The sequence below is a fragment of the Stenotrophomonas koreensis genome (assembly GCF_001431525.1).
GTDB classification, from domain to species: domain Bacteria; phylum Pseudomonadota; class Gammaproteobacteria; order Xanthomonadales; family Xanthomonadaceae; genus Stenotrophomonas; species Stenotrophomonas koreensis.
The window spans coordinates 1-55,161 of record NZ_LDJH01000006.1; the positions used below are offsets into that span (position 1 = coordinate 1).

Annotated in this window: 57 protein-coding genes, 1 tRNA gene and 1 pseudogene (1 of these 59 only partly in view); 32 read left to right on the forward strand and 27 right to left on the reverse strand. The window is 65.7% G+C overall.

From position 1 onward, the window contains the following. Positions 1-70: 70 nt before the first annotated feature. A pseudogene (locus ABB25_RS14485) lies at positions 71-211 on the reverse strand (phosphoribosylformylglycinamidine cyclo-ligase); the annotation flags it as partial. A gap of 112 nt (positions 212-323) precedes the next feature. Between ABB25_RS14485 and ABB25_RS02465 the strand changes: the two are divergent. The 3 genes from ABB25_RS02465 to hda are packed head-to-tail and all read left to right on the forward strand — an operon-like array spanning position 324 to position 3,324. Then, positions 324-1,448 (forward strand): DUF2066 domain-containing protein, encoded by a 1,125-nt coding sequence (locus tag ABB25_RS02465; protein WP_083488097.1) that lies wholly within the window; start codon positions 324-326, stop codon positions 1,446-1,448. Further along, the gene (locus ABB25_RS02470) at positions 1,445-2,620 is read left to right on the forward strand and encodes an AI-2E family transporter (protein WP_057663273.1); all 1,176 of its coding nucleotides are present in this window, start codon (positions 1,445-1,447) and stop codon (positions 2,618-2,620) included. Before ABB25_RS02465 ends, ABB25_RS02470 begins: the two co-directional genes overlap by 4 nt. Then, positions 2,617-3,324 (forward strand): DnaA regulatory inactivator Hda, encoded by a 708-nt coding sequence (gene hda, locus ABB25_RS02475; protein WP_057663277.1) that lies wholly within the window; start codon positions 2,617-2,619, stop codon positions 3,322-3,324. Before ABB25_RS02470 ends, hda begins: the two co-directional genes overlap by 4 nt. Positions 3,325-3,342: 18 nt before the next feature. On the opposite strand, the gene murU is transcribed toward hda, so the two are convergent. The 3 genes from murU to ABB25_RS02490 all read right to left on the reverse strand — a co-directional run bounded on the left by murU (position 3,343) and on the right by ABB25_RS02490 (position 6,680). Further along, positions 3,343-4,050, reverse strand: a complete 708-nt coding sequence (murU, locus tag ABB25_RS02480; RefSeq protein ID WP_057663280.1) for an N-acetylmuramate alpha-1-phosphate uridylyltransferase MurU — start codon at positions 4,048-4,050, stop codon at positions 3,343-3,345. Next, on the reverse strand, positions 4,047-5,057 hold the full coding sequence (locus ABB25_RS02485; protein WP_057663282.1) for an aminoglycoside phosphotransferase family protein: 1,011 nt from the start codon (positions 5,055-5,057) through the stop codon (positions 4,047-4,049). Before ABB25_RS02485 ends, murU begins: the two co-directional genes overlap by 4 nt. Positions 5,058-5,186: 129 nt before the next feature. Next, a complete protein-coding gene (locus ABB25_RS02490; RefSeq protein ID WP_057663285.1) occupies positions 5,187-6,680 on the reverse strand; it encodes a M20 family metallopeptidase in 1,494 nt (497 codons plus the stop codon). A gap of 197 nt (positions 6,681-6,877) precedes the next feature. Between ABB25_RS02490 and ABB25_RS02495 the strand changes: the two genes are divergently transcribed. From ABB25_RS02495 to ABB25_RS02505, 3 genes are all read left to right on the forward strand, one after another. Then, positions 6,878-7,195 (forward strand): ComEA family DNA-binding protein, encoded by a 318-nt coding sequence (locus tag ABB25_RS02495; protein ID WP_057664406.1) that lies wholly within the window; start codon positions 6,878-6,880, stop codon positions 7,193-7,195. Between the two features lie 805 nt (positions 7,196-8,000). Continuing rightward, positions 8,001-9,230: a multidrug effflux MFS transporter gene (locus tag ABB25_RS02500; RefSeq protein ID WP_083488068.1), complete on the forward strand. Its 1,230-nt coding sequence runs from the start codon at positions 8,001-8,003 to the stop codon at positions 9,228-9,230. Positions 9,231-9,280: 50 nt separating this feature from the next. After that, entirely contained in the window at positions 9,281-9,682 is a 402-nt protein-coding gene (locus ABB25_RS02505) for a hypothetical protein (protein WP_057663288.1), read from the forward strand. 123 nt (positions 9,683-9,805) lie between these two features. Here ABB25_RS02505 and ABB25_RS02510 read toward each other — a convergent pair whose 3' ends face one another. The 6 genes from ABB25_RS02510 to ABB25_RS02535 all read right to left on the reverse strand — a co-directional run bounded on the left by ABB25_RS02510 (position 9,806) and on the right by ABB25_RS02535 (position 14,872). Then, positions 9,806-11,803 carry a M2 family metallopeptidase gene (locus ABB25_RS02510; RefSeq protein ID WP_057663291.1) on the reverse strand — a complete coding sequence of 666 codons (1,998 nt, stop codon included), beginning with the start codon at positions 11,801-11,803 and terminating at the stop codon, positions 9,806-9,808. Between the two features lie 70 nt (positions 11,804-11,873). Next, positions 11,874-12,365: a hypothetical protein gene (locus tag ABB25_RS02515; protein WP_057663294.1), complete on the reverse strand. Its 492-nt coding sequence runs from the start codon at positions 12,363-12,365 to the stop codon at positions 11,874-11,876. A gap of 41 nt (positions 12,366-12,406) precedes the next feature. Next, positions 12,407-12,658 carry a cell division topological specificity factor MinE gene (gene minE, locus ABB25_RS02520; protein WP_057663297.1) on the reverse strand — a complete coding sequence of 84 codons (252 nt, stop codon included), beginning with the start codon at positions 12,656-12,658 and terminating at the stop codon, positions 12,407-12,409. A gap of 4 nt (positions 12,659-12,662) precedes the next feature. Beyond that, entirely contained in the window at positions 12,663-13,472 is an 810-nt protein-coding gene (minD, locus tag ABB25_RS02525; protein ID WP_057663298.1) for a septum site-determining protein MinD, read from the reverse strand. 34 nt (positions 13,473-13,506) lie between these two features. Next, complete coding sequence (gene minC / locus ABB25_RS02530) at positions 13,507-14,277, reverse strand: septum site-determining protein MinC (protein ID WP_057663301.1); 771 nt, start codon at positions 14,275-14,277, stop codon at positions 13,507-13,509. A gap of 4 nt (positions 14,278-14,281) precedes the next feature. Further along, a complete protein-coding gene (locus ABB25_RS02535) occupies positions 14,282-14,872 on the reverse strand; it encodes a GNAT family N-acetyltransferase (protein WP_057663305.1) in 591 nt (196 codons plus the stop codon). Positions 14,873-15,004: 132 nt separating this feature from the next. Between ABB25_RS02535 and ABB25_RS02540 the strand changes: the two genes are divergently transcribed. The 4 genes from ABB25_RS02540 (at position 15,005) to ABB25_RS02555 (ending at position 18,637) form a co-directional block, all read left to right on the forward strand. Beyond that, on the forward strand, positions 15,005-16,222 hold the full coding sequence (locus tag ABB25_RS02540) for a sensor histidine kinase (protein WP_057663307.1): 1,218 nt from the start codon (positions 15,005-15,007) through the stop codon (positions 16,220-16,222). After that, entirely contained in the window at positions 16,200-16,841 is a 642-nt protein-coding gene (locus tag ABB25_RS02545) for a response regulator (protein WP_057663309.1), read from the forward strand. The genes ABB25_RS02540 and ABB25_RS02545 overlap by 23 nt, the downstream gene beginning before the upstream one ends. A 232-nt stretch (positions 16,842-17,073) precedes the next feature. Next, positions 17,074-18,144, forward strand: a complete 1,071-nt coding sequence (locus ABB25_RS02550) for a polyketide cyclase (RefSeq protein ID WP_057663313.1) — start codon at positions 17,074-17,076, stop codon at positions 18,142-18,144. A 106-nt stretch (positions 18,145-18,250) separates the two neighbouring features. Further along, positions 18,251-18,637, forward strand: a complete 387-nt coding sequence (locus ABB25_RS02555; protein WP_057663316.1) for a DUF423 domain-containing protein — start codon at positions 18,251-18,253, stop codon at positions 18,635-18,637. A 27-nt stretch (positions 18,638-18,664) separates the two neighbouring features. Here the strand turns inward: ABB25_RS02555 and ABB25_RS02560 are convergent, their stop codons facing one another. The 7 genes from ABB25_RS02560 to ABB25_RS02590 are packed head-to-tail and all read right to left on the reverse strand — an operon-like array spanning position 18,665 to position 22,866. After that, on the reverse strand, positions 18,665-19,471 hold the full coding sequence (locus ABB25_RS02560) for a M15 family metallopeptidase (RefSeq protein WP_057663320.1): 807 nt from the start codon (positions 19,469-19,471) through the stop codon (positions 18,665-18,667). A gap of 9 nt (positions 19,472-19,480) precedes the next feature. Further along, positions 19,481-20,050 carry a PH domain-containing protein gene (locus ABB25_RS02565; protein WP_057663324.1) on the reverse strand — a complete coding sequence of 190 codons (570 nt, stop codon included), beginning with the start codon at positions 20,048-20,050 and terminating at the stop codon, positions 19,481-19,483. After that, entirely contained in the window at positions 20,047-21,336 is a 1,290-nt protein-coding gene (locus ABB25_RS02570; protein WP_057663326.1) for an alpha/beta hydrolase, read from the reverse strand. Before ABB25_RS02570 ends, ABB25_RS02565 begins: the two co-directional genes overlap by 4 nt. A gap of 2 nt (positions 21,337-21,338) precedes the next feature. Then, positions 21,339-21,518 carry a DUF4177 domain-containing protein gene (locus ABB25_RS02575; RefSeq protein ID WP_057663329.1) on the reverse strand — a complete coding sequence of 60 codons (180 nt, stop codon included), beginning with the start codon at positions 21,516-21,518 and terminating at the stop codon, positions 21,339-21,341. Between the two features lie 9 nt (positions 21,519-21,527). Then, positions 21,528-21,707 carry a type II toxin-antitoxin system antitoxin gene (locus ABB25_RS02580; protein WP_057663332.1) on the reverse strand — a complete coding sequence of 60 codons (180 nt, stop codon included), beginning with the start codon at positions 21,705-21,707 and terminating at the stop codon, positions 21,528-21,530. Beyond that, on the reverse strand, positions 21,704-21,985 hold the full coding sequence (locus tag ABB25_RS02585; protein ID WP_152980943.1) for a hypothetical protein: 282 nt from the start codon (positions 21,983-21,985) through the stop codon (positions 21,704-21,706). The genes ABB25_RS02580 and ABB25_RS02585 overlap by 4 nt, the downstream gene beginning before the upstream one ends. 11 nt (positions 21,986-21,996) lie before the next feature. Next, positions 21,997-22,866 (reverse strand): SPFH domain-containing protein, encoded by an 870-nt coding sequence (locus tag ABB25_RS02590; RefSeq protein ID WP_057664409.1) that lies wholly within the window; start codon positions 22,864-22,866, stop codon positions 21,997-21,999. A 107-nt stretch (positions 22,867-22,973) separates the two neighbouring features. Here ABB25_RS02590 and purT point away from each other — a divergent pair, with 107 nt between their 5' ends. Continuing rightward, a complete protein-coding gene (gene purT, locus ABB25_RS02595; RefSeq protein ID WP_057663337.1) occupies positions 22,974-24,170 on the forward strand; it encodes a formate-dependent phosphoribosylglycinamide formyltransferase in 1,197 nt (398 codons plus the stop codon). A gap of 63 nt (positions 24,171-24,233) precedes the next feature. On the opposite strand, the gene ABB25_RS02600 is transcribed toward purT, so the two are convergent. The 5 genes from ABB25_RS02600 to ABB25_RS02620 are packed head-to-tail and all read right to left on the reverse strand — an operon-like array spanning position 24,234 to position 28,486. Continuing rightward, complete coding sequence (locus ABB25_RS02600; RefSeq protein WP_057663340.1) at positions 24,234-25,439, reverse strand: endonuclease/exonuclease/phosphatase family protein; 1,206 nt, start codon at positions 25,437-25,439, stop codon at positions 24,234-24,236. Positions 25,440-25,468: 29 nt separating this feature from the next. Next, positions 25,469-26,224, reverse strand: a complete 756-nt coding sequence (locus tag ABB25_RS02605) for an arginyltransferase (RefSeq protein ID WP_425477304.1) — start codon at positions 26,222-26,224, stop codon at positions 25,469-25,471. 36 nt (positions 26,225-26,260) lie between these two features. Further along, positions 26,261-26,773, reverse strand: coding sequence for a putative signal transducing protein (locus tag ABB25_RS02610; protein WP_057663347.1), 513 nt, complete (start codon positions 26,771-26,773; stop codon positions 26,261-26,263). Between the two features lie 3 nt (positions 26,774-26,776). Next, positions 26,777-27,658: an acyl-CoA thioesterase II gene (tesB, locus tag ABB25_RS02615; protein WP_152980947.1), complete on the reverse strand. Its 882-nt coding sequence runs from the start codon at positions 27,656-27,658 to the stop codon at positions 26,777-26,779. Between the two features lie 48 nt (positions 27,659-27,706). Continuing rightward, positions 27,707-28,486, reverse strand: coding sequence for an enoyl-CoA hydratase/isomerase family protein (locus ABB25_RS02620; protein WP_057663352.1), 780 nt, complete (start codon positions 28,484-28,486; stop codon positions 27,707-27,709). A 29-nt stretch (positions 28,487-28,515) separates the two neighbouring features. Between ABB25_RS02620 and ABB25_RS02625 the strand changes: the two genes are divergently transcribed. Continuing rightward, on the forward strand, positions 28,516-28,956 hold the full coding sequence (locus tag ABB25_RS02625) for a copper chaperone PCu(A)C (protein ID WP_057663355.1): 441 nt from the start codon (positions 28,516-28,518) through the stop codon (positions 28,954-28,956). A gap of 75 nt (positions 28,957-29,031) precedes the next feature. Here the strand turns inward: ABB25_RS02625 and ABB25_RS02630 are convergent, their stop codons facing one another. Together ABB25_RS02630 and uvrA are read right to left on the reverse strand one after the other, a co-directional pair. Further along, the gene (locus tag ABB25_RS02630) at positions 29,032-29,442 is read right to left on the reverse strand and encodes an acyl-CoA thioesterase (RefSeq protein WP_057663357.1); all 411 of its coding nucleotides are present in this window, start codon (positions 29,440-29,442) and stop codon (positions 29,032-29,034) included. Beyond that, positions 29,439-32,369, reverse strand: coding sequence for an excinuclease ABC subunit UvrA (gene uvrA / locus ABB25_RS02635; protein ID WP_057663362.1), 2,931 nt, complete (start codon positions 32,367-32,369; stop codon positions 29,439-29,441). The genes ABB25_RS02630 and uvrA overlap by 4 nt, the downstream gene beginning before the upstream one ends. Before the next feature lie 244 nt (positions 32,370-32,613). On the opposite strand from uvrA, the gene rplU reads away from it, so the two are divergent. The 3 genes from rplU to obgE all read left to right on the forward strand — a co-directional run bounded on the left by rplU (position 32,614) and on the right by obgE (position 34,456). Beyond that, complete coding sequence (gene rplU / locus ABB25_RS02640; RefSeq protein ID WP_057663364.1) at positions 32,614-32,931, forward strand: 50S ribosomal protein L21; 318 nt, start codon at positions 32,614-32,616, stop codon at positions 32,929-32,931. A gap of 19 nt (positions 32,932-32,950) precedes the next feature. Further along, positions 32,951-33,211 carry a 50S ribosomal protein L27 gene (gene rpmA, locus ABB25_RS02645; protein ID WP_057663366.1) on the forward strand — a complete coding sequence of 87 codons (261 nt, stop codon included), beginning with the start codon at positions 32,951-32,953 and terminating at the stop codon, positions 33,209-33,211. Positions 33,212-33,400: 189 nt separating this feature from the next. Beyond that, positions 33,401-34,456, forward strand: a complete 1,056-nt coding sequence (obgE, locus tag ABB25_RS02650; protein ID WP_057664411.1) for a GTPase ObgE — start codon at positions 33,401-33,403, stop codon at positions 34,454-34,456. A 347-nt stretch (positions 34,457-34,803) separates the two neighbouring features. On the opposite strand, the gene rpsT is transcribed toward obgE, so the two are convergent. Continuing rightward, entirely contained in the window at positions 34,804-35,073 is a 270-nt protein-coding gene (gene rpsT / locus ABB25_RS02655) for a 30S ribosomal protein S20 (RefSeq protein WP_057663369.1), read from the reverse strand. Between the two features lie 142 nt (positions 35,074-35,215). Here rpsT and murJ point away from each other — a divergent pair, with 142 nt between their 5' ends. The 11 genes from murJ to ABB25_RS02710 all read left to right on the forward strand — a co-directional run bounded on the left by murJ (position 35,216) and on the right by ABB25_RS02710 (position 47,298). After that, the gene (murJ, locus tag ABB25_RS02660; RefSeq protein ID WP_057663372.1) at positions 35,216-36,802 is read left to right on the forward strand and encodes a murein biosynthesis integral membrane protein MurJ; all 1,587 of its coding nucleotides are present in this window, start codon (positions 35,216-35,218) and stop codon (positions 36,800-36,802) included. Between the two features lie 77 nt (positions 36,803-36,879). Beyond that, positions 36,880-37,827: a bifunctional riboflavin kinase/FAD synthetase gene (locus ABB25_RS02665; protein WP_057663375.1), complete on the forward strand. Its 948-nt coding sequence runs from the start codon at positions 36,880-36,882 to the stop codon at positions 37,825-37,827. Beyond that, positions 37,824-40,655, forward strand: a complete 2,832-nt coding sequence (gene ileS, locus ABB25_RS02670) for an isoleucine--tRNA ligase (protein WP_057663378.1) — start codon at positions 37,824-37,826, stop codon at positions 40,653-40,655. The genes ABB25_RS02665 and ileS overlap by 4 nt, the downstream gene beginning before the upstream one ends. Further along, the gene (gene lspA, locus ABB25_RS02675; protein ID WP_057663381.1) at positions 40,655-41,161 is read left to right on the forward strand and encodes a signal peptidase II; all 507 of its coding nucleotides are present in this window, start codon (positions 40,655-40,657) and stop codon (positions 41,159-41,161) included. Before ileS ends, lspA begins: the two co-directional genes overlap by 1 nt. A 28-nt stretch (positions 41,162-41,189) precedes the next feature. Beyond that, a complete protein-coding gene (ispH, locus tag ABB25_RS02680) occupies positions 41,190-42,140 on the forward strand; it encodes a 4-hydroxy-3-methylbut-2-enyl diphosphate reductase (RefSeq protein ID WP_057664414.1) in 951 nt (316 codons plus the stop codon). A gap of 36 nt (positions 42,141-42,176) precedes the next feature. Then, positions 42,177-42,252 (forward strand) — tRNA-Thr (locus tag ABB25_RS02685). Between the two features lie 265 nt (positions 42,253-42,517). Further along, positions 42,518-43,561 (forward strand): ubiquinol oxidase subunit II, encoded by a 1,044-nt coding sequence (gene cyoA, locus ABB25_RS02690; protein ID WP_057663383.1) that lies wholly within the window; start codon positions 42,518-42,520, stop codon positions 43,559-43,561. A gap of 2 nt (positions 43,562-43,563) precedes the next feature. Beyond that, complete coding sequence (gene cyoB / locus ABB25_RS02695; RefSeq protein ID WP_057663386.1) at positions 43,564-45,561, forward strand: cytochrome o ubiquinol oxidase subunit I; 1,998 nt, start codon at positions 43,564-43,566, stop codon at positions 45,559-45,561. After that, positions 45,558-46,184, forward strand: a complete 627-nt coding sequence (gene cyoC, locus ABB25_RS02700) for a cytochrome o ubiquinol oxidase subunit III (RefSeq protein ID WP_057663389.1) — start codon at positions 45,558-45,560, stop codon at positions 46,182-46,184. The genes cyoB and cyoC overlap by 4 nt, the downstream gene beginning before the upstream one ends. After that, the gene (cyoD, locus tag ABB25_RS02705; protein WP_057663392.1) at positions 46,184-46,510 is read left to right on the forward strand and encodes a cytochrome o ubiquinol oxidase subunit IV; all 327 of its coding nucleotides are present in this window, start codon (positions 46,184-46,186) and stop codon (positions 46,508-46,510) included. Before cyoC ends, cyoD begins: the two co-directional genes overlap by 1 nt. Before the next feature lie 134 nt (positions 46,511-46,644). Then, on the forward strand, positions 46,645-47,298 hold the full coding sequence (locus tag ABB25_RS02710) for a lysoplasmalogenase (protein ID WP_425477290.1): 654 nt from the start codon (positions 46,645-46,647) through the stop codon (positions 47,296-47,298). Here ABB25_RS02710 and ABB25_RS02715 read toward each other — a convergent pair. Then, positions 47,226-49,343 (reverse strand): putative bifunctional diguanylate cyclase/phosphodiesterase, encoded by a 2,118-nt coding sequence (locus tag ABB25_RS02715; RefSeq protein ID WP_083488069.1) that lies wholly within the window; start codon positions 49,341-49,343, stop codon positions 47,226-47,228. The genes ABB25_RS02710 and ABB25_RS02715 overlap by 73 nt on opposite strands. 124 nt (positions 49,344-49,467) lie before the next feature. Here ABB25_RS02715 and radA point away from each other — a divergent pair, with 124 nt between their 5' ends. Then, positions 49,468-50,850, forward strand: a complete 1,383-nt coding sequence (gene radA, locus ABB25_RS02720; RefSeq protein ID WP_057663398.1) for a DNA repair protein RadA — start codon at positions 49,468-49,470, stop codon at positions 50,848-50,850. A 79-nt stretch (positions 50,851-50,929) separates the two neighbouring features. After that, positions 50,930-51,547: a hypothetical protein gene (locus tag ABB25_RS02725; RefSeq protein ID WP_152980949.1), complete on the forward strand. Its 618-nt coding sequence runs from the start codon at positions 50,930-50,932 to the stop codon at positions 51,545-51,547. A 31-nt stretch (positions 51,548-51,578) separates the two neighbouring features. Here ABB25_RS02725 and ABB25_RS02730 read toward each other — a convergent pair whose 3' ends face one another. Beyond that, positions 51,579-52,367: a cytochrome C assembly family protein gene (locus ABB25_RS02730; RefSeq protein WP_057663404.1), complete on the reverse strand. Its 789-nt coding sequence runs from the start codon at positions 52,365-52,367 to the stop codon at positions 51,579-51,581. A gap of 107 nt (positions 52,368-52,474) precedes the next feature. On the opposite strand from ABB25_RS02730, the gene ffh reads away from it, so the two are divergent. From ffh to trmD, 4 genes are all read left to right on the forward strand, one after another. Next, positions 52,475-53,854: a signal recognition particle protein gene (ffh, locus tag ABB25_RS02735; RefSeq protein ID WP_057663406.1), complete on the forward strand. Its 1,380-nt coding sequence runs from the start codon at positions 52,475-52,477 to the stop codon at positions 53,852-53,854. 133 nt (positions 53,855-53,987) lie between these two features. Then, positions 53,988-54,245, forward strand: a complete 258-nt coding sequence (rpsP, locus tag ABB25_RS02740) for a 30S ribosomal protein S16 (RefSeq protein ID WP_057663408.1) — start codon at positions 53,988-53,990, stop codon at positions 54,243-54,245. Between the two features lie 42 nt (positions 54,246-54,287). Then, complete coding sequence (gene rimM / locus ABB25_RS02745) at positions 54,288-54,806, forward strand: ribosome maturation factor RimM (protein ID WP_152980951.1); 519 nt, start codon at positions 54,288-54,290, stop codon at positions 54,804-54,806. A 5-nt stretch (positions 54,807-54,811) separates the two neighbouring features. Beyond that, positions 54,812-55,161 carry the 5' end (the start) of a tRNA (guanosine(37)-N1)-methyltransferase TrmD gene (trmD, locus tag ABB25_RS02750; RefSeq protein ID WP_057663413.1) on the forward strand. Its footprint extends 397 nt past the window's final position, so 350 of the gene's 747 nt are visible here — the first part of the coding sequence; it begins with the start codon at positions 54,812-54,814; the stop codon falls past the right edge of the window.

Consider the following 55,161-nt stretch of genomic DNA (forward strand, 5'->3'; position numbering starts at 1 on the left):
TTGTTACGGCCAACACCGAGACTTACAACCTGCCGATCGTCGGCAGCGTCAGATGGGTCTAAGAGGCAGCGCCCAGCCCGCCCATCACTTCCGGACGGAAGCTGCGCTTGACCAGCGGTTTGATGCGCTCCACCAGTTGATTGCCGGCGTCGATGTCGACACCAGCATCACGGTAGGTGAGGGGAGAGTTGCTTGGAGTCGGACTGGTCACGGCGGCCACACGGTGAGGAACAATGGGCCAATTTTAGCAGGCCGCATTGGCGAGCTGGCCGCCTTCGGCCACAATTGTCCGTTATCGGCCCAAGAATGAAGCGGAATTGATGATGCGACCTATCCTGGCGTTCGTGTTGACAGCAGTGTTGAGCATCGGCAGCACGCAGGCCATGGCTCAGTCGGGCATGCGTACCGAGGGCGATGTGGCCACGGCGCAGGGCGTCTACGAGGCCGAAGTGCCGGTCAACAGCCAGGCCGACAGTGACCGCAGCGGGGCGTTGGCCCGTGCCCTGGCCCAGGTGCTGGCCAAGATGTCCGGTGATCGTCAGGTCACCTCGCGCCCGGGGGTGGCGCAGATGCTGCGCGACGCCGGCAGCTATGTCCGTTCCTACGATTACCGCCAGGACCGTGGCACCTCGGCCAGCGGTGCGCCGAGCTACCGGATGATGCTGGTCGCCCGTTTCGATGCCGAACAGGTCGAAGGCCTGGCCTCGGCGCTGGGGCTGCCGGTATGGGCGCAGCCACGGCCCAAGCCGGTGCTGTGGCTGGCCATCGATGATGGCAGCGGCCCGCGCCTGGTCAGCGTGCAGCAGTCCAATGCCGCCCGTCCGCTGCTGGACAAGGCCATCGAACGCGGCTATCGCCTCGGCCTGCCCGCCGGCGGTGCCGCCGAACAGGCCCTGGTCGGTGCGATCTGGCGTCAGGATACGGCGGCCATCGCCCGCGCTTCGGCGCGCTATGCACCGCCGATGCAGCTCGTCGGCAAGCTGTACCGCGGCAACGGTGGTGGCTGGGTCGCCGATTGGGTGTTTGTCGATAACGGCCGGGTTCTGGACCGCTGGAGTGCCCGGGAGACCGATGCCCGCCGTGCCATGGCCAATGGTGCCGACGGTGCCGCCGATGCGCTGGTGCGGCGCTATGCCAAGGCGCTGCCCAGCGGTTCGCCGGGGGTACACCGGATCATCGTCCACGGTTTGAACAGTGCCGATGACTGGCTGCGGGTATCGGCCAGCCTGCAGGCCCACCCGATGCTCAAGTCGATCCGTCCGCTGCGTGCCACGGGGGACCGCCTGGAGCTGGATCTGGAGCTGATGACCGGCCTGGCCGGTTTCAACCGCCTGCTCGGAGCCGATGCGGCACTGGTACCGGTATCGGCCACCCCCATGGTCGGACAGACTGCTGATGGAGTGCCTGCGACCGTGGCCAGCGGCGCGGCGGAGTACCGGGTCAAATGAACCAGGTTGCCCCGCTGGAGGAAATTGCCCGTTTCCTGCGCCATATCAAGCGCGGTGCCCTGTCGTTGGCGCTGGTCTGGGTGATCTGGTTGCTGGCGCCGATCCTGACCCCGTTTGTCGCCTCGCTGATGCTGGCCTGGCTGGGCGATCCACTGGTGGACCGGCTGGAAGCGGCCGGACGTTCGCGCAACACCGCCGTGCTGCTGGTGTTTGCGCTGATGATCGTACTGATCACCCTGGCGTTGCTGATCCTGGTGCCGATGCTGCAGAGCCAGGTCACGACCCTGGTCGGTGCGCTGCCGGCGATGCAGCAGTGGCTGCTGGAAGGGGCAATTCCGGCGCTGGAGAAGCGTCTGGGCTTCACCGCAGCCGAATGGATGGACCCGCAGCGGATCATTGACTGGGTGCGCAGCCACTGGCAGGCGGCCGGTGGTGCGGCAGCCACCGTGTTTGGCTACCTCGGCCGTTCCAGCTTTGCGGTGGTCACCTTTGTAGTCAACCTGCTGCTGACGCCGATCGTGACCTATTACTTCCTGCGTGACTGGGACCGGATGGTCGAGCGCGTGGCGGCCTTGATCCCGCGTGACCATATCGGCACGGTGAGCAAGCTGGCCAGCGAGTCCAACGAGGTGCTCGGTGCGTTCATGCGTGGCCAGTTCGTGGTGATGCTGGCACTGGGCGCGATTTATGCCAGCGGCATGGCCCTGATCGGTCTGAACCTGGGGCTGCTGATCGGCATGGTGGCCGGATTGATCAGCTTCATCCCGTATCTGGGCGCCACCACCGGGGTGATCCTGGCCGTACTGGCGGCGCTGGTGCAGGCCCAGGGGGTGGACATCAAGCTGCTGGCCGGGGTGGCGGTGGTATTCACCGTCGGGCAGTTGCTGGAAAGCTATGTGCTGACCCCGCGCATCGTCGGCGACAAGATCGGCCTGCATCCGGTGGCGGTGATCTTTGCGGTGATGGCCGGCGGCCAGCTGTTCGGTTTTCTGGGCATGCTGCTGGCACTGCCGGTGGCGGCGGTGGCCAATGTACTGCTGCGCTATGCGCAGGAGCGTTACCGCAGCAGTGAGCTGTATGCCGGGCACAGCGCAATCATCGTGCCGGCAGGCGTGGGCGATCCTCCGGACCCGCTCACGCCAGTGGTGACCGAGGAACCGAAGAAGTCGTGAATACCCCGCAATTGCCGCTGAGTCTGCGTTATCCGCCGGACCAGCGTCTGCAGACCTACCTTGGCGCGCCACCGGCGGCGCTGGCCCAGTTGCGTGCCCTGGCGGTAGGGGCGGTGGAGGATTGGCTGTACATCAGCGGCACTGCCGGCACCGGGAAAACCCATCTGGCGCTGGCAGTGTGTGCGGCCGCCGAACAGGCCGGACGACGGGCGATCTATCTGCCGCTGGGCGCTGCGCGTGGCCGCGTTGGCGAAGCACTGGAAGGGCTGGAGCAGCACGATCTGATCGCCCTAGATGGCCTGGACCTGGTCGCCGGCAACCGTGACGATGAGATCGCCCTGTTTGACTTCCACAACCGCGTACGGGCCGCCGGACATGCCCTGCTGTATACCGGCCGGATGCTGCCCGAAGGCCTGGGTCTGGTGTTGCCGGACCTGCGCTCGCGGCTGGGCCAATGCGGCCGGATCAGCCTGCAGCCGCTCACCGAAGCCGGACGTGCCGAGGTGCTCAAGGCGCGTGCGCAGCGCCGTGGCCTGGCCCTGGATGGTCCCGCGCTGGAATGGCTGTTGACCCGTACCGGGCGCGATCTGGGCTCGCTGGTCAGTGTGCTGGACCGGCTGGACCGCGAATCGCTGGCGGCCAAACGGCGGTTGACCGTGCCGTTCCTGCGCAATGTGCTCGGCGAGGCCGAAGGCAACGGCTAGCCCTGCCTGCCACCGGTTCTAGCCGGCCTGTGCCTCGCGTAACTGCTGGTCCAGCTCGGCCAGGCGTTGTGGCGTGCCGACGTCGGTCCAGCGGCCGTGATGGTGGATGCCACTGATCCGGCGCTGATGCATGGCCGCGCGCAACAGCGGGGCAAGCTTGAAACGGGGCGGCGTCAATTCGCTGCCCGGTGCCGCTCCGATCACCTGCTGCCAGCCGTGCAGGAACTCGGGGCGATACACGCCGATTCCGGAGAAGGTCAGCGCCGGCTCATCGTGCACCAGACCCTCGCTGTCCAGGCGGAAATCGCCGGCCGGGTGATGGGTGGGGTTGTCCACCAGCACCAGATGCGCCAGGCCGTGGGGCTGGCGCGGCAACCGGGCCAGGTCAAAATCGCACCAGATATCGCCATTGAGGGCGATGAAGGGCGCCTCGCCGAGCAGGGGCAGGGCATTGTGCATGCCGCCACCGGTTTCCAGCGGGGTGTTGCCTTCGTAGCGGTAATGCAGGCGCAGGCCCCAGTGACTTCCATCGCCCAGGGCCGGCTCGAAACACCCGGCCAGCCAGGAGGTGTTGATCACCACCTCATCCACGCCCAGCGCGGCCAGCCTTTCCAGATGCCAGGCGATCAGCGGCTTGCCGGCCACCGCGAGCAGCGGTTTCGGGGTGTGGTTGGTCAGCGGCCGCATCCGCTCGCCCAGGCCGGCGGCAAAGATCAGTGCCTTCATGGCACCGCACCGCGTGCAGCCAGCGCCGGTTTGAGAGTGTCGGCAAACAGCTGTGCCAAGGGCACCAATGTCGGGTGCCGCGGCAGCACCGCATCCAGGTAGCCGATGAACCGTGGCAGGTCGGCGATATAGCGTGATTTGCCATCGCGGTAATGCAGCCGGCAGAAAATGCCCAGGATCTTCAGGTGGCGCTGCACGCCGATGAAATCCACGTCACGGGCGAAGGTGGCCAGCGATTGTGGCACCGCGATGCCGGCCTGCAAGGCACGCTGGTGGTAGTGGGCGACCCACTGCGCCACCCGTTCCTCGGGCCAGCTCAGGAAGGCATCGCGCAGCAGGCTGGCCACGTCGTAGGCCACCGGGCCGATCACCAGGTCCTGGAAATCCAGCACGGCCGGGCCATCGGCGACCGGCATCAGGTTGCGTGGCATGAAATCACGGTGTACCGGCAGCTGGGTTTGACCCAGGGCATTGTCCATCAGCCGGCGTTGCACCAGCTCCAGCTGCTCGGCCTGGCCGCAGTCCAGCTGCAGTCCCAGGTGCCTGCCGATGAACCATTCTTCGAACAGGCCGGCGTCACGCTGCAGCAGGGCCTGGCCAAAATGCCCCAGCGCATCGGTCGGGGCCAGCTGCTGCAGCCGCAACAGCTGGGTGATGGCCGCATCGAAGCAGGCATCGGCATTGTCGGCGTTGATCACCTGGGCCAGGGTCGGACCACCAAGGTCCTCCAGCAACAGGAAACCGGCCTCCAGGTTGCGCGCCAGCACCTGCGGCACGCGTACGCCATTGGCCTGCAGCAGGTCACGTACCTGCAGCCAGCGCTGCACATCCTCCAGCCCCGGCGGCGCGTCCATCACGATGCGTGAGGGCAGCAGGCCGGTGGTACGCCAGTAGCTGCGGAAACCGGCATCGGTGGAGGCGCGAACCAGCCCGGTCTGCGGCTGGCCGGTAACCGCGTGCAGCCAGTACAGGCGTTCAGTGGCGCGGGGGTCATCAAGACGATTCATGCAGTACCTGGGCAGCAACCGGCTGCCGATGCAACAGGGTAAGCGGCAAGGGTGGGCGAAGGCGAGAGGCGAGGGCATGCAACAAGGGCGGCCTGCCGGCCGCCCTTGTCGTGTGCGCTCAGGCGTGGATCAGCAGCAGCCGTGGCCACCGTGACGGGTGCCCGAGTCGGCATGTACCGGCGAACCGCTGGTTTCCCCGCGCAGGCTGGCGGCATGGTGCTGCAGCAGCACGTGCGAGACGCAGGCGGTGACCCGCTTGCCCATCGGGATGTGCAGGAACTCGTTGGGGCCATGCGCGTTGGAGTGCGGGCCGAGCACGCCGGTGATCATGAACTGTGCACCGGGGAACTTCTCGCCGAGCATGCCCATGAACGGGATCGAGCCGCCTTCGCCCATGTACATCGCCGGCTTGTTGAAGAAGGTCTGCGAGGCCTGGTCGATGGCCGCTTCCAGCCACGGCGCCATCGCCGGTGCATTCCAGCCGGTGGAGGCCTTTTCCAGCTCCAGCGAGACCTGGGCGCCATTGGGCGGGTCACGCAGCAGGGCTTCCTTCAGCAGTTCACCGCAGGCCTTGCCGTCAGCGGTCGGCGGCAGGCGCAGCGACAGCTTGACCGAGGTCTCCGGGCGCAGCACGTTGCCGGCCGATTCCAGCGGCGGCATGCCACCGATGCCGGTGATCGACAGCGCCGGGCGCCAGGTACGGTTGAGTACCAGCTCGGCGAGCTCATCGCTCATCGGGCGCAGGCCGTCGACCATCGGGAATTTCTCGAAGATCGCGGTATCGACCACCTCGGCCGCGCGCTGTGCCTGGGCAATGCGCTCGGCCGGGATCTCGGTGTGCAGGCCCTCCAGCAGGATGCGGCCGGTGTTCTCGTCCTCGATGCGCGAGAGCAGCTGGCGCAGCAGGCGGAAGGAGGAGGGGATCACCCCGGAGGCATCGCCCGAATGCACGCCTTCCTCCAGCACCTTCACGGTGAAGTTGCCGCCGGTCAGGCCGCGCAGCGAGGTGGTGCACCACAGCTGTTCGTAGTTGGCACAGCCCGAGTCCAGGCAGACCACCAGCGACGGCTGGCCGATGCGTTCGGCCAGGTGGTCGACATAGGCCGGCAGGTCATAGGAGCCCGATTCCTCGCAGGCTTCGATCAGGATCACGCAGCGCGCATGCGGCAGGCCCTGTTCGTGCAGGGCCAGGATCGCCGCCAGCGAGCCGTACATCGCGTAGCCGTCATCGGCGCCACCGCGGCCATACAGCTTGTCGCCGCGCAGCACCGGCTTCCACGGGCCGAGATCGGCATCCCAACCGGTCATTTCCGGCTGCTTGTCCAGGTGGCCGTACAGCAACACGGTGTCATCGCCGGTTTCCGGCCCGGAGGCCGGGATTTCCAGCAGCAGCAGCGGGGTACGCCCTTCCAGCTGCACCACTTCCACCTGCAGGCCGGGAATCTTCTGCGCGCGTGCCCAGGTTTCCATCAGGGTCACGGCCTGGGCCATGTAACCGTTTTCGACCCAGTTGGCATCGAACATCGGCGACTTGTTGGGAATGGCGATGTATTCAATCAGCTGCGGGACGATCTCGTTGTCCCACTTGTCATTGATGAACTGGCCGAGCTTGGCGCTATCCATGGATGCTGCTCCGGATGATTGTTTGGCAATGCGCCATTGTACGCCCGTGCCCTGTAGGAAATTTCCTACCCTGTGTCGGGCAGTCGGCTGGCTTCCTGAACGCGCTACTGACGATAGGATGGCCACCGGTGTCGAGGGAAGGTATAGCTGCCGGCAAGGAGCCGGTCTACCAACTCATAGACACAAGGAGTGCAACCATGAAATGGATCGCCGTGACCTGGAAGTCGCTGGTGTTGAGCATGGTTCTGGCAGGTTGGGCGTCGGCCACGGAAAAGGTCGACATCAACAGTGCCGACGCCGCCACGCTGGATCGCGTGTTGGTCAATGTCGGTGCCGCCAAGGCGCAGGCTATCGTGGACTATCGGCAAGCCAATGGTCCGTTCCGCAGCCCAGAGGAACTGGCGCAGGTACGGGGAATTGGTTTGCGGACTGTAGAGATCAACCGGGATTCGATCACGGTTGGTGCTGCAGACCAGCCGCCAGCAAGGACTGCTGGGCAGGTGCCGCGGCGCTGATCAAAAGGTTTGGCAGGCACGCTTCACTGCCGGATGCGGTGGAAAATGCCGGTTGGGGAGGGATTCCAAAAGGACTGGGCAGGACGCCAACAAGGATGTGTTATCGCCCGGTGGCGCACAGTGACGTGCGGCCGGGCGATTTGTTTCATTGCTCACGCCGTCAAGGGGGGCTGTGGCTGTGCGACATGGGGGTGGCGCGCACCACGGTACAGACGGTAATGACGGACGTATCAGCGAAGGTGGGGCCTGGCTGATACGTCCGTTATTTTTTTGCCCGTCCGGCGGCCGGACAAGCGCCGGCATGGCGGTGACGCAAAGTGGCAGGGCCGTTGCTGGTCCGCGTGCGGTGCGAAGGGCCACCGTTTGCCTGGAATTGTTGCCGGGCCATCCGTCCGGATGGATGACTCCGTGCCGGGAATTGCCCATCCGCTTCCCTGCCAGGCCATTGCTGCGCCGCCACAGCTCATCTGGCTGGCAGGGCGTCTTGTCCGATCCGGGTCGCGATCCCTTGCAATCAGTCCAACCAGACGGTCGGCCATCGCTGTTGCGCAACCCCGGGCAGGTACCGGCGGCGCAGCTGGGCACACTGGGATCCAGATGATGATTCACGCTGTCGGCTGTCGGCTGTCGGCTGTCGGCTGTCGGGCACCGGTGGCGATTTTTGCCGAGGCACGGCTGCTGTCGATGCCCGGTTGGACCATACTTGCGCGGCAGCAGCAGGGCGCGTTTTTGATTATCGTCATCTGCCGTCACGGTGCCGGTCCTGGCCCGTCGTCATCGCTCGTATTGCTACAAGGCAGGCGTCATGCACACCGCACCATCGGTCTCATTCCGGCGCATCGCCCTGCTGGTGGCTGGTCTGTCGATGTTTGGCCCATTCGCCATTGATGCGGTGTTTCCGGCGTTCCCGCGGATTGCCCAGCAGTTCGCGGTCGACAAGCTGGCCCTGCAGCAAGTCATCAGCGTTTATCTGTTGGCCTATGCGGTAATGAGCCTGGTCCATGGGGCCTTGTCTGACGCACTGGGGCGCAAGCGGGTCATCATTGGTGGCCTGGTGGTGTTCATCGGCGCCTCGATTGGCTGTGCGCTGGCCACCGACATGACCACCTTGCTGGTGTTCCGGGCCCTGCAGGGCATGTCAGCCGGTGTGGGCTACATCATCGGCCGGGCGGTGATCCGTGATCTGTATGCCGGCGACGAAGCGCAGCGCTTGATGAGCCAGGTCTCGATGATTTTCTCGATTGCTCCGGCAATAGCGCCCATCATCGGCGGCTGGTTGCTGGGTTGGGGCAACTGGCCGCTGATCTTCTGGTTCCTGGTGGCCTTTTCCACGGTGTTGCTGGTGGTGACCATGCTGTGGTTGCCGGAAACCCATCCGCCGCAGGCACGGCTGGAGCTCAGGCCAGTGGCACTGGCCCGGGATTACTGGCAGATCGCCCGCAACCCCAGGTTCCTGCGTCTGGCCGGGGCTGGTGCGTTGAGCTTTGGCGGTCTGTTTTTGTATATCGCCTCGGCGCCGGCAGTGATCATTGACCTGCTGGGCATGGGCGAGCGCGACTTTGCCTGGCTGTTCGTGCCGACCATTGCCGGCATGAGCCTGGGGGCCTGGGTGTCGGGGCGCAGCGCCGGGCGCATCAGCGGCGAGCGTGCCATCGCCATCGGCTTTGCCCTGCTGGCGTTGTCGGTGCTGTGGAATGTTGCCTACAACCTGCTGGTCACTGTGCCGCAGGTACCGTGGGCGGTGCTTGGGTTGACCCTGCATGCCTTCGGCACGGCCTTGATCTTCCCGGTGCTGACCTTGCGGATCCTGGACATGTACCCGCGTCAGCGGGGCTCGGCCTCGTCGATGCAGGCTTTCAGCGTGCTGGTCACCAATACCGTGGTCGCCGGCGTGCTGTCGCCGGTTCTCAGCCAGCACGGACTGTATCTTGCCCTGGGGGCGGCGGGCTTCATTGCGGCCGGTGGCTGCCTGTGGCAGCTGGAATTGCGGGCCATCGCCCGCTCAGACAAGCCGGTGGTGGATCAGGGACAATAGGCCGCGTTGCCCACCGTCGAGGTGGGAAGCCCTGACTGCGGAAACAAGCGATGTCCACTGATTCGAAAAACCGCCGCGAGGCGAAAAAAAAGCAGGCTGAGCGGGCCGCCAACCAGGCCGCCGACCGTCGTGCCCAGGCCTTGCGCAAGACCGAGCCGCATGCCGAACTGCGTGACCAGCAGCGCAACCTGCTGGCCGGTATCGTCCGTCGCGACGGCCAGTGGGTGCTGGGGATGGATGGCAAGATTGCCGGTGAGAGCGACAGTGCCGCCCACGTGCTGGCGATGGTGATGGCCGCTGGCGAGCTGCACGAGCGCCAGGGGACGCCGGTGCGGCTGGTGTACTCCGACGCCCTGCGTGATGCCGCACGCGCCGAAGCGCAGGCGATGGGGCAGACCTTCGAGCAGTTCAAGGACGACCTGATCGCGCGGCTGGGCCGCAAGCTGCACTGAGCAGGCCTTGACCGGTTGCAGCGATTGTCCACCGGTGGAAAACCAGCAAGGGCGCCTGCAGGGCGCCCTTGCTGGTTGTGCAGGCCATCACCGGCTGGTGATGGCCGGTAGCGCTGTCGTGGTTTACGGCTGTGCCGGTGCGGCCGCCGCAGTGCTGCTGCCCGGGGCCTGCCAGCCGCAGGTCTGGCCGGCATTCTGCTCGGCAAGCCACTGCTGCAACGGGGCAAAGTAGGCCAGCATCGGCGCGGCATCGAGCTGTTCGCTGCCGGTGACTTCCTTCAGTGTAGCCTGCCACGGCTGGCTGGCGCCCTTGGTCAGCATGGCCCAGAACTTCTGCCCGGCTTCGGCGTTGCCGTAGAAGCTGCACTCGTGCAGCGGCCCGGTATGGCCGGCGGTATCGCACAGTCCCTTGTAGAACTGGTACTGGTAGATGCGGGCCAGGAAGTAGCGCAGGTACGGGGTGTTGCCCGGCACGTGGTACTTGGCACCGGCGTCGAAATACTCCTCGCCACGCGGGGTGGCCGGGGCCACGCCCTGGTAGCGTGCCTTCAGGTCCCACCAGGCCTTGTTGTAGTTGTCCGGGGTGATCGAACCGTCGAACACGCCCCAGCGCCAACGGTCGATCAGCAGGCCAAACGGCAGGAAGGACACCCCGCTCAGGGCCATGCGCATCTGGGCGTTGATGGTGGCATCGTGGCTTTCGGCCTGGGCATCGACCAGGCCGATCGAGTTCAGGTACCTGGGCGTCATCGCCAGCACGATGGTGTCGCCGATGGCCTCATGGAAGCCATCGTTGGCGCCGCCCTGGAACAGCGGCGGTTGCGGGTTGTAGGCCAGGTCGTAATAGATGTGGCCCAGTTCGTGATAGATCGTGGTGAAGTTTTCTTCGGTCGGGGTGATGCACATCTTGGTGCGTACATCCGGGTTGGTGCCGTTCTCCCCGCCCATGTTCATGTCCCACGCACTGGCGTGGCAGACCACGTTGCGATCCAGCGGTTTGATGAACTGGGTGTTGTTCCAATAGCTTTCCGGCAAGGCCGGCATGCCCAGGCCGGTATAGAACTGCTCGGCCTGGCGGGTCATGTCCTGGGCGGTCTTGAGCTCGGCGGCGCGGATGGCTTCGGCCCGCTGCTCGACACTGGCATTGCCGGTGAGCTTGCCCAGGCTGCTGCGCAGGTTCTGCTGGTGCTGCTTTTCCAGCGCCGCGGTGATGTCCAGCGAGCCTGCGCCGGCGTAGGGCTGCAGGATATCCCACAGGTTGGACCAGTCCTGCTGCCACATGTTGCCGGTCAGGTGGGCCGGAATCAGGCCGCCTTCCAGCTGGCCCTTGTCGGCCCCGTATTCGGCGACCAGCTTGTTGCGGGTGTAGCAGTGCAGCTGCTCATACAGTGGCTTGACCTGTTCCCACAGCCGGTCGGTTTCGCTGACCACCTGCTCGGCGGGCATGTCATAGCCACTGCGCCACATTGCGCCGGCATCGTTGTAGCCCATCTGCCGGGCACCTTCGTTGACCAGCTCGACAAAGCGCTGGTAGCGGCCGCGCGAGGCGATGGCAGTGGAGTGCCAGCCGCTCCAGGCATCGAGCTGGGCGTTGTAGTCGCGTGAACGGGCCAGGACGTTTTCCAGGGCGCCGAGCTGGCGGCAGTCCTGCTTGTCACCCTCGCCGGTGCAGTAGGTGCCGGCGCCGTAGTCGCCCTCCAGCTTGGCGGCGATGCCGGCCAGTTCGGCCACCTTGGCCGGGTCGCGCGGGGCGGGCATGGCCGTCATCAGCTTGAGCAGGGCAATGGCACGGGCGGTATCGGCACTCATCGGCTGGCCGTCATACTGGCCGGCCTGCTCGATCCAGCCATTGAGCACGGTCATCCAGCGCTCGTTGCTCTTGGCGGCAATGCGTTCGGAATCGGCATTGATGTAGGTGGAGGCCAGCCACTGCGCCGACGTCATCTCCGGATACATGGCCTTGTATTCGGCGTTGACCCGGGCGATGAAGTCATCGGCGCTTTCGGCCGGAGCCTGGCTGGCGGTGGCCGGTGCGGTGGGCGCGTCCTTCTGGCTGCAGCCGGACAGGACAAGCAGGCTGGCGCTGATGGCTGCAGCCAGCAGCAGGTGGCGGTTGTTCACTACGGCGTCCCCAATGGATGGATAACGCCGAAGGCTAGGCCGCTGTGCGGCCGGCCGCAAGGGGCGCCGCTCAGCCGGCTACCGGCAGGCCGTGTTCGAGCAGCCAGGCGCGCGCATCTTCGGCGTCTTGTTCAAACCAGGCTCGGGTCGAACCCAGCCGGTAGGTATAGCCCCAGGCGTCCATGTCGGCCATCAGCCGTGCGCTGCCAACGCCGGCCAGGCGCTCTGCCAGCACAATCTGCAGGTAGCAGGTGGCATCCTCCTCGGCGACCGAGTCGGTGGCATCGGTATCGACCAGGGCGCGTTTTTCCTCGGGCAGCACGATCAGGTGGCAGGCTTCGTGCAGCATCGAGTGCACCGGGGTGTCATCGCGCACGTAGACGTTGCCGGCGATGATGCCCGCCTCCGGTTCGCCCCAGAAACTGCCCGGGATTTTTTCTCCGGCAGCTACCCGGTGCAGGCGCAGGCCGAAGCCGGCGAGCAGGGTAGCGGCATCGTCAAAGCCAATCTGGCCAACGGTCAGCACGCTGGCGGCCGGATCGCCGGCGGTGGTGTCATTCATGGCATTTCTCCCCGGCGGCAGGTCGCCGCCGGGATCCAGGCTTACTTTTCGTCGGGCAGGGCGACAGAGATGTCGAGCACGTCATTGGCGCCATCGCGGACCAGGTCGACCTTGACCGCGTCGGCATCGATATTGACGTACTTCTTGATCACCTCCAGCAGTTCGCGCTGCATCAGCGGCAGGTAATCCGGGCCGCCGCGGCTGCTGCGCTCCTGGGCGATGATGATCTGCAGACGGTTTTTCGCCGTCTCGGCGGTGTTCTTCTTCTTGTGCAGGAAGTCCAGCAATCCCATGCCCTTAGCCTCCGAAAAGCTTGCTGAAGAAACCCTTCTTCTCCACGGTGGTGAAGCGCATCGGGCGGTCCTCGCCGAGAATGCGCGCTACGGCATCGTCGTAGGCCTGGCCAGCCACGGACTCGGTATCCAGGATCACCGGCTCGCCCTTGTTGGAGGCATTGAGCACATCCGGCGATTCGGGAACCACGCCGATGCATTTCAGGCCCAGCACTTCCTCCACGTCGTTGATGGAGAGCATCTCGCCGGTTTCCACCCGCGCCGGGTTGTAGCGGGTCAGCAGCAGGCGTGCTTCCAGCTCCTTGCCGCTTTCGGCGCGCAGGGTCTTGGAATCGAGCAGGCCGATGATGCGGTCCGAATCGCGTACCGAGGAAACTTCCGGGTTGACCACGACAATCGCGCGGTCAGCGAAGTACATCGCCAGGAATGCGCCTTTTTCGATGCCTGCCGGAGAGTCGCACAGGATGTAGTCAAAACCGTCGTCAGCCATTTGCTTGAGGACCTTGCCGACACCTTCCTGGTGCAGTGCATCCTTGTCGCGGGTCTGCGAGGCGGCCAGTACGTACAGGTTGTCAAAACGCTTGTCCTTGATCAGGGCCTGCTTGAGGCTGGCTTCGCCATTGACCACGTTGACAAAGTCATACACCACGCGGCGCTCGCAGCCCATGATCAGGTCAAGGTTGCGCAGGCCGACGTCGAAGTCGATGACGGCGACTTTCTTGCCTTTCCGGGCCAGGCCGCAGGCGAGGCTGGCACTGGTGGTGGTCTTGCCGACGCCACCCTTGCCCGAGGTGACTACGATGATTTCAGCCAAAGGACTTCTCCTGGTGTGTTGGGTGGATGCCAGCTCAATCCAGAGCGGCAATCATGATCTGGTCCTGCTCCAGCCAGACTTGCACGGCTTTGCCGCGCAGCTGGCTGGGTACGTCATCCAGCACCTTGTAGCGGCCGGCAATGGCTACCAGTTCGGCGTGGAACTCACGACAGAAAATACGCGCATTTTCATTGCCTTGCGCACCAGCAAGGGCACGCCCGCGCAGCGTGCCGTAGATGTGGATGCTGCCATCGGAGATGACTTCGGCCCCGGCGCCGACCGCGGACAGCACGGTCAGGTCGCCGTTGTGTGCATACAGCTGCTGGCCCGAGCGCACCGTGGTGTGGTGCATCTTGCCCAGCTCGCCGCTGCCGGCGGCGGGTGCGGCCGGTGCCGGTGCGGGTGCCGGGGCAGGTGGTGCGGCACTTCGCCGGGCGGGCGCCGGCGGTGTTGCAGTGTCCTGGTCACGTTCGTACTGGGCACGGAACTTGGCCAGCAACGGCAGCCCGAGCTGCTCGGCCAACTGCTCGGTCTGGCTGGTGCCATAGGCCAGCGCCACCGGCAGCACACCGGCCTGGCGCAGGCCATTGATCAGCGCCTGGGCAGTGGGCAGGTCCGGCAGCTGGGCCAGACCACCAAAATCCAGCACCACCGCCGCGCGCGCAAACAGTTTCGGGGCGCGGGTAACGCGTTCGTGCATTTCCTGCACCAGACGCGGGACATCCAGGCTGCGTACGCGCAGGTTGGCAATCCCTACCTGGCCGATTTTCAGTTCACCAGCCTGTTCGTAATCGTTCATCTGCATCACATCAATTCCCGGCCTTGGCCGGGGCAATGGGGGTGCGCGGCTTGATGATCCAGGCCGCATCGGGCAAGTGATCACCGTAGGTATCGCGCACCCAGGGATAGCTGCACAAGTCCTTGAGCATCATGCTGGCGCGGACATCGACATTGCGCATGGTGTTCTGGCCGACCTCGCGAAAACCGAAGCTGCCATGGAACAGCAGCGCCGCATCGGCGCCGTGGTCGAGAAAGACCTCGCAGGCGATATGCGGGTAGCGCAGTTCGGCATAGCTCTGCATGTCCGCATACAGCGCACGGCCGACACCGCCACCACGGCGGCGGCTGGCCACCACGATGCGGTCGATATAACAAAAGCGCCGATAGCGCTCGGCAAACCAGGCAAAGTTGCTGGAGTCATGCGCGCTGGCACTGCCGAAGCCGATCAGGAAGCCGGCCAGGGCGCCGTCACGCTCGGCGACGCGGAAATATTCGGCGTGGTCGTAGAAATAGCGCAGCCGACCGGCATCCATGGGCAGGATGGCCGAGCCGGCATTGTTGTTCAAGGCCAAGATGGCATCGAGTTCATGCTCGCGGACATCGCGGATGACAATGGACATGCACACTCCGGTGGGGCGAACGAATGGCGTGAAAGCGCGCTGGATTATCGCACGCCCGGACCGGTGGGCGAACCCTGCCGGCATGACCATCGGTACGGTGCCGCAAACCGCCCGGGCACTTTAAGATGAGCCATGTTTGGACAATTGAGCCATACCCGCGTCCTGCGCTATGCCGGCCTGTTTACCTGGGCGCTGGTCGCCTTGCCGCTGGCATACAGTCATTTCTACCCTTCCTGGGAAGACCTGGGCGGGCAGGGTGGGCAATTGCTGGCGGCCTATATCGGCTTTGGTGCCGGCTACTGGTGGCTGACCCGTGGCCTGGAAACCGGCGGCCATTCGGGCTGGTACGACCGCCTGCTGCTGGTGGCGTTGACCTGTTTTGCGCTGATGGTCAGCTATGCCAGCTGGTCTGGCCTGGGTTCGATCCTGATGATGGTCGCTGCCGGGGTGATCCCCTGGCTGCTGCCGGTGCGTGCCGGGGTGGTGTGGCTGCTGGTCAGCCAACTGGCGGTTCTTCCGGTGTACTGGCTGAGCCTGCGCATGTCGCTGTTCGAAGCCTTGATGCAGACCCTGCTGTACGCCGGGTTTTCGATGTTCGTGTTTGTCACCTCGCTGGTGGCCCGGCAGCAGGCGCATGCGCGCGAGTGGCAGCGCCGACTCAATGCCGAGCTGCGCGCCACCCGGGTACTGCTGGCCGAAAGTGCGCGGGTCAACGAGCGCACCCGGATCTCGCGTGAGCTGCATGACCTGCTCGGCCACCACCTCACCGCGCTGAGCCTGAACCTGGAAGTGGCCGGACACATCACCGAAGGGCAGGCCAAGGAGCATGTGCGTCAGGCGCATGTGCTGGCCAAGCTGTTGTTGACCGATGTGCGCGAAGCGGTCAGCAGCATGCGCGAAAGCGGGGCGATCGATCTGGCCGCGACCCTGCGCCCGCTGGCCGAAGGGGTGCCGTCGCTGGCGGTGGAGCTGGACATCCCGGAATCGCTGGAAATTGAAGATCCCGAGCGTGCGCATGTGCTGCTGCGCTGTGCCCAGGAGATCATCACCAATACCGTACGCCACGCCCGCGGCGCGCGCTCGTTGTATCTGCAGGTGGCGCGGCGTGACGGGCAGCTGCTGCTGAGCTCGCGCGATGACGGCCAGGGCCTGGACCCGGCCCGGTTCGTGCCCGGCAATGGCCTGCGTGGCATGCGCGAACGTCTGGCACTGCATGGTGGCAGCGTGGAAGTGCAGACCGCACCGGGCAAAGGCTTTGCGATCACGGTGATACTGCCGGAAAATCCGCAGGGCGTTACGCTGACGGCCACCGTTGAGGAGAAGTTTGATGATTCGCGTCTGCCTGGTTGATGACCAGACCTTGGTACGCCAAGGCATTCGATCGCTGCTGGCGCTGGATGGCGGCATCGAGGTGGTGGCCGAGGCTGCTGATGGGCGTCAGGCGGTGGAGATGATCCCCGTCCAGCGTCCGGATGTGGTGCTGATGGACATGCGCATGCCGGTGATGAGTGGCCTGGAGGCCCTGCAGATGCTGGCTGCCAACGGTGCCCTGCCGCCGACCATCATCCTCACCACCTTTGACGATGACCAGCTGGTGCTGGCCGGGCTCAAGGCCGGGGCCAAGGGGTATCTGCTCAAGGATGTCTCGCTGGAGCAGCTGGTCGGCGCGATCCGCACCGTGGCTGCGGGTGGTTCGCTGGTGCAGCCGGCAGTGACCCAGCGGCTGCTGTCCGGCCTGGAACACATGCGCAACGAGTTCGTCAGCCTGGACCGTCCCGATCCGCTGACCGAGCGGGAGACGGAGATCCTGCGGCTGATGGCCAGTGGCTTTTCCAACAAGGAAATCGCCAACTCGCTGGGTGTGGCCGAAGGCACGATCAAGAACCACGTCTCCAACATCCTGTCCAAGCTCGGTGTACGGGACCGTACGCGTGCGGTATTGAAGGCATTCGAGCTGCAGCTGGTGTGAGCGGCCGGGTGTGGTGGCGGCCGTGGGTGGGGGTAGCAGCCCCCGGGTGATCGGCGCTGTTTTGCTTTTGTTCAGGACGGTGGAGAATTTCACCTTGCTGCCGGCAAGCTTGCTTGGGAAAGCCTCGATGGAACCGGGGTCACAATGTAATAAACAAGCGGCGCGAAGCCTGTTAGGATGCGAGCTTCGCTTCAATTAACCCGGCCGTGGCATCGGCCTCGGAGACTCTTGCATGACCCGTATTATCGAGTTCCTGATCGCCTTGGGGATCGTGGCAATCCTGTTCGTCATCATCGGCGTCTGCCTGCCGGGTGAGCGTCATATCAGCGAAAGCATCGAAACCAATCGCAAGATGACCATCGTCAATGACACGGTCAACAGCCTGCGTCGTTTCAAGGACTGGAACCCGCTGGTGCTGCGTGATCCGGCCATGAAGCTGTCCTACAGCGGCCCGGCTTCCGGCGTGGGTGCACGCATGGAATATGACTCGGCACAGGTTGGCCAGGGCAGCTGGGAAATTACCCAGAGCGAGGAAAACCAGCGCGTGGTCTACGCCCTGGACAACAGCCAGCGTGGTTCGGACAAGACCATGACCTTCCTGCTGGAGCCGACCGGCAAGGACAACCGCAACGTCAAGATCACCCAGGAATACTCGGTGAAGTACGGCTTTGACCTGTTCGGTCGTTACGCCGGCCTGTATGTCAGCCGCCACGTTGGCGATGACATCAAGTTGGGTCTGGGCCGCCTGCAGACGATGCTGGCCGGTGTGCCGAACATCGACTACCGCGACCCGTCCACCACCCTGGCAGACCTCGGCATTGTTGACCTTGGCGTTGAAGACCTGCTGGTGGTCAATGCCGGCAACATCGAGCGCGGCAACGAAACCATCCGCCAGTCGATCAAGGACAACCAGGAGTGGATCAAGCGCGTGATGGACAACAACGGCCTGGAAGCTGCCGGTCCGGTGCGCATCATCACCACCGATTTCGGCGCCGAGAAGTACGCCTTCGACGTGGCCCAGCCGGTCCGCAAGAAGGGGGCCACCGAAGTGGCTGCCGACGAGCTGAGCATCAAGGTTGATGGCACCCCGGTCACCTACAGCCGTCTGCCGGCCCGCAAGGCCGCCCATGCAACCTATGTCGGCCACATGGCTGGCCTGGATGTGGCACGCAGCGCCCTGCGTTCGTGGGCTACCACCAACGGCCACGAGCTGATCGAGCGTCCGTACGAATCGTGGAATGGCGGCCTGGACAAGTCCTTTACCCAGGAAGGCGACTACGACATCTACTGGGCAATCAAGTAAGCAGCTCACGCAGCTTGCCTGCCTGGAACGACGCGCCGCTTTTGCGGCGCGTTTTTTTTGACTCAAGCCCGGACTGTCCTGTCCGGCTTCAGTGAAGGAGGAAGCGATGGATACGATGACATACCGGGTACAGGCCACCGCCGGTGCGCTGCTGGCCGCTTTGGCCGTTGCGCTGTCGGCCTGGGCCGCACATGGCCTGCCGGCCGGGAGGGAGCAGCACAATGTGTTGATGGCCTGCCTGTATGCCTTTGGCCATGGTGCGTTGCTGCGGGTATTGGCCGCACGCGCCGGCAGCCGGGTCGAGCAGGCCGGACGCTGGCTGCTGTTGCTCGGGGTAGTGCTGTTTTCCGGCAGCCTGGTCGGCAATGTGCTGTGGGCATGGCCCACGGCCGCGGCGCCGGCCGGTGGCGTGGCGCTGATTGTTGGCTGGCTGCTGCTGGGCATTGCCCCCTGGCTGGCAGCCGGGCGCAGCGGCGATCCGGCCGGCCGCTGAGCGGTGGTGGACGGCGGTCGGCGAGGATCAGCCTCCCGCCGGGTGGTAGCACCAGTGCCATGGCTCGTAGACGATGCCATGCGGGTTGTCGCGCGGGTAGCTCAGGGCAAAGCCAAACCGGTGCGCGTGCTGGCTGAGCCAGGCAAACGCCGGAGTGGCCTCAAAGCTTTCCTCGGCCGCCTGCTCGCCGGGGGTGCCGATGTCCAGTGCCCGGCCACTGTGGTGTTCGGAAAAGCCGGGGGCCGTATTGACGCGGAGAATATCTGCCACGCCCAGGCCGCGGGCTTGTTTGCGCGCGAAGATGCCGGCCTGGTAGGCATGCGAGCGGTACCCCGAGATGGCTTCCAGGACGATCCGGTCAGCGGCAGCGGCGCTGCGCATCCGCTGCCAGCTGCGGCCAGCGGCCGGCGTCAGCCAGAGCGGGCGCCGCCAGCGGTCAAACCCGGCATGCGCCAGCCAGGCCGGCTCGGCGTGCAGTGCCAGTCCGCTGTGCTGGGCGTAGTGATCGCCCTGAAGTCCCAGCTGTGCCAGTTGCTCGTGCACGCTGTCCAGCGGCAGCACGCTGGCTGGCGCTGGCAGCGCGCCGCGCTGGCCAATCTGCTCCAGCAGGTCCAGGGCGGCCATCAGGCCGGGTTCGTCGGGCAGGCGGGTGACCAGTGGCATCAACCCGCTGGGCAGGCGGGCAGCCAGGTACTGGCCGTCGGCCTTGCGGCGCAGGACATGGTCGGCCAACGCCAGGCTGCGGGCATCGCGGTTGCTGCGCGCCCGCAGCAGGCAGGCGGGCCAGATTTCAATCAGCGGGCTGTTGAACAGCCGTAACGGGGCAGTGCGCATGGCCACAGCTTAGGCTGGCCTGGTCGACAGGGCCAGCTGGCGCAGATGGTCGAGCAGGGCCTGGGGATCATGCGGTTGCAGCAGCAGATCAAAGCCCTGTCGGGTCGGCAGCCACAGCACCTTGCCCTTGCCGTACAGGGCCACCAGGGCCTTGTTGCCGTTGCGCAGGCGGAACCAACCCGATTTCAGCCCGGGCAGGGAGGTGCCATTGGTCTTCCAGCGCGGGCTGTAATCGATCTGCTCCTGCAGATCGATGACCCGGGCCTTGTCCAGCTCCAGGTCAGCCAGCGGCAGGCTGCGACGATAAAAGCTGCTGGTGACCTGCAGCATCTGCTGGTTCCAGCGCAACTGCTGGCGGCGCAGCAGCCAGTCCACACCGAACCAGAGCGGAACCAGCAGCAGCGCGATCGCGGCGATGCTGGCTGCGGCGCCGCCAAAACGGGCGTGCTTGCCCAGCTCCGGGTCCAGGGTGCTCAGGCCCAGTGGCAGTACCACCACCACGATGAAGGCAAGCAGGCGGGTGGCTTTTCCCGGGCGCTGGAGCTGGGCAGCGTCGGGCAGGCCGGTAAGCGGGTTCATCGGGCGTGGATCCACTGGGCAATGTCATTGATCAGCCCGGCCGCGACCTTGCCCGGCTGCTGGTATTCGGCCAGGGTGCCGGCCCCTTCGCCGGCCATCCCCAGGTGGTTCAGGGCCGGGTAGTGGCGGAAGGTGTAGCGCTGGCCGGTCAGTCCGGTCTTGAGTCGCCGCCAGTCGGCATCGACGACCTGGAAGTCGCGGCCACCCTGCAGCAGCAGGGTGGGCAGGCCGGCATCGCGGGTCTCGCCGACAACGTCCACTGCTTCCACTTCCTGCCACCAGGCACCGGTCAGGCCGGGCAGGGCCGGCAGGGTAGCAGCCGGGTCGCGGCGCAGCGCGGCAATGGCGGTATCGAGCTGGTCCATGTGCGCCCTGGCCGCCTCGGCGGGAATCTGCGGCGATTGCGCCAGCAGGTAGGCATTCTGCTCGCGCAGCAGGTCCAGGATCGGTCGCGCCGGTGCCGCGAACAGGATCGCGCCGGCAGCTTGACTGGCCGTGGCGATGCGGGCGGCGAGCATGCCGCCCTGGCTGTGGCCGAGGACGAACACACGGGCCGGGTCGATGCCGGGCTGCTGCTTGAGCAGGGCAACCGCGGCGACGGCATCGTCGGTGGTTTCCGTGGCCAGGCTGACGCCATCGCTGAAGTCCTGCGGCCGGGCCTGGGTGCGCTTGTCATAGCGCAGTACCGCAATGCCCTGTGCGGCCAGGCCGTGGGCGATATCGGCAAACGGCTTGTTCGGGCCGATCGTTTCATCGCGGTCCTGCGGGCCGGAGCCGTGGACCAGCACGACGGCCGGGAAGGGGCCATCGCCCTTGGGCAGGCTCAGGGTGGCACCCAGTGGGCCGGGGCCGTGGATGATCTGCAGGGGCAGCTCGCTGAAGGGCGCATCGGCGGCCACGGCAGGGGCCGGATCGGTGACCGGCGCCAGGTGGAAACCGGCGATGCGGCCCTGCGGGTCGATGACCGTGGTCGCCAGCAGGGCGCCTTTGTCGAATTGCAGCCGGCTGACCACGCGCTGATGGCCGTCGACCTGGCTCAGCTCACCTTCCGGATTGCTGGTCAGCGTCCCCAGCTGCTGGTTCAGTGCCTGCCAGAGCTGGGCCAGTCTGGCTGCCGGCACGGCCTGGGCCATCTGTGGGCTGAAGCGTGCTTCGGCGGCGCTGAACTGCCCGGCCTGCAGCTGCTCGATCAGCTGCTGCGCACTTTGCTGCGGGCTGGTGGCCAGGGCGAACTGGCCCAGGCCCAGAAGGCAGGCGGCCAGCATCAGGCGGGAGCGGATTTTCATGCTCAGGCTTCCTTTTTGAAGATCAGCAAGGTGGGATGCATGTAGCCACTGTTGATGGCCTGTACCAGTTCCCAGCCCAGGGCGCCCTGGCGGCTGAGGTGCTCCTGTACCTGCTTGGGGTCAAAGCCGCCCCAGGTCTTGGGTTTGACTTCCACGGTGAGGTATTGCCAACGTTTGCTCATCGTCTGTCCTTACTTGTCTGGGTCCGGTTCGGGCCGGGCGGTGGGCAGCCGCCCGGCCTTGCGCAGGGCATCACGCAGCACGTACTCGATCTGGGCATTGAGGCTGCGCAGCTCGTCATCGGCCCAGCGTTGCGCCGCCGCCAGGACATCGGCGTTGATACGCAGCGGATAGGCCTTTTTTTCGCTCACTTGCGCATCCTGTGCGCGCGGTGCAGGCGCACGAGCATGGAAATGGCCAGCGCATTGACGGAGACAAACACCACGCCGGCAACGGCATAGGTGCGGTTGCTGTTGCCACCGGCCCAGTACAGGCCGGCGGCACCGCAGAACAGGCTCAGCGCGATCAATGCCCAGTGCAGGGCCTGGTTGCGCGAAAGCGGTGAGCCCTCGCGGCCGACCCAGAAGGCGATGCCCAGCGCCGGAAAGGCAGTCAGTGCGAGTACGAAAGGGGCAAGCAGCTCATTCATCACAGCAGTCATCAGTACAGGGAGCCGGCATTGACCACCGGCTGGGCGCCGCGGTCCGAACACAGCACGGTGAGCAGGTTGGAGACCATCTGCGCCTTGCGCTCCTCGTCCAGGTTGACCACCCCGCTGCGCTGCAGATCAGCCAGTGCCATTTCGACCATGCCCACCGCGCCGGCAACAATGCGCTGGCGCGCGGCGATCACCGCATTGGCCTGCTGGCGCTGGAGCATGGCCTGGGCGATTTCCGGCGCATAGGCCAGGTGGCTGATGCGCGCATCGATCACCTGTACCCCGGCATCGGCCAGCCGCTCGGCCAGCTCGTCCTTCAGGTGTTGGGAGATCTCGGCGGCATGGCTGCGCAGGGCCAGCTGGCCTTCTTCGTGCTGGTCATACGGGTAGCTGGTGGCCATCGCGCGCAGCGCCGATTCGCTCTGGATGTGCACGAAGGACTCGTAGTCATCGACGTTGTAGACCGCCTCGGAAGCATCGTTGACCTGCCAGACGATGACTGCGGCAATTTCGATCGGGCTGCCGTCCAGTTCGTTGACCTTGAGCTTGCCGCTTTCAAAGTTGCGTACCCGCAGGCTGACCTTGCGCTTGCTGAAGAACGGGTTGTTCCAGCGCAGGCCGTTGTCCTTGACCGTACCCACATACTTGCCGAACAGCTCCAGCACCGCGGCCTGGTTGGGCTGGACCATGTAGAAACCGCAGCAGACAAAGATGCTGGCCGCAATGATGAGGATGGCCACAACCAGCCACTGGCCACCGCCCTGTTCGGCGGCGAGCCCGGCCATGCCGACGGCGCAGGCCAGCACGATGGCCGCGATCGTGGCCAGGATCATTGGAATGCCGGGAAGCGAACGCTGCGTGATCTCTTTCATCTTCATCCCATTTGTTGATATCAATTTGATATCAGTATTGATTGGGCTTCAGCAAAATGCAAGCTGAACGCGTAAAATGTGTTTCTTTGCAACTATCGGATTCCTACATGAACGCGCTAGGCACTCCACTGACCTCCTCGGCAACCCGCGTACTGCTGCTGGGCGCGGGTGAGTTGGGCAAGGAAGTGGCGATCGAGCTGCAGCGGCTTGGGGTTGAAGTCATCGCTGCCGATCGTTATGCCAACGCTCCGGCGATGCAGGTCGCCCACCGCAGCCACGTGCTGGACATGCTGGACGGTGAAGCGTTGGCCGCCTTGATTGCCACTGAAAAGCCGCACCTGGTGGTGCCGGAGATCGAAGCCATTGCCACCGCCACGCTGGTCGAGCTGGAAGCGGCAGGGCAGCGCGTGGTGCCGACCGCGCGGGCGGCACAACTGACCATGGACCGCGAGGGGATCCGCCGCCTGGCGGCCGAAACCCTCGGCCTGCCGACTTCGCCGTACCGGTTTGTCGATGACCAGGCGCAGTACGAACAGGCAGTGGCGCAGATTGGCCTGCCGTGCGTGGTCAAGCCGGTGATGTCCTCCTCGGGCAAGGGCCAGAGCACCCTGCGGCTGGCAGCCGACATCGCTCCGGCATGGACCTATGCCCAGACCGGCGGACGTGCCGGGGCAGGGCGCTGCATCGTCGAAGGCTTCATCGACTTTGAGTATGAAATCACCCTGTTGACCGTGCGCCATGCCGGTGGCACCACCTTCTGCGCGCCGATCGGGCACTGGCAGAAGGATGGCGATTACCGCGAGAGCTGGCAGCCGCAGCCGATGTCCGCGCTTGCGCTGGAGCGCGCCCAGGCGGTGGCCAGGGCGATCACCGACGAGCTCGGCGGTTGGGGTGTGTTCGGGGTGGAGCTGTTTGTGAAGGGCGACGAGGTCTGGTTCAGCGAGGTCAGTCCGCGCCCGCACGATACCGGTCTGGTGACCCTGGCCTCGCAGGACCTGAGCCAGTTCGCGCTGCATGCGCGGGCCATTCTTGGCCTGCCGGTGCCGGTGATCCGCCAGTTCGGGCCGTCGGCTTCCTGCGCGATGCTGGCCACCGGTTTCGGTGTGCCGCGGTTCTCCAATCTGGACATTGCCCTGACCCTGGCCGATACCCAGCTGCGCCTGTTCGGCAAGCCGCGGGTGGAAGGCTCGCGGCGGGTCGGGGTGGTGGTGGCACGCGGGGAGGACATCGAGGACGCCCGTGGCCGGGCGCGCGCTGCCGCCGAGGCGATACAGATCCAGCTCGATCCGCTGCCGTTGGTCTGACGGGGTCAAGCGCAACAGAAAACGGCCCCGGATGGGGCCGTTTTGCCAGGTGCAGGGCGTTGCTCAGCGCACGTCCACCCAGACCAGGTGGTGGTCGCTGGCCTTGGTGGCTGCAGCGGCCGGCTGCGTGCTCAGCGGCCAGTGCACCCCGCTGCCGAGGGTCTCAAAGCCGATGGAAGGCAGTACATAATCCAGGCGCAGGCTGCCATTGCGCGGGCCAAAATCGCCGGTGGCATGGGCCGGGTCGCCCTCCCGCTTGATCCCGCGTGCGGCGTAGGCCAGGCCGAGTTCACGCGCACCCTCGCTACCCGGGGCGGGAATCGGCGCCACCCGCGGGTGCTGCAGCAGCTGGACAATGGCTTCGTGCCTGCCGTTGCCATCGATCGGATCGTTGTTCAGGTCACCGACAATCACAAAGCGTGCAGCGGCGGGCAGGCCACCGCAGCGGCCCTGGTCGTCGCACAGCCAGTCGCTGTCGCTCTCGCCCTTGAGGTATTCGTGCCACAGCTTGAGCTCGTCGGCGTTGCGCGCGACGTTGCGCTTTTCCGGGCCATCAAACGCTGGCGGGGTCGGATGGCTGGCCAGCACATGGATGCGCCCGTTGGGGGTATCCACCGGCACGTCCCAGTGCGACTTGGACGACAGCCGCAGCTGCTGCCAGACCGCGTCGGGCCAGAACGGCTGGCCGCTGTCCGGGTCCAGCGGACGGGTCGCGCCGGGCAGGGTATGCCACTTGAGCAACTGGAAGGTGCGCGCCGCGGCGGTGTCGATCGGGTAGCGCGACAGCACCAGCATGCCGTACTGGCCCGGGTGCAGGCCGTAGCCCCAGGCATCATTGCCGCGTTCGCGGCCTTCGCCGCCGACCGTGCCGTTGTTGTCCAGGTCCAGGCCGCTGGGCACGCCGGTGTTGACCGGGGCCAGGTAGCGGTAGGCGTAATGCAGCGGTTGGCCGTCCTGTTCCTGCGCCACTTCCAGGTAGTTGCGCTGGAACAATTCGGCCGCCTGGCCTTGCGGGTCGAAGTCGAACTCGTTGATCAGCACGATATCCGGACGCACGCGCTGCAGGACCGCAGCAATATCGGCGGCCTGCTCACTGCCGGCCTGCAGCTTGGCGACCAGGCCGCCGGGCTGCTCGGTGTACAGCGAAACGTTGTAGGTGGCCAGGCGCAACGGCGCGTTGCCCGATTCGGTCATCGTGGTGGGGACGGTGGTGTGGCTGCAGGCGGCACAGAAGGCAGCGGCGGCCAGGAGAAGGGGGCGCAGTGTCATCACCGGATTATCTCACGCCGGTATGACGATCAATCCTCGGCCCGCTTGTTTGCCGCAAGTGGTTGCCACTGCTGGCCGTCGTAGGCTTCCAGGGCATTGAAATGGCGCTTGTAGTCCATCTTGCGATGCCGGGCGATCCAGTAACCCAGGTACAGATGGGGCAGCTGCAGGCGGCGGGCCCACTGCAGCTGTTGCAGGATTGCATAGGTGCCCAGGGAGCGATGCTGGCAGTCCGGGTCGTAGTAGGTGTACACCGCCGACAGCCCGTTGTCGGTGATATCGGTGACCGCCACCGCCAGCAGGGCATCCAGGCCCTGTTGATCGGGACCGCGGATTTCCATGAAACGGGTCTGTGACCAGTCGCCAAGCAGGAAACGGTCGTAATCGATGGCGTTGTGGTTGTCCATGCCGCCGCCGGCATGGCGGGCGCCCAGATACCGCTGGTACAGCGCCAGCTGTTCATCGGTGCGTACCGCAGGCAGTACCTGCCAGCGCAGGTCGGCATTGCGCTTGAGGCAGCGGCGCTGGTTGCGGTTGGGGTGGAAGCGGGTGCAGTCGATCCGCACCGGCACGCAGGCCTGGCATTGCGGGCATTGCGGCCGGTACAGCAGGTTGCCCGAGCGCCGGAAGCCCCAGCTCAGCCCCAGTGGATACAGCCTGGCCAGCCGCGGGTCGTCCGGGTCGATCACCAGGTCGCGTGCGGTACGCAACGGCCAGTAGCCACACGGGTGCGGGGTGCTCTGGAACAGTCGCAGTTGCGGGGTCGAAGCGCTCATTGACGCCAGCATAGCGGGGCTGGCGTCAATCCGGGACCGTGCTGTTCAGCCCGCGGGGACAATGCGGACGCGGAACTCATCCTCGCCCACACCCGGCTCGTTGGCCGGTGCCGGTGCTGCCGCTGGTTGCTGCGCCGGCGCCGCGGGCGGTGCCACTTCTGGCCGGCCGTTGCGCTGCAATACGATGAACAGGGCCACTGCGGCGATCATCACCAGCAGGGCGACGCGGATGCGCCAGCCCCAGGGATTTTGCCGCTGCGGCTGGATCTGCACCGCGGAAAAGTCCAGCGCCGTGGCCTGGCCGGGGTCGCGCCGGGTGGTGGCCAGCAGGCCAGCCGCGCGCAGGATCTCGCGTGCGCGGACCTGGTCCTCGGCACGCACCACCCAGACCGTCGGCAGGTTCTTGTTGTCGGCCTTGTCCAGGTAGCTGAACTGGCCGCTGCGCCGGCTGCGGTAGGAATGGCCGTTGGTAATCTGGACCTCGATGCCGTGTTCGCGCAGCCGCGTGGCCACGCCTTCGGCCGTTTCCACCCGCTGGCTGGAGAAGATCTGACGCATCGCTCAATTCCCGCTGTGGGCCGGGCCGACCCGGATCAGGCCTTCCTGGGCGGTGGAAGCGACCAGCCGGCCCTGGCGGTCGAAGTACTGGCCACGGGTCAGCCCGCGCGACTGCTGGGCGCTGGGGCTGTCAAGGGCATACAGCAGCCAGTCGTCGATGCGGAAATCGCGGTGGAACCACAGGGCATGGTCCAGCGAGGCCATCTGCACCCCGGGCTGGTTGTAGCTGATCTTGTGCGGGAAAGTGGCGGTGCCGAGCAGGTGGAAATCCGAGGCATAGGCCAGCAGTGCCTGGTGCAGGGGCGGCGTGCTGTCGGCCAGCGGCTGGCGCAGGCGTACCCAGAGCTGGTGATAGGGCGGCAGCGCCTGCGGGTTGAATTCATCGCGGGCGATCACATGGCGGAACTCGAACGGGCCCTCATGCGAAAGCCAGCGCTGGAACTTGGCCGGCAGCCGCGCCAGCACGTGCTCGTCCAGGGCCGGCGTTGGGTCAATGGCCTCCGGTGGCGGCACCACCGGCATGCTGAACTGGTGCTCGGCGCCGTCCTCGGGCTGCTGGAACGAGGCGGCACAGAAAAAGATGACCTTGCCCTTCTGGATGGCCGAGATGCGGCGCACCGAAAAGCTGCCACCATCGCGGGTGCGGTCCACGTCGTAGACGATCGGGTGTTCGATATCCCCGGCACGCAGGAAATACGCGTGCAGTGAATGCACCCGGCGATCACCGGTCACGGTGGCCTGTGCCGCTGCCAGCGCCTGTCCAAGCACCTGGCCGCCGAACACATAGCGGGTACCGATGTCGCGGCTCTGGCCACGGAACAGGTCCACTTCCAGGCGCTCCAGGGTGAGCAGGTCGATCAGTTCGGGGATCACGGTGGGGGACATGCAGGCGGGCCAGCTCATCAACAGCCGGTGATTATAGCCGGCTGCCTGTCAGCCCTTGCCGAGCCTGGCCAGCAGCCCGGTCAGCGCGGCTTGGGCATCGGCCTCGTACCAGGCCTGGACAAAGCGTTCGAGCTCGATGTGCTCCGGCGCCAGCGCCTCGTGCAGGTCGGCGCGCGCGATGGCGCGGGTGGCCAGCATCGGGCTACGCGGCAGGCGCAGCAGTTGTTCCATCCAGGCCAGCGCGCGGGCATCGACCTGCTCCAGCGGGACCAGTTCATCGACCATGCCCAGGGCGTGCGCGCGCTCGGCCGCGACCATTTCGCCGCCGATCAGCAGCTGCCCGGCGCGGTGGACACCGACCAGCCGGCGCAACAGGCGCTGGATCCCTTCCGGTGCCACCAGGCCGACCGCCACCTCGTTCAGGCCGATCCGGAACGGACGGGCGGCATCGCTGCTGGCGGCCATGATCCGGTAATCGGCGGCCAGCGACAGCACGCAGCCGCCGGCCGGGCAGTGTCCGCCAATGGCTACCACCACCGGGATCCGGCTGTGGCCGATGGCACGTACCGCACCGAAGAAGGCCTGCCAGCTTTGAAGCAGGCGGGCACGGTCATCGCCATGGGCCATCAGCTCCGGCACATCCATGCCTGCAGAGAAAATGCCCTCGCCACCGGACAGCACGATGCCCTGCACGCCATCGCTGTGCGCCTGTTCAATGGCCCCGATCAGGGCCCGGCACAGCGCGGTATCCAGCGCATTGACCGGTGGCCGGGCCAGACGGATCTGGCGGATCGGGCCGTGGTTGAACAGTGCAAGTGGGGCGGTCATGCTGGGCCATCGGACAGGAGGAGGGCCTCATGATAGTCAAAGCAATCGCTGCCGTTGCGCTGGCGCTGGCCGCCAGCGGCGCTGCGCATGCACTGCGCCCGGCACCGGCGGCCTGCCTGCTGCTGGAGCAGGGCTGGGTGCGGGCACCGATGGCCGGGCGTGCGATGACTGCCGGCTACGGGCAGTTGCATAACCGCTGCGCGCACACTGTCAGCCTCGTCGGCCTGCACAGTGCCCAGGCCCGGCACGTTGAGTTGCACCGGACCGAGATCACCGATGGCATCAGCCGGATGCGTCCGGTGCCGGGGCTGCAGCTAGCCGCAGGGCAACACGTGAGCCTGGAGCCGGGTGGCCTGCATCTGATGCTGCACGGGCTGCAGCCGGGCGTGGTGCCCGGCAGCCAGCTGGAGCTGGAGATCGATGATGGCAATGGCCATTGGGTCTATCGCCTGCCGGTACGCGCGCGCTGAGGCAACCCGCGCGATGGTGATGACGAAAAACCCCGGCTGCCGGCCGGGGTTTTTCAATCCACTCACGTGCGCTGCTTACTGGCTGGCCTGGCGCACGGCCTCGGGCAGCGGGGCGCTGCGGCCGGTCTGGGTATCCATCCAGACCACGACCACGTTGCCGTCCGAATACAGCACGCTGGCGTCCTTCTCATCGACGATGCGGTGGGCGATGGTCACCGAGGCATTGCCCAGGCGTTCCACGTACAGCTCCACCACGATGTTGTTCGGCCATACGATCGGGGCGCGGTAGTTGACGTTGGTGTTGGCCACCACCGGGGCGATGCGGTCGTTCATCGACACCCCTTCCACGCCGAGCATCCAGCGCACGCGCGCCTCTTCCAGGAAGGAAATGTACTTGGCGTTGTTGACGTGTCCCATCGCGTCCATGTCGCGCCAGCGCACGGTGATCGGCACGCGGGCCAGCAGTTTGGGGGAGGTGTCGCTCATTTCTCGGCCTTCTTGCGGGTGGTTTTCTTGGCGGCTTTGCGCGGTGGACGGGCATCGGGCTTGTTGGCCACGGCGGCCGGCTTCTCGCCCGGCGCGGCACCTGCCAGCAGCGGGGCCAGGAAGCGGCCGGTGTGCGAGCTTTCGGTGGCGGCAATCGCTTCGGGGGTGCCGCAGGCCAGGATGGTGCCACCGCGGTGGCCGCCCTCCGGCCCCAGGTCCACCACCCAGTCGGCGGTCTTGATCACATCCAGGTTGTGCTCGATCACCACCACGGTGTTGCCCTCGTCGCGCAGCTTGTGCAGTACCACCAGCAGCGCCTCGATGTCGTGGAAGTGCAGGCCGGTGGTTGGCTCGTCCAGGATGTACAGCGTGCGCCCGGTGTCGCGCCGGCTCAGCTCCTTGGCCAGCTTCACGCGCTGGGCCTCGCCGCCGGACAGGGTGGTCGCGCTCTGGCCGAGCTTGACGTAGCTCAGGCCGACATCGACCAGGGTCTCCAGCTTGCGTGCCAGCGCCGGCACCGGCTCGAACAGGGCCAGCGCATCCTCGACGGTCATCTCCAGGATGTCGTTGATGTTGTAGCCCTTGTAGGTGATCTCCAGCGTCTCGCGGTTGTAGCGCTTGCCGCCGCAGACATCGCACGGCACGTAGACGTCAGGCAGGAAGTGCATCTCGACCTTGATCAGGCCATCGCCCTGGCAGGCCTCGCAGCGGCCGCCACGCACGTTGAAGGAGAAGCGGCCCGGCGAGTAGCCGCGCGCGCGTGCCTCGGGCATCTGCGCGAACAACTCGCGCAGGGGGGTGAACAGCCCGGTGTAGGTGGCCGGGTTGGAGCGCGGGGTGCGTCCGATCGGCGACTGGTTGATGTCCACCACCTTGTCGAACAGGTCCAGGTTCTCGACCTCGCGGAACGGAGCCACGGTGTGCGAGGCGCCGTTGATCTCGTTGGCGGCCAGGGTGAACAGGGTGTCGTTGATCAGGGTGGACTTGCCCGAGCCGGACACGCCGGTGATGCAGGTCATCAGCCCGGCCGGGATGTCCAGGTCCACGTTCTTGAGGTTGTTGCCGCTGGCACCGCGCAGGTGCAGCATCATCTTCGGGTTCGGCGCGTGCCGGCGGGCCGGGACCTCGATCCGGCGTTTGCCGGACAGGAACTGGCCGGTCACCGATTCGGGGGCGGCCATCAGGTCCTCCATCGAGCCCTGGCCGACCACGCGGCCACCGTGCACGCCGGCGCCCGGGCCGATGTCCACCACATGGTCGGCCAGGCGGATCGCGTCCTCGTCGTGCTCGACCACGATCACCGTATTGCCGAGGTCGCGCAGCCGGGTCAGGGTGGCCAGCAGGCGCTCGTTGTCGCGCTGGTGCAGGCCGATGGAGGGCTCGTCGAGCACGTACATCACCCCGACCAGGCCGGCGCCGATCTGGCTGGCCAGGCGGATGCGCTGGGCTTCGCCGCCGGACAGGGTCTCGGCCTTGCGCTCGAGCATCAGGTAATCCAGCCCGACATCGACCAGGAAGCCCAGCCGTTCGCTGATTTCCTTGACGATCTTGCTGGCGATTTCCCCGCGCCAGCCGGGCAGGTGCAGGTGCTGGAAGAAGGCCAGTGCCTCGCCGATCGGCAGGGTGACGATGTCCGACAGCGGGCGATCGGCCACGAACACGTGGCGGGCGGCGCGGTTCAGGCGCGCGCCGTTGCATTCCGGGCAGGGGCGCTGGGAAATGTACTTGGCCAGCTCCTCGCGCACGGCGGCCGATTCGGTTTCGCGGTAGCGCCGCTGCAGGTTCGGAACCACGCCTTCAAAACGGTGCTTGCGCTGGCTGCGGCCGCCGGCCTCGGTGAAGTAGGTGAAATTGATCTGCTCTTCGCCGCTGCCATACAGGATCGCCTGCTGTACCTCGGTGCCCAGGCTGTCCCACGGGGCGTCGACATCGAAGCCGTAGTGCCTGGCCAGCGAGGCGATCAGCTGGAAATAGTAGGCATTGCGCCGGTCCCAGCCGCGCACCGCACCAGCGGCCAGGCTCAGCTCCGGGTGGGTCACCACGCGCGCCGGGTCGAAGAACTCGGCCACGCCCAGGCCATCACAGCCGGAGCAGGCGCCCATCGGTGCGTTGAACGAGAACAGCCGCGGTTCCAGTTCGGGCAGCGCGTAGTCGCACAATGGGCAGGAATACTTGGAGGAGAACAGCTGGGCTGGCTCGTCGGGCTGGTCCAGCGACATCACCGTGGCCATGCCGTCGCCCAGTTTCAGGGCGGTCTCGAAGCTTTCGGCCAGGCGCTGCTTGAGGTCCTCGCGCGGACGGAAGCGGTCGATCACCGCTTCAATGGTGTGTTTCACCCGCAGTGCCAATGGCGGCACCGCGTCGATCTCGTGCACCACGCCGTCCACGCGCACGCGTACGTAGCCCTGGGCGCGCAGCTGCTCGAACACCTGCACATGCTCGCCCTTGCGCTCGCGCACCACCGGCGCCAGCAGCATCCAGCGCTGCCCGCCATCCAGCGCCAGCACCTGGTCCACCATCTGGCTGACGGTCTGCGCCTCCAGCGGGTAGCCGTGGTCGGGGCAGCGCGGGGTGCCGACGCGGGCGTAGAGCAGGCGCAGGTAGTCGTAAATCTCGGTGATGGTGCCGACGGTGGAGCGCGGGTTGTGGCTGGTGGACTTCTGCTCGATCGAGATTGCCGGGCTCAGGCCCTCGATATGGTCGATATCCGGCTTTTCCATCACGCTGAGGAACTGGCGTGCATAGGCTGACAGCGATTCGACGTAGCGGCGCTGGCCCTCGGCATAGATGGTGTCGAAGGCCAGCGAGGACTTGCCCGAGCCGGACAGGCCGGTGATCACGATCAGCTTGTCGCGCGGCAGGTCCAGGTCGATGTTCTTGAGGTTGTGGGTCCGCGCGCCGCGGAGCCGGATGTAGTCCATCGCCATGGGGGATTCCAGTTGCGCCGCCCGGTGCACCGGGCGGTTGGGGAGGGTGGCAGTCGACCAGCCTAACCAGCCGCATCGCCGGGGGCAATCTGCGTGGAGGAGGGCGCCGGCAATCGGCAACCGCGGTTGAACCTGGGCGGCTGCGCGGTTTGACTGGAAAGTGGCCGGGCGCATACAATCCCGCTCCTGTCTATCCGGTTGGGTAGATGCTCGCGACCACAATAACTACAGAGGAAGTCTGGTCATGTATGCAGTTCTGGTAACTGGCGGTAAGCAGTACCGCGTTGCCCAGGGTGAAACCCTGCGCGTTGAAAAGCTCGAGGCCGATGTCGGCAGCGAGATCACCTTTGACAACGTCCTGATGCTCGGCGATGCCGATGGCATCAAGATCGGTGAAGCCGTCAAGGGCGCTACCGTGACCGCCAAGGTCGTCGAACAGGGTCGTGCCGACAAGGTCCGCATCATCAAGTTCCGTCGCCGCAAGCACCACATGAAGCGCCAGGGCCACCGTCAGTACTACACCCAGATCGAAATCACCGGCATCGCCGGTGGTAACAAGTAAGCTCTAAGGAGAAGCAGTCATGGCACATAAAAAGGGCGTAGGCTCCTCGCGCAACGGTCGCGACTCCAACCCGAAGTACCTGGGCGTCAAGATCTTCGGCGGCCAGGCGATCGAAGCCGGCAACATCATCGTGCGTCAGCGCGGCACCCAGTTCCATCCGGGCGCCGGCGTTGGTCTGGGTCGTGACCACACCCTGTTCGCACTGGTCGACGGCAAGGTGGAATTCACCGTCAAGGGCCCGAACAAGCGTCGTACCGTCAACGTGGTTGCTGCTGTCTGATCAGCGCCGGTTGCGGCGAGCGCGCCGTCAAGGTGCGCAAACGCTGACGAAAGCCCCGCTTCGGCGGGGTTTTTCGTTGCTCCGGCCATTGGTCGGGCAATATCATCCACCGTGCTGTCAGCCGGTGGTGGCTACACTTCGCGGATCGGCCAGGGTTACCGGCCTCCGCCCAAGGCAATCGAGCGCGTCATGAAACTTGTAGACGAGGCAGAAATCCAGGTCATCGCCGGCAACGGCGGCAACGGCTGCGTCGGCTTCCGTCGCGAGAAGTTCATCCCGCTGGGCGGGCCGGACGGTGGTGATGGTGGCAATGGCGGCAGTGTCTGGCTGGTCGCCGATGAAAATTTGAATACCCTGATCGACTTCCGTCACGAGCGCATCTTCAAGGCGCAGCGTGGCGAGAACGGCATGGGCCGGCAGATGTATGGCAAGGGCGGTGAGGACAAGATCATCACCGTTCCGGTCGGCACCGTGGTGATCAATGTCGCCACCGATGAAGTGATCGGCGACCTGACCACCCACGGCGATCGTCTGCTGGTGGCCAAGGGCGGCAAGGGGGGCCTGGGCAACATGCACTTCAAAAGCTCGGTCAACCGTTCGCCACGGCAGGCACTGCCGGGTGAGGAGGGTGAGGAGCGGTTGCTGAAGCTGGAGCTCAAGCTGCTGGCCGATGTTGGCCTGCTGGGCTTTCCCAATGCCGGCAAGAGCACCTTCATCCGTGCCGTTTCGGCAGCGACCCCGAAGGTGGCTGATTACCCCTTCACCACGCTGTACCCGAACCTGGGTGTGGTCAAGGTCGAGAACTACCGCAGCTTCGTCATCGCCGACGTGCCCGGCCTGATCGAGGGTGCCGCCGATGGCGCCGGCCTGGGGACCCAGTTCCTGCGCCACCTGCAGCGCACCCGGCTGTTGCTGCATCTGGTGGACATCTCGCCGATGGAAGGCGGGGTGGACGGGGTGTCGCCGGTGGAGCAGGTGCGGGCGATCGAGCGCGAGCTGGCAAAGCACGACCCGGAGCTGCTGGACAAGCCGCGCTGGTTGATCCTGAACAAGGCAGACCTGATGTTCGAGGACGAAGCCAGGTCTGCCGCCGAGCAGATCATTGCCGAGCTGGACTGGAAGGCGCCGTGGTTCCTGGTGTCGGCGCTGGGTCGTGAGGGCACCTGGCCGATCATGAACAAGGTGATGACCTTCTTTGACCAGCAGCGTGAGGCTGCCGAAGAGGCGGCGCGCGAGCAGGGCTGAACGGCCTTCCTGATGGCGGAAAGCCCGGCTGCTGGCCGGGCTTTTTTGTACCTGCACCCCGCTGGGGGTGATGTGGACATGTCTGCCGCGGCCGCATGAAATCCGCGCTGCCCCGCGTTGTTGCTGTCAGGTAGGTGCGCCGACGGTGCCAGCGGTTGCGCTCCGGTTCGGGCGCTGGCTGCCTGCGGGTGTGCCGCAGCAGTAACTGGCGCCTTCCTGGGTCGGCCTGCCTCTGGGTGGGGCTGTGCCTGCCGCCCGTGCCCGGTGGCAATAAAAAACCCGGCCGAAGCCGGGTTTTTGGGTAGCCACTACTGCAGTAGCGGCTGCCAGTGCCGTTCCGACTAGACTCAGGCCGCAGCCAGAGCCTTGATGCGGGCGGTCAGGCGGCTCTTGTGGCGAGCAGCCTTGTTCTTGTGGATCAGGCCACGGGCGCTCAGGCGATCCAGGATCGGCTGGGCGGCAGTGAAGGCAGCCTGGGCGCCTGCGGCGTCGTTGGCGTCCAGGGCCTTGATCACCTTCTTGACAGCGGTGCGCAGCATCGAACGCTGAGCGACGTTGCGCTCGTTGCGCACGACGGTCTGCTTGGCGCGCTTCTTGGCGGACTTGATATTGGCCACGGTGGTGGTTTCCTGAAAAATCGGTGTAGTGGGAACAGCAAGCACGCTAGTATGATCACCTTCGAACTTTACGTCAAGTTGACTTGTCAAGGGGGCGCCGTTGAGCGCACGACTGTTGCGCTCGACTGCGGTCTTCAGCGCCATGACCTTCCTTTCGCGCATCAGTGGCCTGCTGCGTGACCTGATCTACGCCCAGGTGTTTGGCGCCAGTGCGGCCATGGACGCTTTCGTGGCCGTGTTCAGGATTCCCAACTTCCTGCGCCGGCTCTCTGCCGAGGGCTCGTTCTCGATGGCCTTCGTGCCGGTGCTGGCCCAGTACAAGGCCGCAGGCGACCTGCAGGCGGTCAAGGTCCTGGTGGACCGGGTGGCCGGGGTGCTGATCGGGGCGCTGCTGGTGGTCACCGCCGCAGCGATTGCCGCCTCGCCGTGGCTGATCAGCGTGGTTGCGCCGGGGTTTGTGCCCGGCAGCGAGCAGTGGCAGCTGGCGGTGGACATGCTGCGCATCACCTTCCCGTATGCCCTGTTCATCTCGCTGGCGGCGATGGTCGGCGGCATCCTGAACAGTTACGGGCGCTTTGCGATCCCGGCGCTGTCGCCGATCCTGCTCAATGTGGCCATGATCATCGCCGCGCTGTGGGGCGCGCCGCTGGCCCGGCACTGGGGTTATGAGCCGGTGTTCGCGCTGGCCTGGGGGGTATTTGCCGCCGGTGTGCTGCAGCTGGCCTTCCAGCTGCCGTCGCTGGCCAGGCTCGGGCTGCTGCCGCGCCCGCGCTGGGACCTGGCCCATGCCGGGGTGCGCAGGATCGGCAGGCTGATGGTGCCGACCCTGTTTGGCGCCTCGGTGGCGCAGTTCAACCTGTTGTTCAATACCTTCGCCGCCTCGCTGCTGGTCGGTGGCTCGATGACCTGGCTGTACTACTCCGACCGTCTGCTTGAATTTCCCCTGGGCATGTTCGGGGTGGCGATCGGCACGGTGATCCTGCCGCATCTGTCCGCGCGCTTTGCTGCCGGCGATGTGGACGGCTATTCACGGGGGCTGGACTGGGGCCTGCGGCTGTGCCTGCTGATCGGCATTCCGGCCGGCATCGGCCTGGTGCTGTGCGCCGAGGCGCTGCTGTTCACACTGTTCCAGTACGGCAATTTCAGTGCCACCGATGCGCGGATGAGCGCCTGGTCGCTGGTGGCGCAGGCGCTGGCGGTGCCGGCCTTTTTGCTGGTCAAGGTGCTGGCGCCGGCATTTTTCTCCCGCCAGGACACCCGCACCCCGGTCAAGGCCGGGCTGGTCTCGGTGGCGATCAATGCACTGGCGACGCTGGGCCTGATCGCGGGCCTGCTGTGGTTGACCCCGGCCGGGCAGGCGGCGCTGGCGCAGGCCGGTGGCAGCCTGACCGGGGCGCTGAAGCTGCTGCCCGGGGCGCATGCGCTGCTGGCCCTGGCCATCGCCATCGCCGGCTGGAGCAATGCGCTGCAACTGGCCTGGTACCTGCGCCGTGCCGGGGTATTCAGCGGTCAGCCGGGCTGGGGCCGGTTTGCGCTGCAGGTTGGCCTGGCCAGCCTGGCGATGGTGGTGGTGCTGCTGCTGCTGCGCGGGCTGTGGCCGGATTTTGCCGCCTGGCTGTGGTGGCAACGCGGCCTGCGCCTGCTGGCCATGGTCGTTGCCGGGGCGACGGCCTATGCGCTGGTACTGCTGCTGTGCGGCTACAACCTGCGTCAGTTGCGCGCGCGGTGAGGCGGCGGCCAGCTGCAGCCGGCTATACTTTCCCGTCCCCCGTCTAGATGCCGGTTGTGCCGGTTGGCTCTACATCCATGACTAGGCTGTTCCGCAAGCTTGAAGGCAACGTGCTGTTTCCCGCCGGCAGTGTGGTGTGCATTGGTGCCTTTGATGGCGTGCATCTGGGGCATCGGGCGTTGCTGCGGCATACCGCCCAGCGCGCGGCCGCGCTCGGCGTGCCGGCGGTGGCGGTGTCCTTCGAGCCGTTGCCGCGTGAGTTCTTCGGCCGCGGCAATCCGCCGCCGCGGCTGAGCCTGGCGCGCAGCAAGGTCGATGCCTTGATTGCCGAAGGGATGCAGGGCATCGGCCTGCTGGCCTTTGATGCGGCGATGGCCGCGACCAGCGCCGAGGATTTCGTGCGCCAGCTGCTGGTGCAGCGGCTGTGCGCGCGCGAAGTCTGGATCGGCCCGGAGTTCAGTTTCGGCAACCGGCGCGGCGGCAACCTGGCGTTGTTGCAGGCAATGGGGCAGCAGCTGGGTTTTGTTGCCGGGCAGATCGATACCGTCCAGGTCAACGGCGAGCGGGTCTCCAGCACCCGCATCCGCCAGCACCTGCTGGCCGGTGAGTTTGCCGCGGCGGCGGACCTGCTCGGGCGCCCGTATGCGATTGCCGGCCGGGTGGTGCGGGGCCGGCAACTCGGCCGCACGCTGGGTTTCCCGACCGCCAACCTGCGTTTTCCGCGTACCCCGGCGCTGTCGGGCATCTACGCGACCTGGGTGCACGGGGTGTACCAGACGCCGTGGCCATCGGTCTCCAGTTTCGGTACCCGTCCGACAGTGGACGGGGTGGAGCCGTTGCTGGAAGCCCATCTGTTCGACTTCGCCGGTGACCTGTACGGTCGCCACATCGAAGTTGAATTCGTCGCCAAGTTGCGCGATGAAGAAAAATTCAATGACCTGCCGGCGTTGACCGCGCAGATGCAGCGTGATGCCGCCCAGGCGCGTCACATCCTTTCAGAACACAGACTGCGAGCCACCGCGTGAGCCAGGACTACAAAGCCACCCTCAACCTGCCGGCAACCGATTTCCCGATGCGCGGCGACCTGCCCAAGCGCGAGCCGGGCATGCTGGAGCGCTGGGAAGAGCAGGGCCTGTACGCGCAGCTGCGCGCCAACGCCGCCGGCCGTCCGCTGTTCGTTCTGCACGACGGCCCGCCGTATGCCAACGGCCAGATCCACCTGGGCCATGCGGTCAACAAGATCCTGAAGGACATCATCGTCAAGTCGCGCTATCTGGCCGGCTTCGATGCGCCTTACGTGCCGGGTTGGGATTGCCACGGCCTGCCGATCGAGATCGCGGTGGAAAAGAAGTGGGGCAAGGTCGGCACCAAGCTGGACGCGCGTGAGTTCCGCCAGAAGTGCCGCGAGTACGCCGCCGAGCAGATCGAGATCCAGCGCCGCGACTTCAAGCGCCTGGGCGTGACCGGCGACTGGGACAACCCGTACCGCACCGCCGATTTTGCCTTCGAGGCCAACGAGATCCGTGCCCTGTCCAAGATCGTGGCCAATGGCCACCTGGTGCGTGGCGCCAAGCCGGTGCACTGGTGTTTTGACTGCGGCTCGGCGCTGGCCGAGGCCGAGATCGAATACCAGGACAAGGTCTCCCCGGCCATCGACGTGGCCTATCCGGCGCGCGATAGTGCCGCGCTGGCGGCGGCCTTTGGCGTCGATCTTCCGGCCGGGGTGGAAGTAGCGGTACCGATCTGGACCACCACCCCGTGGACCCTGCCGGCTTCGCTGGCGGTGTCCCTTGGTGCGGAAATCGAGTACGTGCTGGTGGAAGGCCCGGCCCGCAACGGCACGCCGCGCTGGCTGGTGCTGGCGGCCAAGCTGGCCGACAAGGCACTGGCCCGTTACGGCATCAACGAGGCCGTGGTGCACGGCCGCGCTGCCGGCTCGGCGCTGGAAAACCAGCTGCTGGCCCACCCGTTCTATGACGGGCGCGACATCCCGCTGCTCAATGGCGGGCACGTCTCCGACGAGGATGGCACCGGTGCAGTGCACACCGCGCCGGGTCACGGCCAGGAAGACTTCGCCGTCAGCCAGCAGTACGCGCTGATGGACAACTACAACGCCGGGCAGATCAACCCGGTCGATGGTCGCGGCGTGTACCTGGAATCCACCCCGGCCGCCGATGGTGCCGAGCTGGCCGGCCAGCACATCTGGAAGACCCAGGACGCCATCGTCCAGGTACTTACCGCGCGTGGCGTGCTGCTGGCACACACGAAGATGGAGCACAGCTACCCGCACTGCTGGCGCCACAAGACCCCGGTGGTGTTCCGCGCCACTCCGCAGTGGTTCATCGCGATGGACAAGGCCGGCCTGCGTGCCGATGCGATGGCCGCCATCGGCAAGGTCGGCTGGTTCCCGGCCTGGGGCCAGGCGCGCATCGGCGCGATGGTCGAGGGCCGCCCGGACTGGTGCATCAGCCGCCAGCGCACCTGGGGCGTGCCGATCGCGCTGTTCACCCACCGCCTGACCGGCGAAATCCATCCGCGCAGCGTCGAGCTGATGCAGCAGGTGGCCGACATCGTCCAGGAGCAGGGCATCGATGCCTGGTTCGACCTGGATTCGGCCAGCCTGCTCGGCGCCGAGGCCGCCGACTACGAGAAGGTCACCGACATCCTGGATGTCTGGTTCGACTCGGGCGTCACCCACGAGGGTGTGCTGCTGGACCGTGGCTTCGGCAAGCCGGCCGACCTGTATCTGGAGGGTTCGGACCAGCACCGTGGCTGGTTCCAGTCCTCGCTGCTGACCGGCGTGGCGATCGACAAGGCGGCTCCGTACAAGCAGTGCCTGACCCACGGTTTCACCGTGGACGAGCACGGCCGCAAGATGTCCAAGTCGCTGGGCAACGGCATCGAGCCGCAGGACATCATGAAGACCCTGGGTGCGGACATCCTGCGCCTGTGGATCGCCTCGGCCGACTACTCCAACGAGATGTCGCTGTCGCAGGAAATCCTCAAGCGCAACGCTGATGCCTACCGCCGCCTGCGCAATACCGCCCGCTTCCTGCTGGCCAACCTGGACGGCTTCGATCCGGCGGCCAACAGCGTTGCACTGGAACAGATGGTTGCGCTGGACCGCTGGATCATCGACCGCGCCTGGCAGCTGCAGGAAAAGATCAAGGCGGCCTATGACCGCTACGACCTGGCCGAGATCGTGCAGGCGCTGCTGAACTTCTGCTCGGTGGACCTGGGTTCGCTGTACCTGGACGTGACCAAGGACCGGCTGTACACGATGCCGGCCGATTCGCTGGGCCGGCGCAGTGCGCAGACCGCGATGTACCACGTGGCCGAGGCCTTCGTGCGTTGGATCGCCCCGGTGCTGACCTTCACCTCCGACGAGCTGTGGGCCTACCTGCCGGGCGAGCGCGCCGGGCATGTGCTGTTCACCACGTGGTACGACGGCCTGGCACCGCTGCCGGCCGATGCGGCGCTGGCTGCGGCTGATTTCGAGCAGCTGCTGGCCATGCGCGAGCAGGTGTCCAAGGTGTTGGAGCCGATGCGCGCCAACGGCGTCATCGGTGCCGCACTGGAGGCGGAAATCACCATCGCCGCCAATGCCGGCACCGTCGCCCGGCTGGCCCCGCTGGCCGAGGAGCTGCGCTTCTTGTTCATCAGTGGCGATGTCCAGGTGCGCGAAGCCAGCACCGAGGAAATCTTCATCAGCGCCGAGCCGACGGCCAAGACCAAGTGCGTGCGCTGCTGGCACCACCGTAGCGATGTCGGCAGCGTGGCCGAGCACCCGGAACTGTGCGGCCGTTGTGCCGACAACGTGGCCGGTGGCGGTGAAACCCGGTGGTGGTTCTGATGACGGCCCGTCCGCGCCCCAATGCGCTGGTCTGGCTGCTGCTGTCGCTGGCGGTCATCGTGCTTGACCAGTGGAGCAAGGCCTGGGTGCTGTCCAGCCTGCCCGAGTACACCGCCGTGCCGGTGATCGAGGGCTTCTGGAACTGGTACCGCACCTACAACACCGGCGCGGCCTTCAGCTTCCTGGCCGGCGCCGGCGGCTGGCAGCTGTGGCTGTTCACCGGCCTAGCCGTGGCCATCAGCGGCCTGCTGGGCTGGTGGCTGTTCAACCTGCCACGCGGCCAGTGGAAGGCGGCACTGCCGTATGCGCTGGTGATCGGCGGCGCCATCGGCAATGTGATCGACCGCCAGATCCATGGCCATGTGGTGGATTTCATCCAGTGGCATGTCGGCAGCTACTACTGGCCGGCATTCAACATCGCCGACTGCGCCATCGTCGGCGGTGCCATCGGTATTTTTGTGTTCGGCCTGTTCGAGGGCAGGAACACCCCCAAGGCTGCCGGTTGAGCGCGCAGCCCCGTAGTGAGAGATGACCATGCAAGTATTGCTGGCTAACCCGCGTGGTTTCTGTGCCGGGGTGGATCGCGCCATCGAGATCGTCAAGCGTGCGATCGAAACCCTCGGTGCGCCAATCTATGTCCGCCACGAAGTGGTGCACAACCGCTTCGTCGTCGATGACCTGAAGGCACGTGGCGCGATCTTCGTCGAGGAGCTGGACGAAGTGCCCGATGGCAATACGGTGATCTTCAGCGCCCATGGCGTGTCCAAGGCGGTGCGTGCCGAGGCCGAGCGCCGTGGCCTGAAGGTATTCGATGCCACCTGTCCGCTGGTGACCAAGGTCCACCTGGAAGTGAGCCGGCATTGCCGCAATGGCCGCGACGTGGTGCTGATCGGTCATGAGGGCCATCCGGAAGTGGAGGGCACGATGGGGCAGTGGAACCGCGAGGCCCATACCGGCGCGATCTACCTGGTGGAGGATGTGGCCGATGTGATGGCGCTGCAGCCGGGCCAGCCGGAGAACATCGCCTACACCACCCAGACCACGCTGTCGGTGGATGACACCCGCGCGGTGATCGCGGCCTTGCGCGAGCGCTTCCCGAAGATCGACGGGCCCAAGAACGACGACATCTGCTACGCCACCCAGAACCGCCAGGATGCGGTGCGCGAACTGGCCGCCGAGTGTGACCTGGTGCTGGTGGTCGGCTCGCCCAACTCCTCCAACTCCAACCGGCTGGCCGAGCTGGCCCGGCGCGAGGGCGTGGAGTCCTACCTGATCGACAACGCCGGCGAGATCAATGCCGCCTGGGTAGCCGGCAAGCAGTGCGTCGGTGTCACCGCTGGCGCCTCGGCCCCGCAGGTGCTGGTGGACGGGGTGCTGGCGCGCCTGGCCCAGCTCGGCGCCACCAGCAAGCGCGAACTGGATGGCGAGCCGGAGTCGATGGTGTTTGCCCTGCCCAAGGAGCTGCGCCTGCGTCTGGTTGATTGACCAACGCCTTCACGTTGCCTAGAATTGCGCTCCTTCGCCGGAATAGCTCAGTTGGTAGAGCGGCGCATTCGTAATGCGTAGGTCGCAGGTTCGATTCCTGTTTCCGGCACCATCAAAAAAGCCCGCCCTGTGCGGGCTTTTTTGATGCCTGCGCGGCGCATCCGGGCCTATGCGACAACATGTCGCAGCGTACATGGGGCGGATATGGCGTCAACGCCGCGTCAATCCCTTTCGTTAAAAAGCGTGGCGGCCTAAAATCACCGGGCTGAATTGTGTCAGGTGTCCTGTCCGCGGCGGAATTGCTCCGACGTGGGCCGTTCTGCGTCCGGGGACTTTGCATCTTTTCGGCACAACCCTCCCGCAATTGGATCGAGTCGATGATTCCGTTGAAATCCCTTGGGCGTCTAGTACGCCCGGGCCTGCTAGTCGCGATGGCCGTCTTGATGACGGGCTGTGACTGGGCCCTGTTTGACCCGAAGGGCCAGATCGCCCGGGAAGAGCTCACCCTGCTGATCACCTGTACGGTGCTGATGCTGCTGGTGGTGATCCCGGTGATCGTGATGACCCTGGTGTTCGCGTGGAAATACCGCGCTTCCAACACCAATGCCCGTTATGAGCCCGAGTGGTCGCACTCCACGGCCATTGAAGTGGTGGTGTGGTCGATCCCGTGCATGATCGTGCTGGTACTGGCGGTTCTGTGCTGGAAGTCCTCGCATGCGCTGGATCCGTACAAGCCGATCGAACACGAGAAGCCGGGTATCGAGATCCAGGCCATCTCGCTGGACTGGAAGTGGCTGTTTGTGTATCCGGAAGAAAACGTGGCCGTGGTCAACGAGCTGACCTTCCCGGTCGACACCCCGCTGAACTTCCGCATCACCTCCGATACCGTGATGAACGTGTTCTTCATCCCGCATCTGGGGACGATGATCTACTCCATGGCCGGCATGGAAACCAAGCTGCACCTGATCGCCGAGGAAACCGGTACCTTCCCGGGCCGTTCGGCGCATTACAGCGGCTACGGTTTCAACAAGATGTACTTTGATGCCCATTCGGTCAGCGATGCCGAGTACCAGCAGTGGCTGGGCAAGCTGCGTGCCGACGGCAAGACCCTGGACCAGGCCGCCTTCACTGCCCTGGGGGCCGAGAAGAACCACGACTGGTATCCGGTCACTTACTACAGCAGCGTTGAAACCGGCCTGTTTGACTGGCTGGTGGAACGGCACATGGGTGACAACCACCACTTCGGCATGAAGCACGATGCCGCAGCGGGCGGTCATGACGCACATGCTGGCCATGCCGTGGAAGCGGCGCCGGCAGCAGCGGTGGAAGCTTCGGCTGAGGCGGTGTCCGGCGAGCATGCCGGTCACGCTGCACAGCCGCAGGCGGATGCCCACGCTGGCCATGGCGCTTCGGGAGAATGACGATGTTCGGAAAACTGTCCCTCAATGCGATCCCGCACGATCCGATCGTGCTGACCACCCTGGTCGGCGCCATCTTCGGCGGCATCGTGGTACTGGCCCTGCTGACCAAGTTCAAGCTCTGGGGCTATCTGTGGAAGGAGTGGTTCACCTCGGTGGACCACAAGAAGATCGGCGCGATGTACCTGATCGTCGCCTTCGTGATGCTGCTGCGCGGCTTCTCCGACGCGATCATGATGCGTGCCCAGCAGGCGCTGGCCGCCGGTGGTGCAGAGGGTTACCTCAATCCGCACCACTTCGACCAGGTGTTCACCGCACACGGCGTGATCATGATCTTCTTCGTGGCCATGCCGCTGATCACCGGCCTGATGAACCTGGTGGTGCCGCTGCAGATCGGCGCACGAGACGTCGCCTTCCCGTTCCTGAACTCGCTCAGCTTCTGGCTGTTCGTGGCAGGTGTGGCGTTGATGATGATCTCGCTGTGGGTCGGTGAATTCGCCGCCACCGGCTGGCTGGCCTTCCCGCCGCTGTCGGGCAAGGAGTACAGCCCCAGTGTCGGTATGGATTACTACATCTGGGCCCTGCAGGTCTCCGGTCTGGGCACCACGCTGTCGGGTATCAACTTCTTCATCACCATTTTGAAGATGCGTACCCCGGGCATGCCGCTGATGAAGATGCCGGTGTTCACCTGGACCGCGCTGGTCACCAACGTGCTGATCATTGCCGCTTTCCCGGTGCTGACCATCACCCTGGTGCTGCTGACCCTGGACCGTTACCTGGGTACCCACTTCTTCACCAATGACGGTGGCGGCAACGCCATGCTGTACGTCAACCTGATCTGGATCTGGGGCCACCCGGAGGTTTACATCCTGATCCTGCCGTGCTTTGGCGTGTTCTCCGAAGTGATTGCCACGTTCTCGCGCAAGACCCTGTTCGGCTACAAGGGCATGGTCTACGCGACGGCCGCCATCGGTGTGCTGTCCTTCCTGGTCTGGCTGCACCACTTCTTCACCATGGGTTCGGGTGCCAACGTCAATGCCTTCTTCGGCATCACGACGATGATCATCTCGATCCCGACCGGCGTGAAGATCTTCAACTGGCTGTTCACGATGTACCGCGGCCGTATCCAGTTCACCTCCCCGGTGCTGTGGACCATCGGCTTCATGGTCACCTTTGTCATTGGTGGCATGACCGGCGTGATGCTGTCCATTCCGGCCATCGACTTCGTGCTGCACAACTCGCTGTTCCTGATCGCCCACTTCCACAACGTCATCATTGGTGGCGTGGTGTTCGGCTGCTTCGCCGGCATCACCTACTGGTGGCCGAAAATGTTCGGTTTCACCCTGAATGAGACCTGGGGCAAGCGTGCGTTCTGGTGCTGGTTCGTTGGCTTCTATGTCGCCTTCATGCCGCTGTACGCATTGGGCTTCATGGGTGCCACCCGTCGCATGCAGTCCTACCCGAACATGGAATACCAGCCGTACTTCATCGTGGCCGCCATGGGTGCTGCGCTGATTGCCCTGGGCATCCTGTGCCAGGTCATCCAGATCGCCATCTCCATCCGTGACCGCAAGCAGAACCTGGACCTGACCGGTGACCCGTGGGATGCCCGCACCCTGGAATGGGAAACCGCTTCCCCGGTGCAGTTCTACAACTTCGCCACCCTGCCCAAGGGTGAGGAGCTGGACGACTTCTGGCAGCGCAAGCAGCGTGGTGAGGCCTGGCCGAAGCCGGCCAAGTACGAAGACATCCACATGCCCAAGAACACCGGTACCGGTGTGGTCATCGGTGCCTTCTCGCTGGTGCTGGGTTTTGCGATGGTCTGGCATATCTGGTGGCTGGCCATCATCGGCCTGGTCGGCATGATCGGTACCTTCATCTACCGCAGCTTCGACAAGGACGTGGATTACTGGGTGCCGGCTGCTGAAGTTGAACGCATCGAGAATGAACACCGTCGCCACCTGGAAGCCCAGGGCCTGGTGAAGACCGAGGTGAAGGCATGAGCACTATCTCCACCAACCACCATGGGTCCGCCGCGCACGCGGCGGCCCATGACGACCACCACCACGACACCGGCGGGAACACCATCCTGGGGTTCTGGGTGTACCTGATGAGCGACGTGCTCATCTTTGCCTCGCTGTTTGCCACCTACGTGGTGCTGGCTGGCGGTACCAACGGTGGCCCGTCGGCCAAGGACCTGTTTGACCTGTCCTTCGTCGCCTGGGAAACCGCGCTGCTGCTGTTCTCCTCGCTGACCTTCGGCCTGGGCATGATTGCCCTGCACAAGGCGCAGAAGGGCCAGATGTTCTTCTGGCTGGCCATCACCTGGCTGCTGGGTGCCGGCTTCATGGCGATGGAAATCTGGGAGTTCAACCACCTGGTCCACCAGGGCTACGGTCCGGACCACAGTGCCTTCCTGTCGGCGTTCTTCGCCCTGGTCGGCACCCACGGCCTGCACGTGACCGGCGGCCTGATCTGGCTGACCGTCATGTTCATCCAGCTGTCGCAGGATGGCCTGACCCAGCGCAACAAGACCCGGATGGCGTGCCTGAGCCTGTTCTGGCACTTCCTGGATCTGATCTGGATCGGCGTGTTCTCCGTGGTCTACCTGACGGGAGCTATGTAATGTCCGCACATGACAACCACGACCATGACAGCCATGGCAGCGTTGCCTCCTACCTGGTCGGCTTCGTGCTGGCAGCCGTACTGACCATCATCCCGTTCTGGGCGGTGATGGCCGGCAACCTGTCGCCGCTGGCCACCGGCCTGACGGTGGTGATCACCGCCGTGCTGCAGGTGCTGGTCCACCTGAAGTTCTTCCTGCACCTGGATTCGTCCAAGGGTCAGCGCATGAACGTTGCTGTTGGCCTGTTCACCGTGCTGGTGATCGCCATCATCGTGGTCGGCACCCTGTGGGTGATGTGGAACATGAACTACTTCATGATGCACTGAGCCTTCAGCCAACGCTGATCGACAAAGGGCCACCGTCAGGTGGCCCTTTGTTTTTTCCCCGCCACCACTGCATGCTCACGGCCTTGTCCAGCGGAGACAGGCTGATGGGGCAGGCAAGCAGGGTGGCGGTATTGATGTTGCTGGCTGCCGGCGCGATCGCTGGCGCCTTGTCCGGTGGCGGCCTGTTGTGGCTGCACTGGGTGTGCAAGCCGCTGGCCACGCTGTGGCTGCTGCTCTGGGTGGGGCAGATGCCGCTGAGTGCTGCGCCGGCCAGACGCTACCGTCGCTGGATCTTCTGCGGGCTGTGCCTGTCGCTGCTTGGCGACATCCTGCTGATGCTGCCCCAGGGATTGTTCGTACCGGGGCTGCTGGCCTTCCTGCTTGCCCATGTCTGCTACATCATCGCCTTTGCGCCGGGCGCCGCCGGCTGGCGGTTGTTGCCGCTGGCGCTGCTGATAGCCGTCATTGCCGGTGCCAATCTGGCTGGGCTGTGGCCACATCTGCCTGACGCCCTGCGCCTGCCGGTCAGCGCCTATGTGCTGGTCATCGCGCTGATGGCGGTGCTGGCACTGGCCAGGGCCTGCGGGCCCGGCCAGCCCCGCGCGGCCAGGCTGGCCGCGGCCGGCGCGCTGCTCTTCCTCCTCAGTGACAGCTGGCTGGCCTGGGACCGTTTCGCCGGCCCGTTGCCGGCGGCCATTGCCGGGGTGCTGGCCAGTTACTGGGCGGCGCAGTACCTGATCGCCGCCTCGTGCGTGGACGCCGGAGTGTCCGCTCCGGGCAGGCAGTAGATCCGGCTGAAGGTGGCCGCGTCGAGCGGCTTGTTGAAGTGGTAGCCCTGCAGCTGGTCACAGCCCATCGCATCCAGTTGTGCCTGCTGGGCAGCGGTTTCCACCCCCTCGGCGACGATGCGCATCTGCAGGGTCCGGCCCAGGGCAATGATCGAGGAAACGATGGCCGCATCTTCGCCGCCGGCATCCAGGTCCTTGACGAAGGCACGGTCGATTTTCAGCTCGCTGGCCGGCAGCCGCTTCAGGTACAGCAGGCTGGAATAGCCGGTGCCAAAATCGTCAATGGCGATATGCACGCCCATCGCGGTCAATTCGCCCAGGATCTTCAGGCTGGCTTGGACATCGCGCATGGCCGTGCTTTCGGTCACTTCCAGGGTCAGGCGGTCGGCAGCGATGCCATTGTTGGCCAGCACTTCGGCCACGCTCTGGGCCAGGTCCGGCGCGGTGAACTGCACCGCTGACAGGTTCACCGCCATGCTCCACTGCCGGTAGCCGGCCGCATGCCAGCGACCCAGCTGGGCACAGGCCTGGTCCAGGGCCCAGTGGCCGATGGGAATGATCAGGCCACTGCGTTCGGCAATGGCGATGAAGCTGTCGGGCATCAACAGGCCCAGTTCCGGGTGCTGCCAGCGCAGCAGGGCTTCGGCACCGATCACCGGCTGGCCGGCGGCCATCAGCTTGGGCTGATAGTGCAGCAGCAGCTGGTTGCGCTCCAACGCCAGGCGCAGGTCCTGCAGCAGGCGCAGCTGCCGGTCGGCCAGCTCCTGCATGTGGCTGGTGAAAAACGCATGGCCGGCGTGCAGCTGCTGCTTGCAGTGGCTCATGGCGGTATTGGCATGGCAGATCAGGCTGCGCTGGTCGTTGCCATCGTCCGGATACATCGCAATGCCGATGCTGGCACGCAGGCTGACCTGGCCACGTTCCAGCTGCACCGTCGGGGTACAGGCGTCGAACAGGCGTTCGGCCAGCAGCACCGCGTCATCCGGACCGGACACCTGGCTCAGGACGACGAATTCATCGGCGCCCAGGCGTGCCAGGGTGTCGTGCGGTCCAAGCTCGCTGAGCATCCGCTGCGCCAGCACGACCAGGACCTGGTCGCCGGCGGCATGGCCGTGGATCTCGTTGACACTGCGGAAATCATCCAGGTTCAGGAACAGCACCGCCAACGGGGTATGGGTTGGCGCAGCCTTGGCGATTGCCTGGGTGATACGGTCTGCCAGCAGGGTACGGTTGGGCAGTCCGGTCAGGGCATCGTGTACCGTGGCCGGCTGCAGGCGCTGGCGGGTCTGCAGCAGGTGGGTATCCAGAAGCTGGCTGCGCTGCTGCATCCGGCGATCAAAAATCATCGCCAACAGGGCCACGGCGAGTACGGCGATGGTGGTGACCATGGCCAGGACGGCCAATGCGGTGGCGTCCAGCCCCGTCATGGCCGCAGCACCGATGCTGTCAGGTGCAAAGTGTGCGGCCGCGATCCCGGTGTAATGCATGCCGGTGATGGCCAGGCCCATGACCAGCGCGGCAACAATCCGCCAGCCACGGGGCTGGCTGCCGGTGTGCGAGCGGTGATGGGCGCAGCACAGCGCCGTGGTGGCCGCAAGCATCACCAGCAGCAGTGCAATGCCGAGCGACTCGTGGTCGTAGCTGATGCCCGGCTGCATGCGCAGCGCGGCCATGCGCAGGTAGTGGCTTGCGCCAATTCCGCTGGTCATGACCAGACCGCCGCCCAATAGCGCCGGCCAGCGCAGCTGCTGCCGCGTACTCAACCACAGCGCCCAGGCGGCAGCCGCCAGTGCGGCGGCCAGTGACATGACGGTAAGACCCGGGTCATAGCCCAGGGCAATCGGTAGCGAATACGCCTGGGTGCCGAGCAAATGCATCGACCACACCCCCAGGCCCAGGGCGAGGCTGCCACCGAGCAGCCACCAGCGCGCTTCGCCGTGGGGAGCGTGCACCCGCCGTGCAGCCAGGTTCAGCGCGGTGTACGACGCCAGCACGGCAATCAGGAAGGAAACCACCACGAGGCTGAGACTGTAGCTGCCGGACATTGCACTGAGCGAGCTGGAGAGTGCTTACCTTATCGACACCCGGGACACGGGCTTGAGCTGTGTCTCAGGGTTTGCGATACGCCTGGGTTATCGTGCAGGCAGCGCACTACAGTGAAACGATGTGATGGCAAAGAGCCGCGTGGCCTACGTCTGCAATGAATGTGGGGCCGAATACACCAAATGGCAGGGGCAGTGCACCGAGTGCATGGCCTGGAACAGCGTGGCCGAGATCGTGCTGGAAAGCGCGGTGGCCGCCGGCAAGTCCAGCCCGTCACGACGTGCCAGCTGGGCCGGCAAGGTCGATCCGCCCAAGGTCACCGCCTTGAAGGACGTGGTGCACAGCGAGCAGGTGCGCCTGTCCACCGGCATCGGCGAACTGGACCGTGTGCTGGGTGGCGGCCTGGTCGATGGCGCGGTGGTGCTGGTCGGTGGCGACCCGGGTATCGGCAAGTCCACCCTGCTGCTGCAGGCCATGGCCAAACTGGCGGCCAGCCAGAAGGTGCTCTACGTCACCGGCGAGGAATCGCTGGCCCAGGTGGCAGGCCGCGCCCAGCGCCTGGACCTGCCGCTCGATGGCCTGGCGGCGCTGGCCGAAACCGGGGTTGAGCTGATCATCGGCCACGCCATGCGCGAGCAGCCGCGCGTCATCGTGGCCGACTCGGTGCAGACCCTGTGGACGGACACGCTCACGGCAGCGCCCGGCTCGGTGTCGCAGGTGCGTGAGGCCGCCGCGCGGCTGGTGCGCTATGCCAAGGAAACCGGTACCGCCGTGTTCCTGGTCGGCCATGTGACCAAGGAGGGCGGCATTGCCGGCCCGCGTGTGCTGGAGCACATGGTCGATGCAGTGCTGTATTTCGAGGGCGAGAGCGGCAGCCGGTTCCGTGTGCTGCGCGCCTTCAAGAACCGCTTCGGTGCGGTCAATGAGCTGGGCGTGTTCGCCATGGGCGAAAAGGGCCTGAAGGAAGTCTCCAATCCGTCGGCCATCTTCCTGTCCGGCTCCGGGCACGAACCGGGCAGTTGCGTGATGGTCACCCGCGAGGGCACCCGCCCCCTGCTGGTGGAAGTGCAGGCCCTGGTCGATGCCTCGCCACTGTCCAATCCGCGCCGGGTGGCGGTCGGCCTGGAGGGCAACCGCCTGGCCATGCTGCTGGCGGTGCTGCACCGCCATGGCGGGGTGCTGGTCGGTGACCAGGACGTGTTCGTCAATGTGGTCGGCGGCATCCGCGTGCAGGAAACCGCGGTCGACCTGCCGGTGCTGCTGGCGGTGCTGTCCTCGCTGCGTGACCGCCCGCTGCAGGAAAAGACGATTGCCTTTGGCGAGGTCGGGCTCTCCGGCGAGATCCGGCCGGTGCCCAATGGCGAGGAGCGGCTGAAGGAAGCCGCCACCCATGGTTTCAAGCGCGCGATCGTACCCCGTGCCAATGCACCGAAGGCCGGCAGCATCAAGGGCCTGGAGATCATCGCGGTCGAACGCCTGGCCCAGGCGATCGAGGCGGCCTGCGCCTGATGTGACGCACTGCAGGGACTGGCAGCGGCGGCCGGGGCACCATGGTCGGGCCGATCCGGCAATTACCAAGGAGTGGAAGATGACAGGCAGGATGGGTTCGATGGTGGTGGTGCTGGCGCTGGCAGCGCTCTGGGGCGTGGCGCCGTGCCCGGCTGCGCACGCCCGCTCGACGGTGGCGGCAGCTGCGCCGCAGGACCGCACCGGCATGGCGCTCCGGCACCAGCTGGGTGGACGCAGCTACCAGCTGGCTGCGGTGCATCCGGAGCCGGCGGCCGGGCGGATACTGCAGGAATACCTGCCGCCCGGACAGGTGCTGGGCCAGCAGACCGAGATGCTGATGATCGACCTGGTGCAGGGACGCCACGATCCGGTCCAGGCCGCACAGCGCAAGCTGCAGGAGATCCTGGCCCGGCGCGAGCAGGGCGACATGCTGGCCAATGGTGAGCTGCTGCTCGGCCCCGGTGGCTCGGCCGCGGTGGACTTCGTGCTCTCGGCGACGCTGCCCGGCGGCGGTCTGGTGGTGGAGTGGAATGCCTACCACTACCGGCAGCTGGACGGTGCGCTGGTGCTGACCGGGCTGTCGCGGCGCGCCTATGGAGATGAGGCGGTGACCGCCTTCCTGACCGGGCTGAAGGAACGCCGCGGGCCGGACCGCAATGCCTTGCTGGCGTGGCAGCCGGAGCTGTCCCGGCCCTGAGCTGTCTGAAGGGCCGCGGCTGCCGGCCCGTTCAGTGGTTGAAGACCAGCTCCACCGCTGCCTTGGAACCGAAGAAGGCCAGCAGCAGCAGCACGCTGGCGGTCAAGGTCAGGCGCACGGCTTTTTTACCGCGCCAGCCCCAGCGCCAGCGCCCCAGCAGCAGGGCGCCGAATACCAGCCACGAGAGCACGCTGAGCACGGTCTTGTGCACCAGCTTCTGCGCCAGCAGGTCATCGACGAACAATACCCCGCTGAGCAGGGTGGCCGAGAGCAGGGCAAAACCGACGGCGATGGTGCGGAACAGCAGGGTTTCCAGTTCATGCAGCGGCGGCAGACGGCGGCTCAAGCCACTGAAACGGCGTTGCCGCAATGCCCGTTCCTGTACCCGCAGCATCAAGGCCAGCAGTGCGCTGATGGCCAGCGTGGCGTAGGCCAGCAGGGCCAGCCAGGCATGGGTTTCCAGTCGCCAGCCCAGCGCCGCCGACGGCGCGTGGCCATGCAGGTGGTACAGCAGCAGCAGTGCCGCGGCCAGCGGGTAGACCACCAGCGCCAGGGCGGTGAGCTGGCCGCGGATGGCGACCACGCTGGTCAATGCGGCCATGCCCAGCCCGACCAGCGACAGCGCGGCAAAGAAATGCATGTCCGCCCCGCCCGGGGTCTGCCAGGCCACCATCACGTGGTAGCTGGCATGCAGCAGCATGCCGGCCAGACCCAATCCGAGCCAACGTCCGCGTACTGCTGCAGTGGTGTGGTTGCCGGTCTGGGCCGAAAGCCCGGTGGCCAGCAGGTAGATCACGACAGAGATGAGAACGATTGTCATCGCCAGAGTTTGGCACAGCGGCCGGGTGAATGCGTAGGGTCAGCGAGTATGGCAGCACAGCGGGTATAATCGGCGGTTTCTTCCATCTGAACCGCAGGTTGCATCGCATGTTCGAGTCACTGACCCAGCGCCTTTCCGGCACCATCGAGCGCCTGCGCGGGCGTGGCCGTTTGACCGAGGAGAACATCCGCGAGGCCACCCGCGAAGTCCGCATCGCGCTGCTGGAGGCCGATGTCGCGCTGCCGGTGGTCTCGGCCCTGATCGAGAAGATCAAGGTGCGTGCGGTCGGCCAGGAAGTGCTCAAGTCGCTGACCCCGGGCCAGGCCCTGATCAAGGTGGTGCGCGACGAGCTCACCGCAGTGATGGGCTCCACCGCCAGCGAGCTGAACCTGAATGTGCCGGCGCCGGCGGTGATCCTGATGGCCGGCCTGCAGGGTGCGGGCAAGACCACCACCACCGGCAAGCTCGCCAAGCTGCTCAAGGAGAAGCGCAAGAAGAAGGTGATGGTGGTTTCGGCCGACGTCTACCGTCCGGCCGCGATCGAGCAGCTCAAGACCCTGGCCGAGCAGGTCGGCGTGCTGTTCTTCCCGTCCGATGCCGGGCAGAACCCGGTGGACATCGTGCGCGCGGCCATTGCCGATGCCAGGAAGTCCTTCGTCGACGTGCTGCTGGTCGATACCGCCGGCCGCCTGGCCATTGACGAAGCGATGATGGCCGAGATCAAGGCCCTGCACGCGGCGGTCAACCCGGTCGAGACCCTGTTCGTGGTCGATGCGATGACCGGCCAGGACGCGGCCAACACCGCCAAGGCCTTCGGCGAGGCGCTGCCGCTGACCGGCGTGGTGCTGACCAAGACCGACGGTGATGCCCGCGGCGGTGCAGCGCTTTCGGTGCGCTACATCACCGGCAAGCCGATCAAGTTCACCGGTACCGGCGAGAAGGTCGACGGGCTGGATGTGTTCCATCCCGAGCGCGTGGCCGGGCGCATCCTGGACATGGGCGATGTGCTCTCGCTGGTGGAGCAGGTCGAGCAGCAGGTCGACAAGGACAAGGCGCAGAAGCTGGCCGAGAAGGTCGCCAGTGGCAAGAAGTTCAACCTCAACGACATGCGCGACCAGCTTGAGCAGATGGAAAACATGGGCGGCATCGGCGGGTTGATGGACAAGCTGCCAGGCCTGGGCCAGATCCCGGAAAACCTCAAGGCCCAGGTCAGCCAGAGCCGCGAGGTGCCGCGCATGATCGCCATCATCAACTCGATGACCAAGAAGGAACGCCGCAACCCGGGCCTGCTCAACGGCTCGCGCCGTGCCCGCATCGCCCGTGGTGCCGGCGTCCAGCCGGCCGACGTCAACCGTCTGATGAAGCAGTACCTGCAGATGGAAAAGATGATGAGCAAGATGGCCGGCGGCGGCATGAAGGGCATGCTGCGTTCGATGCGCGGGATGATGGGTGGCATGGGCATGAAGGGCGGGCTGCCGTTCCGTTGAGTCAGCCCAGGGCGCTGGCCGGTGGCTGTTCAGCATCGGCCGCGGCGAAGGGCTTGGATTGGCCCGCAACGGCCGCTATAATCGCCCGCTTACCGCGCCATCCTGGCGACTGGGTTACATAGGAAAACACACCATGGTCAAGATTCGACTGACCCGCGGCGGCGCCAAGAAGCGTCCGTTCTACCACATCATCGTGACCGACGTCCGTAGCGCCCGTGACGGCCGCAACATCGAGCGCGTTGGTTTCTACAACCCGGTTGCCCAGGGCAACGAGCAGCGTGTGACGCTGGACCTGGCCCGTGTCGAGCATTGGGTCAAGAACGGCGCCCAGCTGACCGACAAGGTCCGCAACCTGGTCAAGGAAGCAGGCAAGGCCCAGGCCGCTGCCTGATTCAACGAGGGGCCGCATCGCAAGATGCGGCCCTTTACACATATGACGAATAAAAATTCAGAGCGCCGCATCCTGCTGGGCAGGGTTGTCGGCGCTTTTGGTGTCCGCGGCGAGATCAAGCTGGAATCGTGGACCGAGCCGCGTTCGGCGATCTTCAAGTACCAGCCGTGGATCCTGCGCAGCCCGGCGGGTGTGGAAACCGAGCTGAGCGGTGCGCGTGGCCGTGATACCGGCAAGCATCTGATCGCTACGTTTCCCGGCGTTGATGACCGCGACGTGGTCGAAGCCATGCGCGGCACCGAGATTTCGGTTGCACGCAGTGCGCTGCCGCCGCCACGTCCGGACGAGTTCTACTGGGTCGACCTGGAAGGCATGGACGTGTTCACCACCACTGGTATCGCGCTGGGAACGGTCTCGCACCTGTTCTCCACCGGCGCCAATGATGTCCTGGTGGTGCGCGGTGATCGCGAGCGGATGATCCCGTGGGTGCGTCCGGATTTCGTGGTCGATGTCGATTTTGACGCCAGCCGGATCACGGTGGACTGGGATCCGGAGTTCTGACCGCCGTGCGCATTGACGTCATCACCCTGTTTCCTGATTTCATCGCCCAGTCCGCCGCTCTGGGCGTGGTCGGGCGTGCCGCCGAGCGTGGCCTGGTCCAGGTGCATGGCTGGAACCCGCGCGATTACGCCGCCGGCAACTACCGCCGGGTGGATGACCGCCCGTTTGGGGGTGGCCCGGGCATGGTGATGCTGATCGAGCCGTTGCTGGCGACGCTGGCAGCGGTCAAGGCAGCCGATCCGGCGCCGGCACGGGTGATCTACCTCTCGCCACAGGGCGCGCCGCTGACCCAGGCCAAGGTGCGTGAACTGGCGGCCCAGCCGCGGCTGCTGCTGCTGTGTGGCCGCTACGAGGG

Coding starts and splice junctions, on each gene's coding strand:
- ABB25_RS02465 (WP_083488097.1), top strand. CDS start 324: ATGCGACCTATCCTGGCGTTCGTGTTGACAGCAGTGTTGAGCATCGGC.
- ABB25_RS02470 (WP_057663273.1), top strand. CDS start 1,445: ATGAACCAGGTTGCCCCGCTGGAGGAAATTGCCCGTTTCCTGCGCCAT.
- murU (WP_057663280.1), bottom strand. CDS start 4,050: ATGAAGGCACTGATCTTTGCCGCCGGCCTGGGCGAGCGGATGCGGCCG.
- ABB25_RS02485 (WP_057663282.1), bottom strand. CDS start 5,057: ATGAATCGTCTTGATGACCCCCGCGCCACTGAACGCCTGTACTGGCTG.
- ABB25_RS02490 (WP_057663285.1), bottom strand. CDS start 6,680: ATGGATAGCGCCAAGCTCGGCCAGTTCATCAATGACAAGTGGGACAAC.
- ABB25_RS02495 (WP_057664406.1), top strand. CDS start 6,878: ATGAAATGGATCGCCGTGACCTGGAAGTCGCTGGTGTTGAGCATGGTT.
- ABB25_RS02500 (WP_083488068.1), top strand. CDS start 8,001: ATGCACACCGCACCATCGGTCTCATTCCGGCGCATCGCCCTGCTGGTG.
- ABB25_RS02505 (WP_057663288.1), top strand. CDS start 9,281: ATGTCCACTGATTCGAAAAACCGCCGCGAGGCGAAAAAAAAGCAGGCT.
- ABB25_RS02515 (WP_057663294.1), bottom strand. CDS start 12,365: ATGAATGACACCACCGCCGGCGATCCGGCCGCCAGCGTGCTGACCGTT.
- minE (WP_057663297.1), bottom strand. CDS start 12,658: ATGGGATTGCTGGACTTCCTGCACAAGAAGAAGAACACCGCCGAGACG.
- minC (WP_057663301.1), bottom strand. CDS start 14,277: ATGCAGATGAACGATTACGAACAGGCTGGTGAACTGAAAATCGGCCAG.
- ABB25_RS02535 (WP_057663305.1), bottom strand. CDS start 14,872: ATGTCCATTGTCATCCGCGATGTCCGCGAGCATGAACTCGATGCCATC.
- ABB25_RS02540 (WP_057663307.1), top strand. CDS start 15,005: ATGTTTGGACAATTGAGCCATACCCGCGTCCTGCGCTATGCCGGCCTG.
- ABB25_RS02545 (WP_057663309.1), top strand. CDS start 16,200: ATGATTCGCGTCTGCCTGGTTGATGACCAGACCTTGGTACGCCAAGGC.
- ABB25_RS02550 (WP_057663313.1), top strand. CDS start 17,074: ATGACCCGTATTATCGAGTTCCTGATCGCCTTGGGGATCGTGGCAATC.
- ABB25_RS02555 (WP_057663316.1), top strand. CDS start 18,251: ATGGATACGATGACATACCGGGTACAGGCCACCGCCGGTGCGCTGCTG.
- ABB25_RS02560 (WP_057663320.1), bottom strand. CDS start 19,471: ATGCGCACTGCCCCGTTACGGCTGTTCAACAGCCCGCTGATTGAAATC.
- ABB25_RS02565 (WP_057663324.1), bottom strand. CDS start 20,050: ATGAACCCGCTTACCGGCCTGCCCGACGCTGCCCAGCTCCAGCGCCCG.
- ABB25_RS02570 (WP_057663326.1), bottom strand. CDS start 21,336: ATGAAAATCCGCTCCCGCCTGATGCTGGCCGCCTGCCTTCTGGGCCTG.
- ABB25_RS02575 (WP_057663329.1), bottom strand. CDS start 21,518: ATGAGCAAACGTTGGCAATACCTCACCGTGGAAGTCAAACCCAAGACC.
- ABB25_RS02585 (WP_152980943.1), bottom strand. CDS start 21,985: ATGAATGAGCTGCTTGCCCCTTTCGTACTCGCACTGACTGCCTTTCCG.
- ABB25_RS02590 (WP_057664409.1), bottom strand. CDS start 22,866: ATGAAAGAGATCACGCAGCGTTCGCTTCCCGGCATTCCAATGATCCTG.
- purT (WP_057663337.1), top strand. CDS start 22,974: ATGAACGCGCTAGGCACTCCACTGACCTCCTCGGCAACCCGCGTACTG.
- ABB25_RS02600 (WP_057663340.1), bottom strand. CDS start 25,439: ATGACACTGCGCCCCCTTCTCCTGGCCGCCGCTGCCTTCTGTGCCGCC.
- ABB25_RS02610 (WP_057663347.1), bottom strand. CDS start 26,773: ATGCGTCAGATCTTCTCCAGCCAGCGGGTGGAAACGGCCGAAGGCGTG.
- tesB (WP_152980947.1), bottom strand. CDS start 27,658: ATGTCCCCCACCGTGATCCCCGAACTGATCGACCTGCTCACCCTGGAG.
- ABB25_RS02620 (WP_057663352.1), bottom strand. CDS start 28,486: ATGACCGCCCCACTTGCACTGTTCAACCACGGCCCGATCCGCCAGATC.
- ABB25_RS02625 (WP_057663355.1), top strand. CDS start 28,516: ATGATAGTCAAAGCAATCGCTGCCGTTGCGCTGGCGCTGGCCGCCAGC.
- ABB25_RS02630 (WP_057663357.1), bottom strand. CDS start 29,442: ATGAGCGACACCTCCCCCAAACTGCTGGCCCGCGTGCCGATCACCGTG.
- uvrA (WP_057663362.1), bottom strand. CDS start 32,369: ATGGCGATGGACTACATCCGGCTCCGCGGCGCGCGGACCCACAACCTC.
- rplU (WP_057663364.1), top strand. CDS start 32,614: ATGTATGCAGTTCTGGTAACTGGCGGTAAGCAGTACCGCGTTGCCCAG.
- rpmA (WP_057663366.1), top strand. CDS start 32,951: ATGGCACATAAAAAGGGCGTAGGCTCCTCGCGCAACGGTCGCGACTCC.
- obgE (WP_057664411.1), top strand. CDS start 33,401: ATGAAACTTGTAGACGAGGCAGAAATCCAGGTCATCGCCGGCAACGGC.
- murJ (WP_057663372.1), top strand. CDS start 35,216: ATGACCTTCCTTTCGCGCATCAGTGGCCTGCTGCGTGACCTGATCTAC.
- ABB25_RS02665 (WP_057663375.1), top strand. CDS start 36,880: ATGACTAGGCTGTTCCGCAAGCTTGAAGGCAACGTGCTGTTTCCCGCC.
- lspA (WP_057663381.1), top strand. CDS start 40,655: ATGACGGCCCGTCCGCGCCCCAATGCGCTGGTCTGGCTGCTGCTGTCG.
- ispH (WP_057664414.1), top strand. CDS start 41,190: ATGCAAGTATTGCTGGCTAACCCGCGTGGTTTCTGTGCCGGGGTGGAT.
- cyoA (WP_057663383.1), top strand. CDS start 42,518: ATGATTCCGTTGAAATCCCTTGGGCGTCTAGTACGCCCGGGCCTGCTA.
- cyoB (WP_057663386.1), top strand. CDS start 43,564: ATGTTCGGAAAACTGTCCCTCAATGCGATCCCGCACGATCCGATCGTG.
- cyoC (WP_057663389.1), top strand. CDS start 45,558: ATGAGCACTATCTCCACCAACCACCATGGGTCCGCCGCGCACGCGGCG.
- cyoD (WP_057663392.1), top strand. CDS start 46,184: ATGTCCGCACATGACAACCACGACCATGACAGCCATGGCAGCGTTGCC.
- ABB25_RS02710 (WP_425477290.1), top strand. CDS start 46,645: ATGTTGCTGGCTGCCGGCGCGATCGCTGGCGCCTTGTCCGGTGGCGGC.
- ABB25_RS02715 (WP_083488069.1), bottom strand. CDS start 49,343: ATGTCCGGCAGCTACAGTCTCAGCCTCGTGGTGGTTTCCTTCCTGATT.
- radA (WP_057663398.1), top strand. CDS start 49,468: ATGGCAAAGAGCCGCGTGGCCTACGTCTGCAATGAATGTGGGGCCGAA.
- ABB25_RS02725 (WP_152980949.1), top strand. CDS start 50,930: ATGACAGGCAGGATGGGTTCGATGGTGGTGGTGCTGGCGCTGGCAGCG.
- ABB25_RS02730 (WP_057663404.1), bottom strand. CDS start 52,367: ATGACAATCGTTCTCATCTCTGTCGTGATCTACCTGCTGGCCACCGGG.
- ffh (WP_057663406.1), top strand. CDS start 52,475: ATGTTCGAGTCACTGACCCAGCGCCTTTCCGGCACCATCGAGCGCCTG.
- rpsP (WP_057663408.1), top strand. CDS start 53,988: ATGGTCAAGATTCGACTGACCCGCGGCGGCGCCAAGAAGCGTCCGTTC.
- rimM (WP_152980951.1), top strand. CDS start 54,288: ATGACGAATAAAAATTCAGAGCGCCGCATCCTGCTGGGCAGGGTTGTC.